Raw genomic sequence first — 44,230 nt, 5'->3', positions numbered from 1 at the left:
TTTGTCCAACTCCCTCTCCCCAACCCTCTTCCCGCGAAGAACAGTATCTTACTATTCAAATTCCTTGCGCGGGAGAGGGAGCAGGGCGAAGCAAGATTAAGTGATGTGCCTAGATGAATGCTGAGGAGTCTACAAAAAAATTAGATTATAATGATTCTTGAAAAACGCTATCTTTCACAGTACATCTTTGATCTAAATAGGGATTTAGGATGCCATTCTTGGTGTTTTATCAAGGACATACAACTATTCTTTTTCCTTTTACCGGACAGTAGGGTGCGTAGGCAGGGATGACAGCCTTTTAAACATCACCGTAAACTATAGAATAGGTTGCCTGGTTAAATTTTGTGAGGAACTCTCAGGGCTTGTCCGCGGGACGTAGTAAGTAAGTGATGTATCAGGTTAAATAACCACACTGAATCAAATAATTAAGGTATTTATTGAATATGGTTTCATCAATTTTTTCACAATAAATTTCATGCTTGCCTAACTGAGTTTTTGTATAGGTACAATCAATTTTCGCCTTATTGTTGTGAAGATATAAATCAAATAACGAACTGTCTTTATGTACTACTTTTTCCGTAAAGAAAGGGCGTAATGGAGAAAATGGGTGATTCAGATCAAATTGACTTTTCTCCTTAATCATTTTTTCCCAATCAGGATAGGCGACATCTTCTATCTTAAAACCTTTGGCTTTAACATATCCAAATAATTGATCAACATCGACTTCCTGCGGATTTATTAAATGATAAGTATCCGACTGATAAGGCCTTTCCAAAGCAAATCGAGCAATTGCCTTTGCAACGTAATCCACTGGAACAAAATTAAACCCCGCATCCAATAAAGGTCGAGCGCCCAATTCAACACATCCTTTAAGGATACGACATACTACGTCTTCCTGGTTCCAGTATCCTGTTTGACTTTCCCCGGTAATCAAACTCGGTCTGTAGATCACTGTTGGAATATTGTAGTTACGCGCATGAACTACCAATCGTTCAGCCAACCACTTTGTTTGATTATAGCCACCATAAATTCCATCTTCAGGTGCAAGCTCAGTTTGTTCGTTGATAACCACATCATCTTCCAAATCAGCAGACATAAAATAGCCTACCGTTGAAATATAATGCAGCGCTTTCAGCCGTCTGTACCCTGCGAACTCGATGAGTTGTTTTGTACCAAACACATTGCTTGCTGCCAGTTTTTGATAAGGATAAATAAAATTAAGAACTGCGGCTCCATGAACAATAAGATCAACCGTATCTGCCAAATAATACCAATCTTGCTTCGCAAGGCCCAAGTTGTTTTTTTCCAAATTGCCTAAAACAATTTTAATTCGATCATGATAAACCGGATCCCACACACCATAGTGTTCCATATTTTTAATCACTCGGCTTCTTCCTGCCGCGGGTGAACTGGCCTGAACAAGACACGTAATATTCCAGCTCGTATTGGATAAAAGCTCGCGCAGCACATAAGCTCCTAAAAAACCTGTAGCCCCAGTCAATAATACATGTTGTGGCATCGCCTTGGGCAAAGAGGTAATATGAGGTGTCATGTTTTTATATTGATTAAACTCAGCAATCAGATCAATTGGGATATGATCACAGGGTTTTTGTTGCGCTGTTTTTCCTGTGAATAAACCCATAATTTCGCCTAAGCTTGGATTCCTGAGCAGGAATTCAATGGAGATGTCTTGAGCATATGTTGAAAGCACATAGTGTAACTCCCCCAGTTGCACTGAATTTAACCCCAATTCGCTAAGTCTTTTTTCTTGATCTAAAACCGTAATCTCTTCATTAAAAATTGGTTTGAGCATCTGAGCAATGTCTGAAGGTTCGGAATTCATTAGACCTCTTTCCAAACTCGCTGAGGGGAGTGAAGTGCGAGGAGATGCGGAGCACAGAGCCGGAGTGTACACGCCAGTACATGAGGATTCGAGCACCGCATCGACGAAGCAATTCACCTCCTCAGTAGAGTTTGGAAAGAGGTCTATTGTCTTTATAGGTTTCTCTGCTTCATTCTTTGCAAGCTTATCGATATAGATAATATCTAAACCACCTTCCAGATATTTTTTCTTACAGAATAAACGCTGCGTTTTTCCGCTGCTTGTTTTGGGGATTGATTTAGGATCAACAAGAACCACAACATCTGCATCAATCCCATGCATTTGCAGCAGATTACTCCGTATGGTTCTGATGATTTCTTCTAAGTTCAGTACCTGAACTTTCTTTTTAATTTCTTGAACAATAACTAATAATTCCGAATCATTTTCTTCTACTGAAAAGATGGCGCAACCATGCTCACGCAGATAAGGATGGCATGTATGATGGATAGTATCTTCCAAATCGTGTGGGTAATAATTACATCCGCGAATAATAATCAGATCTTTGAGACGCCCCGTTACATAAAGTGCTCCTTGATCCAGATACCCCATATCCCCTGTGCGTAAAAAAGAATATTCTTTATTGGCGATACGTGCATTGAAATAATGTTTTGTGTCCTTAGGCGATTGCCAATACCCCTGGGCAACACTTTTACCTGCTACCCATATTTCACCAATCCCTCGTTCTGGACACTCCTGCAAAGTTTCAGGATTCACGATGGCAAGATAACAACCATCACCAGGTTGTCCGCAATTAATCAAACTGCGGGCATCAGGATGCGTTTCATCACAATAAAGCACTTTATTCTGATTTAGTGTTTTCTTATCTACCCATTGGCTGTTTATTCCTTGTTTGCGACGCCCCCCTGTAACCATCAAAGTTGATTCAGCAAGTCCGTAACAAGGATAAAAAGCCTCGGGCGAAAAGCCGCAGGGGGCAAAACGTTGAAGAAAACGCTCGATGGTCGACTTGCGAATAGGTTCTGACCCACTCATGACACATTGCAAGCTGCTTAAATCCAATCGGCTTTTTTCTTCCTCAGTGACTCTGCTTGTACATAAATCATAAGCAAAATTAGGAGCAACCGTTGCCGTTGCTCGATAATGTGACATCGTTTCCAACCAAATTGCTGGACGCTGCAAAAAAGTCAATGGCGACATCAGTTTTACAGAAATCGTACTGAAAACTGGTTGTAATATTCCCCCAATAAGTCCCATATCATGATAATGAGGCAACCAAGAAACACTAATGTCTTCTTCAGTAAGGCTGTTTGCTTTTCCTATTACAAATAAATTATGCAGCAAATTACCATGACTGATCATCACTCCTTTGGGTTTTCCAGTAGAACCGGAAGTGTATTGTAAAAAAGCGATATGATCTTCCTTAAGAGAAGGACGGCTCCATGTCTCAATTGCATTGGCCCAATCTTCCGTGATGACACATTTTAACTGTTCATAATCTTTATATTTTTTGATTTGTTGCTCAAGCTCTTTTGTGGTCAGAACGACACGTGCATCTGAATTCTTAATAATATGTTGGAATTTTTTCGCCCAATCTGCAGTAGTAGGAGAATATGAAGGTACAGCAATAACCCCTGCATACAAACAACCAAAAAAGGCCGCAATAAAATCAAGGCTGGGAGGATAAATAATTAATACCCGATCACCCGGGTATGTTACTTCGCAGAGAACACTTGCTATTTTCTTTGCTTGGTCTGCCAACTCACGATAAGTCAGACTCTTACTTTCCTGCATTTTTTTGTTTATGAACGTATAGAGTGGGAAATCCGGATTTTTCTCTGCTTTTTTTTCCAGTAAGTCGACCAAACTTGTGTAAAAACATTCCTTCATACCACACCCCTAAATCTAAGATAATGACACTGAATCTCATAGAGAACTGACATCAGTACTTTCTTGTTCGATTTATTATGGAATATCTATTTGAAAAGTACAGCAATCTCAGACAAACTAGGATCTATTTTACATTCCGCTTGCTTGAGCCAAAATGTACTGACCAAGACATTAGAAATGGAAACAGGCCTTTTAAGGAAATTTAAAACACGTTGTAGGACTACTCGAATGCCCAAACTCATAGTTAAAGCAATTCTGAAATTAAAAGAAGCCACTCGTTATTCTTTTTATGGATTAAAGGCTGCTTTTCAAGACGAATTCGCCTTTCGCCTTGAATTATTAGCTGGCATCATTGCTTTGCCTCTTGCTTTTTTTATAGGAACAACTTACGTTGAGCGAGCGTTATTAATTAGCACATTATTTATAGTCTTAATTGCCGAATTATTGAATTCAGCGATTGAAACAACTTTGAATCGAATGAGTCGCGAATGGAATCCTCTAACCAAAAAAGCAAAAGATCTCGGTTCAGCTGCGGTTTTTATTACGATTATTAACGCTCTTGTAGTTTGGATCATGATGATTATCTCTCGCTTCTGAACAGAGCTCCATCAAAAAAGCGATTTGCGCGATCACACGCTATACCTAGGCTACGAAAAGTAGTCGTTAAGGCAATGGCGTCAACTTTAGGAAAATATTCTGGCTACTAATGTGTAAACGTCCTTGTGTTCTGAATAAATTGGGTGATCTCGTCCAATTGAGTTTTTGCCAAATATTCTGTTTGCTCTTTTTGAGGATCAATCCGAGCAAGTTTCTGATAAAGTTTCTCCATATTCTCATGTCGACCTTTACCAAGTAACTTAGAATGACTGAAAAAGTAAAAAAATCCTGCAGTTGTTTTTGCTTGACCAATTTGCTGTAGTTTTTCTAACTGCTCCAAAGGAGATAATCTGGAACTTAAAATGCCGGCAATTTTTCTCATCCCGGTGCTGTTCGTTGTAATAAATTTTCTTGTTAACTGGTTGCCATCTAAAATCACATTGACACATTCATTAAAACTGCATAGTGCGTTTTTAAAATTTAAATTTTCCTGCTCTAACATGTGTATTACTTTTTCCAAATCAGGATAAGGGTTATCTTCATTTTCAAAATCAGCCCTACGATTTTCTTGAATCAAGCGTTTTGATAATTCGTAATGAGATAAAGGTAACGCAAACGTTGAAATTTCTTTATAAATTTCCTCTCTTTTGTGGAGCATCCTTCCATTAAATACATGGCTTACTGGATTAGGAACATGCAATAGTTTGTTTCGAAATGGAAGTAAATCATGTTTCGACTTTAATAAATTCATTTGTTGATGATACGCTTCAAATTCTGCAAACTTCTTGGCCATAACAGCCCATTGATTATTAAAATTTTTATATGCATCCATCCTGGAGGGCAAAGTAATAAGAAATTTATTGACTTGATCGATCGTTGGACGTTTTTCAGGATTCCAACTTTGTAAACAATGGAGCAATGTCTTTATATCTTCTAAAAGATAATGATCTACCTCAGATACATCATAACCGGCAAATAAACCATAAAAACAATAGGAAGCCCGAGCCAAATCTCCTAGGTTTGATGCTAATTCTTTATATTTTAGAATATGCCGTGCACCAAAGATCTCACCCAATATTGCTGCCAATGCATACATATCCGATTGATACGTACTGCCTCTCCCCAAAATTACTTCTGGAGCCATATAAGCCAGTGTTCCTGAGGTTTTTAGATTATCTTTTGAATCAACATCTTCGGCCAAACCAAAATCAATAAAAATTATAAGAAATTGTCCATTGCTCAGTTTTTTATAACAAATATTTGCAGGCTTAAGGTCACGATGTACCACTTCCTTTTGTTGTAACAAAAGCATCTCGCTGGCTATACGCGCTGCGACTTCCAAGCGGAACTGAAACGAATGGTTGTAGCTGGGTGTAAAAGGTAATAACTTATCAAGGCTGGTACCACAATCCTCTAGAATGGTAATCACCATATCTCCTGTGCCAACTACACCAACAACATTGACTCCATGTTTTTTTTGTCGTAACGCTTCTTTTGCCGTTCGCTTCAATAATTCAGAATAGGGTATGTTCTCAGAAGGCTTTTGAATTTTGACTACATCATTCACAGGGATTAGTCGCGCTTGATAACGATTATTTTTTGCATCACGCGTCACGACAATTTTATATTTTGATTCGTTAACGGAACCAAAACCACCCTTACCTTTGTGCGCATTATCAATAATATGCCACTGATTTTTACCGGATAGGACTAATTGATGACTAAAGGTAAATTGGGGAGAACGGTTAAAGATACTTGATTTGGATGATTTCCCTGAAGCCAAGCTGCCAGACAATGGGGATAAGAAATTCACCCCCTCTTTTTGTTTAAATAAAAATTTAGCAATTTTTTCATCCAGGAAAATCGGTCCCTTCTGATTTCTCCACAATACTTCAAAATCAATATACTTCATGCTTTAATCCAATAGAGCTGGAAGCAAAAATAAGATACAAAGTATCCTCTTAATAATTCCTAAAAAGAAAAAAATTAAATCTACTTACGAGAAATCTCGATTCGAGTTAATATATAGGCATTTATTTACCGTAGCAATAACCTATTAAACCCAGATATGTCCAAACCAGTAAGTCATTCAAAACGTGTTTCCTGCATTGTTCCAGTTTACAATGAAGAAGCAGGAGTTGCCGAATTTATTGCCGCATTGATTGATACACTAGAAAAACTTGGCTATGCATATGAAATACTTATTGTAGATGATGGCAGCCAGGATAATACGCCGGTAATTATTCAGCAATTAAGAACTCAATTTGCCCTTCGCTGCATTCGTTTTAGCCGAAATTTTGGCAAGGAAAATGCCATAAGTGCCGGGCTTGACCATGCCCGGGGTGATGCAGTGATTCTGCTGGATGCCGACTTTCAACATCCTCTAGAACTCTTGAACCAGTTTATTGCCAAATGGGAAGAAGGATATGATATGGTCTATGCAGTGCGACAAAACCGTTCGGATGAATCCTGGTTAAAAAGAGCATGTGCCAAAGCATTTTATCAACTTACTTCACGGATAAATCGCATTAATATTCCTGCAAATGCTGGCGATTTTAGACTTTTAGATCGCAAGATTGTAAAAGCACTGCAAAAATTACCTGAAAGGAATCGTTTCATGAAGGGTTTATACAGCTGGGTTGGGTTTAAACAAATTGCTGTTCCTTTTGAAGTCCAACCTCGCAAAACAGGTACTTCACAATGGAATTTTTACTCACTTTTGGATTTGGCAATCACTGGGATTACCTCATTTACTGCATTTCCATTACGTATGATTGCTATTGGTGGAATTGGTGTTGCAACCCTGGCGATTCTTTATGGCATTTGGATTATAATAAGCACCTTGATTTTCGGTATAGAAACACCCGGCTGGGCAACCATAGTCACCACGATTACCTTTTTTGGCGGTTTGCAACTCTTTGCCTTGGGAGTAGTCGGTGAATATATAGGCCGGGTCTTTGATGAGGTGAAACACAGGCCTCATTATGTTATTGATGAGGAAGCCAGCTTTGATGACAGCACAACTTAAATTAAGGCATAGACTGATTTATTTTGTGGGCATTGGTGGCGCTGCCGCATTCGTTCATCTTTTTACTGTCTTCAATTTAGTGAAATTTATACATATCCAGGCGCTCGTAGCGAATGTTCTTGCCTTTTTGATCGCCTTTAATGTCAGCTTTTTAGGACACAAATATTTAACCTTTTCTCAACTGCGTGATGAAAAAAATTTGAGCCTACCGCATTTTTTTCTGGTAGCCGCCTCTGCAGGAATCATGAATGAAATGCTTTATTTTTTGCTTTTACGCTATACCACCCTTAATTACTTATTTGCTTTATTTCTTGTTTTGGGATTTGTTTCGGTTTATAGCTTCGTCATATCAAGATTTTGGGCGTGCCGTTAGAGTGAGCGATTATGCTCCATATGGTGTAGACTGGGTGCAGCGCATAGCCGTCAGGCTAAGAATATCTGATCCCCTCTCCACCGCGCGCAGCGCGGGGGAGAGGGTTAGGGTGAGGGGGCTATAAATAAGGTCGCGTAGCGATTCGTTAATCATTTTTCTGCGGGCTATGGTTTTATTGTAACAACAAAATGGAATCACTAACGTGATAAATTTTTTAACCCCTCACCCTACCCTCTCCCCCACGCTGCGCGCGGTGGAGAGGGGATAAAATTACTTCTTAGCCTGACGGCTATGGGGTGCAGCGCAGCGGAACCCGGGTTTCGCTGTGCTGCACCCAGGCTACAATGCATCCAAACAATGTATACGATTTTTAAATATTCATGCTACTTTGTTCCAATATGATTTCCTCTTCCCCTCTAAGACATTGAATTTTCTTCTTTTTTGTATCAAAGATATACTTTAACCTGCAATACTCCCTGGGGTTGGAAAGTAACGCGGGATTAAAAACTACGAGATTAATTCCTTCTGGATCCCGAGCAGACGGAACAATCAATAATGGATGTCCTTCATGAGCCACTCTTCGACCTGTTTCTTGGCATTGCGTATAATTATTCGGATCAATGAGCCAGGGGAACTCTTCTTTTTTCCCTGTCAAATCAAGACCTAATCCCTGACAATAAATTTTCGCAACCCGTCTATCGATAATGACTGTATCTTGGGTTTGAAAAATCTCCCAGGAATCTTTGATTTCCTGCATAAAATGATATCTTGTTTCATAAATTGTTGTTTTCAGCGTTTCTGATCCATACCAGCAAGCAATTGCCCCATCGCTGTAACGTGAACTGGTTATCTTTTCAAATGGATAATCAATAAAATCATTTTTGCTGTAATCAAATGCCCGTTGAATTAACGATTGATTGGTTAACACAGGATGAGTATGACTTTCTATGGTATTGGCCGCTTCCCAATTTGCTGGATCATCACTGAGATCATCGAATAAATCCTGGGATACCTTTATGCCTCTTATATTTCTAAAAATATCTTGTGAATATTCTCTGACAGCATCAAATAATGACACGTTTACTGACCTCGCATAAAATCAGTGAGTCGTCTTATTTGAGCAATTCCAATATAACCTTGCTCCAACATAACATCCAATGGACGAAGATTATGGAGTTTTTGATTTCTCCCTTTTATCCATTGATAGACTATTTCTCGATTGTATGGATAGAGAATTCGCAGATTTTTATGAATCCCTAAAAGATTACCTACCCGTTCGATTGTGTCTCTGCCAGATATGTGTGCTGTTCCTTTTTTAAATTTGGCAAGTTGTGCAGGACTTATCCCGCCTAAGAGTTCACACTCCTCTTCATTTTTTAATTGCCAATGTTTAAAAAGTGCAATCGCATTCTGGGTATTACGTTTTAGAACGTCCTCACTTAAATCTTGAGCTGTTAAAGATGCCAAATGCACATGATTCATGATAAAACCCTCTATTTATAGATTATTATAGTATATAAATAGATTTTTACAACAAATTATGGCATAAAATTAAGTCAATCTGGAAAAGAGAACGTTAAAATTTGACACGTCTATGTTCAGTCATGCTAGAACATCGATGTTAATAGGAGTCGGGATAAATCCCGCTAACTACTTCTACAGGCTCGCGAATAATGAGACGCTTCCCAACCATTTCCTGCACTTTAGGTAATATAGAATCTATCTTTTCTACTGTATCAATGAATTGCACAACTAAAGGAAGCTTACTTCCTATATCTACTAATGAGGCAGAGACAACAGGACTTTTAAATGTAAATCCGGCAACTGCGCGCAAAACGGTCCCCCCCGCAATTTCATTTTTATCGAGCATTCCTAATAGCTCGATGTGCAAGGGACGATGCTGCCATTTATCCGATTCATTAATGTAGATAGAAACTTTAACATGATTCATATCAAATTGCCCGAGCGAGGACTATGCCCGCAATAACTGCTAATAGTGAAAAAAGATTATTACAAATAAAATTTAGTGCAGCAAGTCCATAATCACTTTGCTCGAGAAGCATATAGGTTTCGTAACTGTAAGTTGAAAACGTGGTGTAAGCCCCACAAAATCCAACGGCAACAAACAAGCGCCATCGCGGATCAACCTCCACTCGATCTAAAGTCAAGGCAAGAAAAAAACCCAGAATAAAGCTTCCAGTAAGATTAACAATGAACGTTCCAAAAGGAATATCTGCCGATAAATACTTAGCGGAAAAACGGCTCACAAGATAACGCAAATTTGCGCCAATGATCGCACCCAAAGAGATCCAAAAAAAGTCCATCAAGGTTTTACTTCCTTTTTATTCAAACAGATTATATGTTCAGGATCTAGTGACAATTCACCAGATTGAGACAAAATGGTAGAATTTGCCTACAGCTCCTAGAAGATAATACATAAAAAAATTAAGTACGTAAATTTAAGCAGAAATTGTCTTATAATAAATTCTCATGCTGCTCTAAGTGAACATGAAATTCATCACAATCCTTTAAAAACTCGTCACTTAAAAAATAATTAAACTCTTTAAGACGCGCATGTGCGATAGGATCTGTACTATTGGAGCTTTCCCCCGGATGGCACATAATTAGAGTATTTTCCCTGGTTAAACTCATCCATCTCCTGAATAATTCTCTATAGTTTGTTGCCGGGGCAAAATCATAAATACCTGAGAAGTAACGATTGTGGGGGATGCCCAATTCGATGAGTTGCTTCAGTAAGGCCTTACCTCCTGTAAGACTCAATATTTTTGCTTTAAACCAAGATTGAGGCAAATCAATGGAAGGCCACGTAGAACGAATGGAAGTGCCATGACCTTTCAATCTTTGTGCATAGAGATCCAAAATAACATTCCGTATTACAGGAAATTGATGGACATGCTGGTGGCCATCAATAAAATCAGGAAGTTGTTGCATGGCTTCTGTAAATTGGTCCAGTTGCGCCAAAAATTCTTTTGCAATGAGGGATAATTTTATCGAGCGCATATGCGTTTTAATCAGCAATTCATGTAAAGAAAAACACGATTTTTCTGGAATAGATGCTAAATAACCTTCCGTTAGATTAAAATGTAAACCCACTTTGATTGGTTTACTTTTTTTTAAGTTGCGTAGTTCTTTGGCATAAGGAATAAAACCAGGCATATTTACCATACAGCTCACAGCGGACAAACGCCCCTTGCGTGCTAATTTTAAAATCCCTTCCGAAACTCCGGGTTCCAAACCAAAATCATCTGCGCACAATATGATGGTTTTCGAAGAATTAATCACAATTGAAGGCCAATACTTATAACAGAAGACATATAGTATCTCATTTTTGCAATAAAAATGTAGCCTGGGTGCAGCGCAGCGGAACCCGGGTTTCGCTGCGCTGCACCCAGGCTACACTATTGGGTTTATCAATTTATCTTAGGCAGTTTCTGATTGCACTTTCACTGCAAAGAAACGTGCACCCAATACATTGATGCACAGACCACCAATCACTAATAATCCGGCAGCAAGCTTCCATAATTGAAAAGGCTCACCCAGGACTAAAACAGAACTCAGAATAGCAACAATAGGGACCAATAAAGTAAATGGAGCGACCACTCCTACTGGATATCGAGCAATAAGCCAGTTCCAAACGCCATAACCTATCCAAGTTGAAGCAAAAACAATATAAAACAACGATAAGGTCCCACGCCAACTTATATGCTCATAGGTATAAACAAAACTCGAAGGTCCTTCAAACATCAAAGAAAAAAGAAACATGGGGATGCATGCAACAAAACTTCCCCATGCAATAATTGCCATCATGTTGGTATTACTTCCTTTAATTCTCTTGGTGATTAAATTCCCCAGTCCCCAAGTCGCTGCAGCAGCAAGAATAAAGATAAAGCCAATCAAAGAGATATCGCTATCAAAATGCATAGCAACTAAACCAATGCCAGCAAAAGCAACAAGCGCTCCAAGAATTTGTCCCATATTAGGCTGCTCACCCAAGAAAATCACTGCAAAAAACATGCTGAAAAATACTTGTGTTTGCATCAGCAACGATGCCATTCCAGCAGGCATACCAACACTCATGCCAATAAAAAGAAAAGCAAATTGTAATGCAAACATTACAAAACCATAGAGAACAATCGCTTTGAATGAAGATTGAGGAATTTTAATAAAAAAAATGGCTGGAATACTTGCCAATAAAAAACGTAAGGCACAGAGTAATAAAGGTGAAATTTCTTCCAGTCCGAAGGAAACAAAAAGAAAATTTACCCCCCAAATCACAACAACTAAAAGAGCCAACAAAAGATGTGTAATAGGCATCATCAATGCTCCGGCCAAAAACCATATTTTAGCCCAAGCGCTGTAATAACGCCATTTATTTAGTTTATTTTTTGAGCAGTAAAGTGTTCAAAAAAAGTAAATTATGATCTCTATTAAGATTTTTAAATATAAATGACTGAATCCGAGGGAACTTGCAACACAGTATAAGTATAAAGTTTGGTAACGCTATGTCACAACAAAATTTAATTTATATTTTTAAGCCATCACGTTAAACTGGATTTTTTTAATAGCATAGGTAAAAAAATCTGTTGGAGGTGCAATAGAACAGCACTAATATCCTGGGTTTCGCTGCGCTGCACTCCCGTTAAGTTTAAGGATTATGTCATTCCCGCGAAGACGGGAATCCATTCATCAATCGGTACCTCACCTTGTTTGGTGGAGGGATCCCTGCCTTCGCAGGGATGACAATTTATCTTAACTTAGTGGCAGTGCCACTGCACCCAAGTTACTTTTTATCTATTTTTTGTGATCTAAATTATGAAAGAAATTATTCTTGCTACCAGTAATCCCGGTAAAATCAAAGAATTGTGTGATTTATTAGCTCCAATTGAATGCATTCCTCAAACCGATTTAGGAATTTCAGATGCTGTGGAAGATGGTTTAAGCTTTATTGAAAATGCACTCATCAAAGCACGCCACGCCAGTTTCCATGCGGAAAAACCTGCTTTAGCCGATGATTCGGGTTTAGTAGTACCTGCTTTAAATGGCGAGCCGGGTATTTATTCTGCGCGTTACGCAGGCAACAAGGCAACCGATGCAGAAAACATTCATTTATTATTGGAAAAAATGGCTCATGTACCCTCAATACAACGAGAAGCTTGGTTTTATTGTGCGATTGCGCTGGTACACCACGCAAAAGATCCTATGCCAATCATTGCCACAGGCCGCTGCAAAGGAATAATTCATACCTTCCCCGTTGGCGAAGGTGGATTTGGTTATGATCCCATATTTTATATCCCTGACTTTCAATGCACAGTAGCGCAATTACCTGCTAAAATTAAAAATAATATCAGTCACCGTGCACAAGCATTAAAGCAATTGCGCGATTTACTAATTAAGAATTGATGATGGATACAGATGCACTCTTTGCGCAAGCATATAAATTCCAGTACGAAGGTCAGTTGCCACAAGCCATTAGCCTCTATGAACAAATCTTGTCTCAGGAACCCAAGCATCTGAACACTTTGCATTTTTTAGGGCTCACTTATGCTCAATTAGGTGATATGGATAATGCAATTCTCTATTTATTACAAGCACTCTCCTTAAGTCCTGATAATGCGGGGCTGCTGAATAACCTTGCGAATGCCTACAAAAAATCACATCAACTGGGCAAGGCAATTGAATATTACCAGCAAGCCATTCAATTGCAGCCGGATTATGCCCAGGCCCATAATAATCTGGCAACGGTCTATGCATTGCAAAATAACTATGCCCAAGCCCTATTACATTATACGCGAGCAGTCCATGCTGAACCTGATTTTAGTGCAGCACACTTTAATTTAGGCTTATTATTGCTGCAAAATAATCAATTGGAAGCCGCCAAAATCCAATTTAATAATGTAGTATCCTTAAATCCATTTCATACAGAAGCCCTTTTCTATCTCGGCGTGTTGCATCTGGAAAAAAACGCTCTTGCTGAAGCAGAAAAAGCATTTCAAAATGTTTTGGAACAAGACAGTAGGCAAATAGAAGCCCTTTCCAATTTGGGCGTCATTGCTTTGAAAAGGCAACAAAACCAATTGGCAATTGATTATTTCAGCAAGGCATTAGCCTTAGATAATGAAAATATCGAAGCACGTAATAACCTGGCCGCTACATTCATGCATCATGATCGCTTTGAGAATGCACTCATGCATTATGACGTATTACTTCAAAAAGAACCTGATAATATTGAATATTTGTACAATTCTGGCGTAGCGCAAATGGCTTTAGGTCATTTGAATGAAGCCATTATTCTTTTTGAGCACATCATTGAGCTTGAGAGCACTCATACTTCCTCTTTAAATAATTTAGCTGCAATTTATCTTAAGTTAGAGCAAAGAGACAAAGCAAAAGAATACTTAGAACGCGCTCTGGCAATTAATCCCCAAGATACAATCAGCGCACATATGCTCCATGCCCTTACAGGGAATGAACAGGCAACAACCACTCCTGAGTACGCGCATAATTTGTTTAATAACTATGCACTTTATTATGATCAACACATGAAGAGCACACTGCAGTACTCCATTCCACAGCATATAGCGCGTGTAATCCATCAATTGGAATTACCTACAAATGCGCATGCTTTGGATTTGGGATGTGGAACCGGCCTCACGGGTATTGTTCTTCGTGAACGAAGTAAACATTTAACCGGGGTAGATATTTCAGGAAAAATGCTGGCCCAAGCCAAAGAAAAAGGAATTTATGATAATTTGGTAGAAGCTGAAATCAGTCAATTTCTTCAGCAAAATAAAGCCTCTTATGACCTCATCATTGCAGCGGATGTTTTTCCCTATTTTGGCGAGCTTGATACGTTATTTCATACCATTCATCAACATCTAAAGCCTGGAGGCTATTTTATTTTTACCACTGAAATCAGCGCAACAACCTCTTGGTCCATTGAAACAAGTGCTCGTTTCAGCCATCATCCTGACTACGTTCAAAAATTGGCAGAACAAAATCAATTTAAGAGCGTAAAACAAGAAAAAATTCCAGCACGCATACAAAATGAGCGTTCTTTGGAGGTTATGCTTTATATTTTAACAATTTAAATAATTTTGAGCAATAAGACAAAATAGTAATTATACTATACTATAGGGATTGGGAATGACTTAATCATCTATATGATTGAGCAAGGAGCTTGTATGTCACAGCCCACTAAAGGACATAAGTTTGTCGAGGCGCCACAACTCACTTCCAGTGAACAACGCAAAATTGATCAAAAAATTGAGTTTGAAACAGCCAAGTCATTTCACAGCATGGTTAAGCTGGGTGCTTTTGCCAATATTTTTGGTGCTCTTCTTTATGTTCTTGCAATCTATAGCTCGACACGTCCGATATTAATCATTTCTTGGTATATCCTTCTGGTGATTGCAAATTTGCTCAATGTCTTATGGGCTCTCCGTTTTGAATACAGCCATATAACCCACAAAGAAATCATTAAATGTCGACAAGGATTTCTCTACATCGTCATTTTAATCTGCCTGATATGGAGCAGCATTGGCATTTTGTTTATGAATGATGGTATTGATCAAAAAATGACTACGGTTATCTTCTTGTCCGCGGTTTTGATTTGTTTTTCCTTTTCCACCGCACTTGATTTAACCATGGGAATCGTCAGTATTGTGTGTTTACTCACCCCTACACTTTTATATCATCTTTATTTAATCATTGATGTATCTCACTCCAAGGTCAACAACGTCAGTACTTCGATTACAGGTGCATTTTTAGTACTCGGAATATTTATGCTCATTGCTTGCTTTGTTGGAAACAGGATTATTTTAAAATTATTTCGTTTGGGTTATGAAAACGCATTACTTAGTCGTAAACTGGAAAATATGAATGCGTCCTTAGAGCAACGGGTCAAAGAGCGCACGGACGCATTAGAGAAGTCACTGAAATTAGTCACCTACCAAGCAACACATGATTTATTAACTGATTTACCTAATGAGCGTTTACTTTATGATCACATTCAAGGTGTCACTGAAAGAGCAATTCGCGATCATCAAAAATTTGCCATTGCTTGCTTTTCATTAAACAATATGATGAAAATTAATGACAGCATTGGCCATCAAGCTTCTGCAACTATTATTCATCGCATTGCTCAGCGTTTCGCTCATCTTGCGGAAAAGAATAAAAAATATTTTATTTCATTGTTACGTAAAGATGTGTTTGTTATTTTAATTAATCCAGTCATGGATGCATTAGAAATCGAAGAGTGTACCCAAGATTTATTTGTTGTATTAGAAAATCCTGTCTATGTTGCCCAACAAGAATTGAACTTAACCGCAAGTATTGGTCTCAGTGTATTTCCCTCTGATGGTAGAGATGTAGATACGTTAATTACGAATGCAGAGGCAGCTCGTACACTAGCAACCGAGCGTGGAGGAAACAGTATACGCATTTTCAATACAGTGATTACTGCGGATGCCTCCAGACAATTAAATATTGAAAACCACCTCTATCATGCAATTGAAAACAACGAACTCATTTTAAATTATCAGCCATTTATTGATTTGAGAACTGGAACTGTTTGCGGTGCAGAAGCTTTACTCCGTTGGAAGAGCCCGATTTTAGGATTGCTTTCTCCAATGGAATTTATTCCTTTAGCAGAAGCAAACGGCATGATTCTGCCTATTGGTGAATGGGTTTTAAGTACTGCATGCAAGCAGCTGAAGAAATGGCACAACAGTGGATTTCAACTAGCGATGTCGGTTAACTTGTCAGCAAAACAATTAATACAACATGATGTGGTTGAGCGTATTGGGGAAATTTTAAATAAACTAAAACTTTCTCCCAAGTATCTCGAATTGGAACTGACAGAATCTAATGCATTTCAAAACGAAGCCATTCCAATTATTAATAAATTTACTGAGATGGGTATCGCCCTGGCCATTGATGACTTCGGTACTGGTTATTCAGAATTCGGAAATCTGAAGTTATTCAAAGTGAATAAAATAAAAATTGATAAAACCTTTATTCAAGATATTGAAGTCAGTATCGACAGTAGAAATATTGTAATTAATACCATTGCATTGGCACATCGGATGAATATTGATTGTCTGGCAGAAGGTGTAGAAACGCTAGAGCAAATTAAATTTTTAAAAGAAAACGGATGTTACATAATGCAAGGTTTTTACTTTAGTCAGCCTTTAGATACTAAAGATTTTACTGAATTTTTAAAGACTCATTCCAAAAATACCTACACAGCCCTGACTCATTGGTAAACATCATACCCTAAAAGCAATCGAAGCCTGGGTGCAGCGCAAATCGCTAATAGAAGATGACATTATCAGGGAGTATTGATAGCATGATGCAAGTTAAATGAATTGACTCGGCAAATGGAAGTTGCTCATGCAGAATATTGTTCATGTAGTACAGAATAGGGCGCAAAAACATCCTCATCAAAAAGCTATTTTCTATTTAGAAGACGGTGAACACAAAACCGCAGAACTTACTTTAGCTGAATTGGATCAGCAAGCAAAAATTATTTCTACGCATTTACAAATCCATCAAATAACAGGCAACCGCGTCATTCTTCTTTATCCAACAGGAATCGAGTTTATAACGAGCTTGCTGGGATGTTGGTATGCTGGTGTGATCGCAGTGCCAATACCTTGCCCTAAAATGGATGAATTTACAAAACATGAGGCATTCCTGAACGCCATTGCTGAAGATGCCGATATTGCTGCTGTATTAAGTCTGTCTCCATACCATTCAAGTATTGAATCAACTCTAAAAAGAAAAGTACCGATATTGACCACTGATGTGCTCAAGACCCAATCAACCAGAGCGGTTCAATCAATTTCTATCAATGACGACACCATAGCCTATTTGCAATATACCTCGGGCTCAACTTCTGCCCCTAAGGCAGCAATCATCACGCATGGAAACCTGCAGCATAGTTTGCAAGAAACCATTAAGGTGTGGCATTACACTAAAAAGAGCGTCACTTTGACCTGGGCTCCTCATACCCATGTATACGGGTTAGTATGCGGAATATTGGTACCACTCTATCACGGAACACCCGCTTTTATTGTACCCCCATCTGCATTCATCAACAGACCGATTACCTGGTTATCTGCTATTTCAACATATCGTATAACACATAGTGGTTGTCCCAATTTTGGTTATGACATTTGTGTGCGCGACATTAAAGAAGAAGAGCTTTCTCGGCTTAATTTAAAACACTGGAACGTGGCAATCAATGGTGGAGATATTGTTCAATATCAAACACTTATTGATTTTTTTTCCAAATTCCACTCCTGTGGTTTTCAATTAAAGCAATTTTGTTCCGCATACGGTATGTCTGAATTATCTGGCGCAATCGCAGTGACGTCTTTTGGGTGCGAACCTCATTCCCTATCACTTCAAGATGATGCGAATCCCCTACAACGACGATTGGTCAGCAGTGGTAAATTATTAACGGGATTGCAAGCAATTGCTGTTGATCCAGAAACAAAACAGCCCGTTGCTGCCGGGGAAACAGGTGAAATTTGGTTATCCGGCAAATCACTGGCCCTTGGTTATTGGCGACGTCCTGATGAAACTCAAACAGTATTCAATGCAACTGTACCTGGCAGTGATCTTCGCTATTTTAAAACCGGAGATCTTGGGTTTATCTTGGATAACGAAATTTATTTAACTGGAAGATTAAAAGAGGTCATTGTTATTTATGGAAAAAAATATTATCCACTTGATTTGGAAATCACCGTCGCACATGCACTTTCCGAATTCCAGATAAAACTCCCCCAAGTAGCATTTTCTACAACGCATGGGGATAAAGAAAAAATTATTATTGTGCAGGAACTGTCCGAAGAAACACCTCCATCACTATGGCCTGAAATCAAGAATGTGATTCGTCATGCCATTACCAAACATCATGGTGTGGAAGTTCATGCAGTAGTTTTAAGCCCTAAAGGGGCAATTCCCAAAACCGGTAGTGGCAAGCTGCAACGAAAAAAAGCTCAATCATTATTCAATGAGCAAAATCTTGCCGTATTAACCCAGGATTTATCAGAAAAGCGCCCAGGAAATCAGCGTGCAAACGGCGACAAGGAAAATCAATTCATAACTCTGGTAGCCGATGTACTGAAAATAAATGAGAACGAAATCGACTTGGATGCCCCCCTGAGCCGATATTCCTTTGATTCAATTAATATCATTCAGCTCACAGCCTTACTTAACGAAACCTATCAGCTCGCTTTATCTCCCGCAGCTTTGTATGAATATTCTACTTTAGACGAATTTTATACGGATTTATTAGATAAAAAAACTAAGGAGTCCGTATCGGATGAGGTAAAACAATTCATTAAGGAAACAAACGACATCGCCATTATTGGAATGAGTGGCGTTTTTCCGCAAGCACCCGATGTGGATACCTTTTGGGATAACTTATGTCAGGGAAAAGATTGCATCAGTGAAGTGCCTTTATCACGCTGGAACTGGCAAAATTTAACCGTACGCTGGGGTGGTTTCATTGATCATGTCGATCAATTTGATGCAACGTTCTTTAATATCTCACCTCGCGAAGCAGAATTAATTGATCCACAACAACGACTCTTTTTACAAACCGTTTGGAAAACAATTGAAGATGCAGGATATACCTCGTCCACCCTTGCAGCATTGAAAACAGGATTGTTTGTAGGTGTATTTAATCATGATTATGCCGAATTGTTGCAAAAAAATGAGGTAATGGATGCCTATCTTACGACGGGCACCATGAACAGCATGATTGCCAATCGGATATCCTACATTTTAAACTTGCGTGGACCGAGTGAAACAATTGATACGGCCTGCTCCAGTTCTCTGGTTGCTGTTCACCAGGCAGTCCATGCGATTTTGCACGATGATTGTGATCTTGCACTCGCAGGGGGAGTTAATACTTTAATTACTCCTACTTCCTTTATTGCAGCGAATCAAGCGGGTATGTTAAGTGAAGATGGACGTTGCAAAACTTTTGATAAAAACGCCAATGGGTACGTACGCGGTGAAGGTGCAGGTGCCATTTTATTGAAAAAATTAACTCAGGCATTGCGCGATGGTGACCACATCTATGGGGTAATCAAAGGAACAGCAGTGAATCATGGCGGGCATGTTAATACGCTGACTGCACCCAATCCAAATGCCCAAGCAGAAGTTATCATTGCTGCATGCCAGCGCGCGCAAGTACCCATCGACAGTATTCAATACATCGAGACCCATGGCACCGGCACGCCACTCGGTGATCCCATCGAAATTAATGGCTTAAAAAAGGCGTTTCAACACTTGGCAGTAGAACAGCACCTCGAAACCTTGCCAAAGCAGTACTGTGGATTAGGCTCAGTAAAAACAAACATTGGCCATTTGGAATCTGCAGCAGGAATTGCGGGAGTCATTAAAACTCTGCTCGCTATGCGCCATGAGATTTTACCCGCGAATTTGCATTTCAATGAATTAAATCCTTATATTGAAATCGAGAACAGTCCATTTTATCTCCTTGATAAAACAACTAAATGGCCAAAAGCAGCAGATACCCCCAGAAGAGCGGGAGTAAGTTCATTTGGTTTTGGCGGTGCAAATGCTCACATTATTCTTGAAGAAAGTCCAGAGCGCACACACGCTCCATCCCCTAATCATTTCTCTTATCTGATTTGCTTATCGGCAGTGACAATTACCGCTTTGCAGCAACGAATTGCGGATTTACTCAACTGGCTGAATCAGCAACAGGATTTACCAAGTCTGGCTTCACTCAGTTATACCTTAAATGTGGGCAGACACCATTTTGCCAAGCGTTTTTGTGTCATCGTGCAGTCGGTCGCCGAATTAAAGGAGCAATTAAACTCTATTCTATCCAGCGAAGATCTGGAGCAACATTTACTTGCGTTAGGGTCATCCAATACACATCATGATAGCCCAGCTGATATAAATCAGGTTCGCGACCATTATCTACAGGGAAAATCGATTGATTGGAGCATAATCTATGGTAATTACCAGGAAAAAATATCACTTCCTGCTTACCCATTTGCCAAGGAATCTCATTGGGTTCAAATCAATAATAAACTGCTTTTCAAACTCGATGAAAATATATCAACTTTTTCCGCCTCTGTTTTTAGTAAGCAATTTTCAGGAAATGAATTTTATTTGTGTGAGCATCGAGTCAATGATGAACCCGTATTACCTGGCGCTGTGTGCTTGGAAATGGTACGTGTTGCAGCCTGTCTGGCTGCAAATAATCAACACGTAGCTGCTCTAAGCCATCTTACCTGGAAAAAACCGATAAAAACTTCGGATTGGTCCAATCCACTGCATGTCCGTTTAGTTCCTGAAACTGATAGTGTTTCATTTACCATCACGAATAAAGATGCGACCGTTTGTTATGTCAGCGGAGACATTCATTATCAGGACTATTCTCCCGATAGCCACCATAGTTCACTTAACATTCAGGAATTAAAATCAGTATTACCTCATACTCAAGATCCTGATGCCATTTATACTTATTTTAAACATGCAGGCATAAGCTATGGTCCGAATTTTCGTGTTATTCGGAGTCTTCATTTTAATGAGACTCATCTTTTGGCAGAACTTACCCTGCCCTCCTCTTTTCCTGTCCAAAACAATGAATTTATAGTACATCCTTGTTTGTTCGATGGAGTGTTACAAACAACCCAGGCTTTGCTTAAAAATCGTGACGTGCTTTATCTGCCTTTTTCTATTTCCCAGGTGGATATTTATAAGCCTCTGGCAAATACCTGTTATGTATATGCCCAGCTGATTTCTGCTGTAGATAATCAGCATATGCCCGTTTTTAATATTCAAGTCACCGATACTGAAGGGACTCTCTTGTTGGTGATTACGGGGTTTACCTTAGGAACGGTACATGAGCTTATTCAACCTGAGGCAACTGTCGCCTATTATTCTCCTGTATGGGTTGCTCAACCTGTGCATTCGACAACAGGAAAACGCCCAGACTCCATACTGATTCTAGGAAGTAATGATCAGCTAATCCAATCAATAAAAGAACTCTTTGCGGATCACACCACAACGTGCCAACGAATACAAAATTCTCATTTTGCTATCGATTCGTTGAGCGACTCTATTATTCTTGCTCTGGAAGAATTCGATGAACCTCTATTTTCGCTTAAAGAAATCCAAAAAAACCTGGATCAAACCTATTATCTGGTTCATACGTTGGTCACCCAAATCAGTCAATTAAAACCTAAAAATCCAGTCCAATTAATTTGCATCGGTAAAGGACCTTCTCTTTTTGCGCGCGCTTTAGTTGGATTTGCAAAAAGTCTGCATCAAGAGCAATCCAATATTTCATGTCGTTTTATTGAATTGCATGATCTGAATCTGCTGGCAAGGGAATTAACCCAAAATGAAATTGAAGTGCGATACGATCAAGAGAATCACCGCTTTATTCGACGTTACGAACCCCTCCCTTCAATATCAGCAACGCCAGTTCTCAAAAAGTCAGGGGTTTATTTAATTACTGGCGGAATGGGAGGCCTGGGTTATTTGTTTGCTTCGTATTTGGCAGAACAGTATCAGGCCAAAATCGTATTAACCGGTCGTTCCCCTTTATCTGAGCACTATCAAAAGCAAATTGCAGAATTAGAAAAGCACAATGCTTCAGTGGTTTATATACCTGCTGATGTCTCATCCTACGAGGAAGTCCAAGCGCTTATTCGAAGTACTAAAGAGCATTTTGGCGCGATTAATGGAATTATTCATGCTGCGGGCCTTACCCAGGATGGATTTATTGTAAATAAAACAGTGTCCGAAATCGCAAAGGTTTTAGCACCTAAAATTTACGGCGCCAGCAATTTACATGCTGCAACACGTAGCGAGGCTTTAGATTTCTTCATCCTCTTTTCATCCGTCGCAGCCGTATTTGGTAATATGGGACAAAGCGAATATGCTTATGCCAATTGCTTTCTGGATGAATTTGCTGATGCAAGGGAAGAGCAAAGAGCATTGGGCCAGTGCTTTGGTCATACGCTTTCAATTAATTGGCCGCTTTGGGAGGAAGGAGGCTTGCAGATTGCTCCTGAATACCAACACGTGCTGGAGCAAACTTTAGGTATCGTCAGTTTATCAACGCAACAAGGATTTAACGCATTCTTACAAGTATTACAGAATAATCTCGCAAATTGTGTTGTTCTTCCAGGCTATCAACAAAAACTCCTGCGCGCATTACAGAATAATTCAGTGCTAAAATACTCGATGACGTCTCAACTTCCGGTAATCAATTCAAATTTACGTACACATGAGGACTCGAGCACCGTATCGACGAAGCAATTCGCCTCTGCAGTAGAGTTTCAAAAGAAGTCTATCGAGGATTTTTTGAAAAAAATACTGGCTGAAACTTTAAAGTGTTCACCAGAGCATATCGATAGGAATTTGCCTTTTGAACATTATGGCATTGATTCGTTGATGATCATTCAACTCAATCAACGTTTGGCCAATGAATTCAGGGAACTACCCAAAACACTATTTTTTGAATATCAAAACTTGGCTGATTTAGCTGAATATTTTATGGATCATTATGCCCATGAAATAATTCAACGCATACCTGATGTTGCAGTAATGAAGAGGAACTCCTCAGTCCAGCCCTCGGTAATCACTCCCAAACGTCTTAGTGTTACCCAAAATCCATCAAAATCGCAGGATATCGCCATTATTGGGATGAGTGGGCGTTATCCCGAAGCTCAGGATTTGGCCGAATTTTGGCACAATCTGTATGTAGGGAAAGACTGTATTCGCGAAATACCCAAGGAACGATGGGCCTTAGAGGACTATTTTGATGTAGATCAAGAGAATCCAGGTAAAACATACAGTAAATGGGGCGGCTTTTTGACGGATGTGGATCAATTTGATCCCCTGTTTTTTAATATATCACCGCGCGAAGCCGCGTTGATGGATCCGCAGGAACGATTATTTTTAGAAACTGCATGGAAAACCGTAGAAGACGCCGGATATGCACGTGACGCACTAGCCGGGAGAAAAGTTGGGGTCTATGTTGGCGTAATGTATGGACAGTATCAGTTGTTTGATAGGGAACCCTCTGATTCCAGTCAATTTATCCCAACGAATTCGGTATTTGCTTCAATCGCCAATCGCGTGTCCTATTTTTTTGATTTTCATGGTCCGAGTATCGCGCTGGATACCATGTGTTCTTCTTCGCTTACAGCAATCCATTTAGCCTGCCAAAGCATTCGTGAAGGCGAATGCGAGATGGCCCTTGCCGGAGGAGTGAATCTTTCCCTGCATCCCAACAAATATCTCTTGCTAAGCCATGGAAAATTTTTAGCACGTGATGGGCATTGCCGTAGTTTTGGTGAGGGTGGCGATGGTTATGTACCGGGTGAGGCCGTTGGCGCAATCCTGCTAAAACCCCTAGATAAAGCGCTTGCTGACGGTGATCTTATTTATGCAGTGATTAAAGGCAGCCACCTCAATCATGGGGGAAAAACAAACGGTTACACCGTACCTAATCCTAATGCCCAAGCAGACTTGCTTGCTGAAACCTACCAAAAAGCCAACATTGATCCAGCACAAGTCAGCTATATCGAAGCACACGGCACCGGAACGTCACTGGGCGACCCCATTGAAATTGCCGGATTAAATAAGGTATTTGGTCAAAGAGAAATGCAGCAATACTGTGCTATTGGTTCTGTAAAATCCAATATTGGTCACTGTGAGTCTGCTGCAGGGATTGCCGCAGTCTCCAAAGTGGTCTTGCAATTACAACATCATACCCTGGTACCCTCTCTTTTTTCTGAACCCTTGAATAGCAACATCAATTGGTCTACAACGCCATTTCGTGTACAGCACACCGTCAGTGAATGGCAACAACCATTACCCAATGCCCCACGAATTGCCGGAATCAGCTCTTTTGGTGCGGGAGGTGCTAATGCTCATCTGATTTTATCTGAAGCCCCAGAGACATTATCTGCACTAACAGGGAATAAATCACATTACTTGCTGACGGTATCTGCCAAGACCGAACTTGCATTAAATCAACGCCTGGATGATTTAGTGATTTGGTTGAAAAACAACCCATCAGCAGAACTGGAGCACCTCAGTTATACATTAAATACGGGCAGAACTCATTTTGAATGTCGTTGCGCTATGGTGGTCAGTTCACTCGAGGAAGCAATTCGCTGTGTGCAACAATTTAAAGCACAACAACAGCCCCCTCAATTGGTTCTCCAAACCAATGGAGCAAACACCTCTGAAACCAGTCTATTTATCCTAATGCACCAATTGGCTCAACCTTCTCAATATAAAGAAACGTTACTGGCGCTGGCCAAACTCTATGTAGAAGGCCAAAATCTGGATTGGCAGAAAATCCATGCCGGTGAATCCAAGAAAAAGATATCCTTACCTACTTATCCTTTTGCCAAGGAACGTTATTGGTACTCGGATGTGGACCAATGCAACACAACTCAAGAAAGACAAACCCACGTGACAGAAATGCAAAATGCACTCATCGATAAACTAAACTCTTTTCTTAATCGGCAAGTAGTCCAAATATTGAAAATGACCCAGCACCGAATTGCACTAGAAAAAAATCTTGGTGAGTATGGGATGGATTCGGTCCATTTTATTGAGTTGGCTAAAAAGATTGCTGAACACTATCAAATCGAGTTTACCCCTGCCATCTTCTTTACGCACAGCAGCGTGTGTTCCATCAGTCAATACCTAATGAACCAATTTCCGGAAGCCGTAGCCAAAGCACATCATGAAGCAGCACAATTGCCCATTCATGTTCCTACGCTAAAACCCAGACGCATAGTAACAGATGGCGCTGAATCAATTGCCATTATTGGCATGCAAGGTCTTTTCCCACAATCCGACGATCTTGCTGCGTTTTGGCAACATTTGCTCCAAGGCCATGATTTAGTGACCGAGATCCCTATAGAACGTTGGGACTGGCGTGATTATTACGGAAATCAAACACATCAAAGTCATTCCAAATGGGGCGCTTTTATCAACAACGTCGATCAATTTGATGCAGGATTTTTTAATATTTCCGCCCGCGAAGCACATCTCATGGATCCACAACAACGGCTTTTTTTGGAAATTGTCTGGAAAACCATTGAAGATGCTGGCTATGACCCCTTTGCATTATCCTCACAGAACATTGGTGTTTTTGCCGGCGTTGAGTTTAGCGAATATCAGACCTTAATTGCCAAACAACAAAAAGAACACCATGGTTTTATCGCCACCGGTAATTCACACAGCATGATTGCCAATCGTGTCTCCTACTTTTTCAACTTTCAAGGCCCCAGCGAAGCCATTGATACCGCATGTTCAAGCTCATTGGTTGCAATTCACCGTGCAGTACAAGCAATTCGTCATGGCGAATGCGATTTGGCTGTTGCAGGCGGCGTAAGCCTCATATTGAGCCCCGATACCCTAGTGGTCACCAGCCAACTAGGCGCCTTATCTGCGGAGGGTCGCTGTAAAACTTTTGCTAAGACTGCAGACGGCTATGTTAAAGGAGAAGGAGTAGCCAGTATTTTGCTGAAACCCTTAAGGCAAGCTCAAGAAGACGGGGATCACATCTATGGCGTCATTAGAGCCTCCGCAGTAAATCATGGCGGCAAAGCACAATCGTTGACTGCGCCCAATGCAGCAGCACAAAGCGAGCTATTGATTCGCGCCTACACCCAAGCCCAATTTGCTGCGGATACGGTAACTTATATTGAAACCCATGGTACAGGGACATCCTTAGGTGACCCTGTGGAAATTGAAGGTTTAAAATGTGCGTTTGCAACCTTACTTTCATCGGAAGCCAAGCAAAACTCAATTGCCTTAGGTTCTGTAAAAACGAATATTGGTCATTTAGAACCCGCATCGGGAATTGCAGGAATGATCAAGCTGATTTTGGCCATGACGCATGAGACCCTCCCGGGTATTTTGCATTTGCATGAATTAAATCCCTATATCAATTTAACCGATACGCCGTTTTACATTGCCAAAGAGACCCAAACTTGGCAGCGCATCCAAAATGAAGCTGGAGAGGATATTCCATTGCGAGCAGGAGTCAGCTCATTTGGGTTTGGTGGAACCAACGCCCATATCATTCTCGAGGAAGGCCGCCCCCATCAGAGAATGGCTGAAAACCGGCACGCCAAACCTTTTTATTTAATCACCCTTTCAGCCAAACGTCAGGAAAGCATGCAGCAAAAAATAGTGGATCTGCACCAATGGCTTAAGCAAAATAAGGAAACAGTTTCCCTGCCTTCACTGAGTTTTACACTCAATGTTGGGCGTGCGCATTTTATTTACCGTTGTGCCCTAGTGGTGGATTCTCTCGATACGTTATCGAATGCGTTGACCTCATTAATCAACCATGAAATTCCCGAATATTGCATGATAAATGAAGGTCAAACCTGGACGATTCAGGGGCCTGCATTTGATGAAGTATATCAGGCAGCAATTAAAGCCTTAGTTCAGCCAGAAAATTCGGATCAATATCGTCATAAATTATTTATTCTGGCAGATTTATATACGAAACATTATGTCATTGACTGGCACCATGTGTACCACGGAGAAAAGATAAACCGTTTGGGGTCGTTACCTGCTTATCCATTCATCAAACAACGTTACTGGTATGATTTGGAATCCGATTTCATGCCTATGCCACAAACATCTATGAGCGTGACGTGCCGTGGCTTGTCCACGGCATCCATGGATCCCGCGTACAAGACGCGAGGTGTGGGTTCTACGATAAATCATCAACAAACCCTGATGTATTTACAGCAAATCTTCGCAAAACAATTAGGTACCTCTCCTGAACTCATGTACGCAGATGAAACCTATGAGGTTTTTGGAGTAGACTCCTTGATTGGCTTGGAAATTACCAATCGATTGGAAAAAGAGTTTGGCTCCTTACCTAAAACATTACTCTATGAACGCAATCGATTAAATGATTTAGCACACTACTTGCTCAAAAATTATAAAGAAAAATTATCCACACTGGTGTTCGAAGGCAAGACCCTGCCATTAGCAACAACACCCCTTGAAGTGGAACCGGTTAAACCCCTAACCTCTGCACTCAAGGTAAGTCGCTCATCTCGTGATATTGCCATTATCGGGTTAAGCGGCACGTTTCCTAAGGCCAATTCCATGGATGAGTTTTGGCAGAACTTAAGTTCTGGACGCGACTGTATCAGTGAAGTTCCTGCTGATCGCTGGAATTATAAAGAGTACCCTGTAGTGATTGGAGGCGAAGAGCACTATTTCCCCCATGGAGGTTTTATTCCTGATATCGATAAATTTGATCCTCTGTTTTTTAATATTTCGCCACGCGATGCGGGACTTATGGATCCGCAAGAACGCCTGTTCATGCAATCCGTATGGTCCACCTTGGAAGATGCAGGCTATACCCGTGACAAATTAAAACGTAAAGCTCAAAATTCAGTCGGCGTCTTTGCTGGGGTGACTTATAATTTTTACCCATTATTTATCGCGGAAGAGTGGCAAAAAGGGAATCGAGTGCCCCTGGATATTCAATCGTTTTCAGTAGCAAACCGGATTTCTTATTTCCTTGATGTAAACGGTCCAAGCTTTGTTGTCGATACAGCATGCTCCTCCTCCTTGGCGGCAATTCATTTAGCGTGTGAGAGCCTCTTACGTGGTGATTGTGTCATGGCGATCGCTGGTGGTGTTAATTTGTCATTACACCCCAGTAAATATCACTTCCTGGGCAGTTTTAATTTTATGTCCGAACAAGGACGTTGTGCGAGTTTTGCTGAAGGAGGAACCGGTTATGTGCCTGCAGAAGGAGTTGGCTCGGTATTATTAAAGCCTTTAGCTGATGCAATTGCTGATAATGATAGGATTTATGGCGTAATTAAAGGAAGTAGTATGAATCATGGAGGCAAAACCAGTGGTTATACTGTTCCCAATCCTAATGCCCAGGCTGCTGTAATTCTCCAAGCTTTAAAAAATGCCGATATTGACGCACGAACAGTCTCTTATATCGAAGCGCATGGCACAGGGACCGCATTGGGAGATCCCATTGAAATTCGCGGCTTACAAGATGCTTTTGAACACTATACCGAAGACAAACAATTTTGTGCGATTGGTTCGGTCAAATCCAATATTGGACACCTGGAATCCGCAGCAGGCATCTCGCAATTGGCCAAGGTACTGTTACAAATGCGTCATCAAAAATTAGTACCCACATTACATAGCACGCAATTAAACCCCTTTATTGATTTTCAAAATTCACCTTTCTATGTTCAGCAAGAACTAAGTGATTGGCAACCCGATAATAATTCGCCGCGACGTGCTGGAGTGAGTTCCTTTGGGGCAGGCGGTGCCAACGTGCATATGATTATTGAAGAATATGTCCCCTCAATCAAACCCCAAAGCACACTCAATAGCCCCTACATTTTCTTATTATCTGCATTAAATGAAGAGCGTTTGGCACTACAAATACAGCAAATGCATCGTTACGTGCAGCAAAATAGCCCTACACAAAATAAAGAATGGCTCCGAGATGCGTGTTTTACCTTACAAACAGGGCGAGAGCACATGGCGGCACGCTGTGCGGTCATTGTAACAAACACTGACGAATTACTTGCGGCCCTGGCCAACTATCCTCATAACAATGGCCCCAACATCTGGGTAAATCACGCGAGTCAAAGTAACCACCAAGCGGCTACCCACATCGAGGAACTAATCAGCAATCAGCGCTATGAAGAATTAGTTCAGCATTGGATTAATGGGGCAAAAGTGGATTGGGAACGATTATACAAACACGTACCCAATCTTATTTCTTTACCTACTTATCCATTTACCAAACGACGCTGCTGGATCCCTACAAAAGAGGTAGAAACACTTCCTATAGCTCAGCCAATGCTGCAACCAATGATTCAACCTCCTGTTGCCACTACAGAACAGGTTGATGTCCAAGATTGGCTTTACATCACGCAGTGGGAGAAAAATCCGCAAACGGCTCAACCTGCATTAATTAGACCTCTTTCCAAAGGAAAATGGCTTATATTCTGTGAACCGGAGTCAGTACCTGCATTAAAGCAGGAACTTGGTGAACACGCGGGGATTTATTGTTTTGCTCGCAATCAATTTGCGTCAATTCATGATCATGAGTACACCATCAATGCCGCACAAAAAACAGATTATGAGCAGCTTTTTGCAACAATTCATGCCCAACACGAGGACAATTTAATAGGCGTCATCTATTTATGTTCTGCGCTTGCCCCTAATGAAGAAAAAAATGCCGACCCAAGTCTGGCATTACTCTATTTATTCCAAGCGATGGTACAGCATTCTTGGTCGTATCAATTAACCTTTTGTCTTGTATCGCAATTGGCGCAGCAGGTTAATCCCGTGGATACCCTCAACATCTGGCAACATCATCTCTGGTCCATGACCCGTATTTTTGCCGCCGAACAAGCAAAATACCAGGCTTTATTGCTTGATTTGGATGCAAATGAAAACAGAGAGCAAAATGCCAAAATCCTGATTAAGGAGTTAGAGCTTTTCCAAACCCAACAAAATCATGTTGCCTACCGTGCTTCCGAAAGGTATACCGTTCGTTTCCTTCCTCATAAGCTACCGCAAAATCAGGAGGTGATTCCTTCCTGGGAAGCGCCTGCTGCTGCATTGATTACTGGTGGCTTGGGGGCTTTAGGCTATGAAGTAGCGGAATTTATTGTAAGTCAAGGAACCCGCTTTGTTTTGCTTACCGGAACAACAGAACTCTCGCCACATACGCCGGAAAAAAATACCTGGCTCCGCCAGTTGGAAGCAAAAGGAGCACAAGTTCGATACGCTGCGGTGGATGTTGCGGATAAAGAACACATGCGCCAAATCATCGAAGAGACAGAAAAAGCCTGGCAACAACCTATTGACGGCGTTTTTCACTTGGCAGGGATCACGACAGATAATGTCACTATTGAGAATATGAATGACACATTATGGCGTGATGTACTCCGCGTAAAAATACACGGCTCATTAGTCTTGCATGAACTCTTTTTACAGACTCATGTATCTTCTTTCGTACTGTTTTCTTCCATTGCGGCAGTCCCCCATTTTGGTATGGCTGGGCTCAGTGCTTATGCCGTGGCAAATGAGTTTATGAGCGGTCTTGCCTTATATCGTCGTAGTGTGCAATTACCCGCATCCAGTATTAACTGGGTCGCTTGGTCAGAAAAAGGAATGAGCCACAGGCACAATCATGATGCGTTTTTAGATGCTGTTGGAATGGCCTCTCTAAGCATTAAAGAAGGAATTGCTTTATTTAATACCTTGCTGAAACTCAATCCAGCTGAAATTACTGTTTGCAACATTCAATGGAAGAAGTTTTTACACGTGAATGCCTCAGCCAAGCAACTTGATTTCTTTACCCATTTTGTTGCCGAATATGCCTCAAACACCCAAACAGCATTCGTTTCTTCATTGAATCAGGAAGAAATTACTGCATTAGTCTTGAATTGCTTTGCCTCGGTATTAGGACTAGAAGTCACTGAAATTGATAGAGAAACACCTTTCCAACAGTACGGAATGGATTCCATTACGGGCATCGATTATACCGAACAACTGGGTAAGCATTTCCCTGATGTAGTCGCACCGATGGATTTATATCGCTATCCTACTCTAAGCCAATTAACTGATTACATTACCCAACGCGTGCAAATTAACTGTGAGCCAGCTCCTGCGCCGCTTTTTAATGCGGAAGGAAGCATTGATCTGGATCAATTAAATGATGCCCAACTTAATGAATTGCTTGAGTTGGAATTAAAAGAATTAGAGCTGACTTATGAATGATACAACTACTTTAAAAAAATCATTGTTAATGATCCAAAAACTCAAGAAGCTTTTACATGAGCAGAATGAAAAATTATTTGATCCCATTGCGATTATTGGAATGAGCTGTCGCTTACCCGAAGCCCATAATCCTCAAGAATTTTGGGAATTATTATGCCAAGGCAAAAATGTCATTTCACCAATTCCTGACACACGTTGGGAGCTTCTGCAAGGAACTCGAGAAATGGCACAACGTGATGTTAATTTGCCTTATTGGGGTGGCTATTTACCCCAAATTGACGCGTTCGATGCGTATTTTTTTGGTATTAGTCCACGTGAAGCAATGCGCATGGATCCACAACAACGCATTTTATTGGAGGTATCCTATGAATCGCTCGAAGATGCAGGTTTAACCGTTGATGCCTTAGCTGGCTCCAATATGGGTGTTTTTTCCAGTTTGTATGCAAGTCAGTTTAGCCACCTGCAAAAATTGGATTCAGATATGGATGCTTTATTTATTCCTACAGGAAGTGCCATCAGCATGGCAGCAAATCGTTTGTCGTATTTATTCGATTTGCGCGGCCCCAGTCTGGTATTAGATACTGCGTGTTCGTCTTCGCTCATCGCCATTCAATTAGCGTGTTTCAACCTGCACGCAAAATTATGTGATACCGCCTTAGTTAGTGCGGTGAATATCAACCTATTGCCTTCCATTCATTCAGTTTTAGCCAAAGCAACCATGCTTTCTCCTACCGGACAATGCCATACTTTTGATGCTAAAGCAGACGGTTACGTGCAAGGAGAAGGAGCAGGCGCCATTATTTTGAAACCGCTTACCAAGGCACTACAGGACAAAGACAAAGTCTATGCAGTAATCACTGGCGGCGCAGTAAATCAAGATGGTAAAACAAACGGCTTAACTGCGCCTAACGGCTTGCAGCAAGAACACCTATTAAGAGCAGCTTATCGAGCAGCCAAAACAGATCCTGCTCATGTTTCCTATATCGAATGTCATGGAACAGGCACATTCCTTGGCGATCCGATTGAAATTCAAGCCTTAGGCGAAGTGATCAGCAAAAATCGCAGTACTGATAAGCCGTGCTGGATTGGCTCAGTTAAAACCAACATAGGTCATTTGGAACCCGCTGCAGGCATTATCAGTGTGATTAAAACGGCTTTAACCTTAAAAAATGGTTTGATTCCTCCTCATCTTAACTTTAACCAGGCCAATCCCCATATTCCGTTTGAACGTTATTCCTTGCAGATTACCAATCAACCGGAACAATTACCCAAATACAGCGATGTCGGTATTGCTGGGGTGAGTGGTTTTGGTTTTGGTGGTGCTAATGCACATCTTGTATTACGCGAACTCGCTCCAAATGAACAGCCCATTTTTACCGAGGGAATTCCCAGAGATAACGAGCTATTTACCCTTTCTGCAAAAGAAAAATCTGCATTATCTGCTTTGATTGTTCATTGGTGTGATTATTTAAAGAATAATCCAGAAGCAAATTTGGCACAGCTTTGCTATAACCTCCATATCAGGCGATCTCATTATGCACAACGCTTAGCAATCATTACTGATTCAATTGCAGATCTTTACCAAAAACTGGTTGCGTTGCGTACCAATCCAGATACCCAAAATGAGTTTGTATTTAGCAATCACGAGCAAAAAAAATCGACTACAGCTAACCCAATATCTGAGTTTTCCACGTTGGATTTGCCTGCTTTAGCAAAAAATTATGTCACCCAAGCGCAGATTGATTGGAAAAAATATGAAGAAGAACGTTCTTATGCACCCCTGGATATGCCGTCTTATCCGTGGCAACACAAAAAATATTGGCCGACCCTAGAGCAAAACATTAATGAAAGAACCAATACAACCTATCCTCTGCGGGGTAAAGTTCTTGCTTCACCTTTACCCGGACGACAGTTTGAATTTGTCTTTGATACACAAGTAATGCCTGAGGTTCAGGATACCTTTTATGTTTTGCATGCAGGTTATTATCTGGAAATGTTAGCGTATGCAACCAAGCAATTAGCGCAAAAAGCTTCTTTTAAAGTGCAAAACCTCAATTATTTATCACCCATATTAGTTCTGGATGGGAAAACCATTTTGGTACACCTGATTATCCAAACAGATGAAGAAGGTGTATTATCATTTCGCTTTTACAGCAATGATGGCAAAGAACCTTGGATAGAACATGCGACCGGTACTTTGAGCCTAAATCATTCAACCGCCTGCAATCCATTTGAAACCAAAAATGAGCTTCTGCAACGACTCTCTGTCTCAGGGACTATGGAGCTATTTTATAACCGAATAACAGGCATGGGCATGCCCGCCGGTGATACGATTCGTTGGGCGCAGCAATATTGGGCAAATAAGGATGAACTGTTTTGTGAGTTGCGTGCCCCCAAACCCTCAGAGCGTGGGAAACACTTTGTAACTCAAATGCATCCAGGCATTATTGATGCCTGCATTCAGACCCTCTTTTTATTGTTGCCCAATCAATTCACCAAGCCCTATATTGCATCGCATATGGGCACTCTTGAGTTTTATGGCTCAGAAGAAGATCAAAAATATATATACACTGTATTAAAAGAACTGCATCCACAAGGGAAATACATCATTGCTGACTGGTATTTGCTGGATAAAAACCATGCTGTGATCGCTGCATGTCATGATCTGCGCATGACCGTACTCAATGATACACTGCAAATTAACCAGATTATGGAGATTCAATCCCAGTTCCAACTCGATTTATCTTTGCCTTATGAGGAGTGTCAAAACAAATTGACTCAGTACTTAACGGAGCAATTTGCGATGATCTTTTCAATGCCGCAAAACGACATCCAACCCTTCCAATCCTTGCATGAACTAGGAATGGACTCACTCATGGCGCTGGCAGTGATCCGCATCATCGAAACGAACTTAGGCATCACTTACTCTCTGCCCTTGATGATGCAGGGTCCATCCATTAATGAAATTGCTGAGTATGTATTAGCAAGCCAGTGGTCAGGTTCCCAACAAGAATATCCTGCACCACAAGCTCATTTTGATAATATTTGGATCGCCAATCGAAAAATACAAGAGAGCGCGCAAGTACGTTTATTTTGTTTTCCTTATGGCGGTGGCGGTGCTTCAATTTATCGCGAATGGCAGCAGGAGTTTCCCGATTTCATCGAAGTGTGTCCCATCCAATTACCAGGAAGGGAAAATCGAATGGAGGAACAACCACTTGCTGACCTCGATACTTTGGTTTCCATGTTAGCCAATCAGCTTAAACCCCAATTTAATTTGCCTTTTGCTTTTTTTGGTCATAGTTTTGGATCACTTATTGGATTTGAGCTGAGTCGCTATTTACGTCGTCACCATCTGCCGCAACCTACACATCTTTTTGCCTCAGCATACCCCGACCCGCGTATTCCCTCCAAAAGTTTGGATAACTTGTTGGCAAAACTGCAGCAAATGAATATTAACTTATTTGATTTAAACGCAGAACGAATCAGTGAATTAGACGACGAACAATTAACAGCCTTATCTATAATATTTAAAGAAAACGGCATTGTTGATTACAGCGATGAACGAATGAACAAAAGCATTATCAAAGTCTTACTGCCGATTTTTATCGGTGATATGAACATTGTAAAAAGCTATGCTTATCGTGATGAAACGCCTTTAAAATCAAGTATTACCGTATTTCTAGGCAAACAGGATACCTGGGTCTCTCCAGAAGATCATTTAGGGTGGACTGCTCATTCATTAGAACATTGTGACTTTCAACACTTTGATAGTGGACATCTTTTTATAAGAGAAAAAGAAATAAGACTACAAGTAATTCAAAAAATTACAGAGAAGCTTCTGCATTTTAATAACGCGGAATTTGAAGTCTAAAAGTGGTTAATCTATTAGCTCGGAATGACTAGATTATATCATCATCAATTTGTAATCTCCGAAAACTTGGCTTTTGCAGCGTCAATGTCGATTTCCAGAAAATTATTCATTTTAATTGTTGCAGGACTTGCAGGTGTTGAAAACTGAATATCAATGTTACTTTCTGCGTTCGTTGCAGAATTGATTTCAGAAGTTCTGGTTACGGTTGTTTCTTCGCTTATTTCGAGCGGGGTCTTTTCTGCACTGGTTTTTTCTGAAGTTAAAAAAAATATCATGTATTGTAACGTTGCTTTAATCGATAATGTTTCATAGATTCTTAAATACAAGTACAAACCTTGTAAATATCCGTCAACATGGTGGCCAATTTGTGCGTGACAAAAAATGCAGGGTTCTACCAGGCTAATGGTAAAATGCATGATTATTTTTTTGATCGTTTTTCCTGCCGGATTTACTGTCGTTGTTGCCGTTTCTGTAAAAAGTTTTTGATAAATATAAAAGGTCTTGTCTTGATCCGGATCATAATAAACACCTTTCCAAAATTCGCCATCTTCAAAATCAGCATCTTTAATTAAATCATTATCATACAAGAGTTCAACAAGGTATTTTAAATGTTCAAATTTCGCGGGTTTGCAGTATTGAATCGTCACAATTTTATCTTTCTCAGTTGCGATGTCTTTGCCTTTTATTTTGAACGCCAGTAATGCTTTTTTATTCAATAACTTATCTTCAGGAATTTTAACTTCAAAGAACCCATTTTCTTCGACATCAGAAAATTCTAAGGGAATAAATTGAACCGGTTTGTTAATGGTCACATCTTTAATATTTATCTTTTCCACCAGAAGATAAATGCCTTGTGTACTGGTGGTTAAACCAAAATTGGACTTTACCCTAGGTATTTTATCAATTGATCTTTTGGGATCATTAGGATCTTGGACTTGCTCCCAAATATCAAATGGCGCATTAACAAATTCAATACCAATCGCTCTGCTATTAGTAATTTCGCCATGCGGAACATTGGCTGCAATATCAACCGTTTGAAAGATAGTTCCTTTATTATTCTTAATATTGCCAATCACAAAGTGAGCAGGCACATTGAAGGCAGCCGAGGCGTCCATTTGCATGCCTGCGGTTTCATGTAAAAGGATTTGCGTAGGTCTGCCCGCCCCTCTGGAAGATAAATTCTGTAAATTAGAACTTTTCCAATTTTTAAAATTAATGTCCGCATCAGTCATCGTATATTCTTCTGTAAAAGCAACCAATGTATTTTCATTAACCGGTTTATATTCTGTATATTTTCTTTGCGTGACCTTATTAGTGGCATTACTCCACACCAGTGCTGATTCACTTTCTACTGAAATAACATAATTGCTGTCCGCTTTTAATGGACGATCGTTATCAATGGGAAAGTCGGTGATATTAGGCTGATTTCTATGGAGTTCGATATATCGTTGAGCAAGAGTACCATGCACCTCAAATACCTCAGGATTTTTGGTCATATCATAATTTTTCTTATTAAAGAAAAAGACAACATAGTGGCGGTCAATGGGTGACGTATTTTCATAAGAATTCACTCTAAAAAATCCTGATTTTGAAATCAAATCAATTACATCATCTTTTTTAAAATGTTTCCCGGAAGAAAAAAACTCATTTTCAGCATCATCAAAAGCATTGCTGACATCCTCGCCATAATTATCCATTTGACGAACAGCAGGTGCTGCTGGACCGCCCATAATCGATTTCCCTCTTTATTCCGGTGGCTCCTGTCTTCCCGTGAGTGGATTATAAGTGACCTTAACAGGAACTACCTGATCAGTGGGCAAAATTTCTATCCATTGATCAAAGACCTGAAAATTTCTATCAGGATTATTTGGATCGGGATTGCCGGGATCATAACGAAAACTTCCTTGCAAAGGATAAAAACCATATTCATAGACTTTATCAATGGGGGTTGCTGAAACTTTATCATCATCATGAATTTCTGCTCCCTTAGGATAATGATCCGTTTTATTGGATTCCTCATGTTTTTGTGACACCTGAGTACACAAAAAGCGAATGGCATCATTAATCGTAACTTGAGTATGAGTTCCTACTTCATCTGCAGAATCAATGGCTAATAACTTGGCTTTAATTTCGTCCAGTTCAGATTGTGGCGCTGCATACGCAGCGTCCAGTCCATCAGCCCCTTCTACATTGACATTTTTCAACCAATTAATCGCTGCGCGCTCTTTACCGGGACGAATAGGGATAACTGCCTTGACCCACGGCGCATTGAGAAATGCATTACGTAAATTATCACCATCCAATTGCAATAACCATCCAAGAGAACTACCCATTGGTGCAGGTTGTGACTTGTCCGTAATTAAATAATTATCTTCTCTTGCCACTTTATCTGACCAATTCACCGAATCTGCCGTCAAGCTTTGAAAATCCCCTACCCCCAAATATTGACTGAATTTTTTACGTGGTTTCCACCATTCAGGTGCGACGAAATAGAGCATTTTATTGACATCAAAAATGGAGTTAATCAATTCGGATAATACATGTAAGGTTTTAGGCTCTGTTTTTACTTGATAATGAATATCGGTCATCAATGATTTAATTAAACGGCGATAGACAACAATGCGTTCTTCCTCGCGTAAATCCTCATATTTACGTTTGTTAATATTGCTGGCCATCTCGATTCGTTCTTTAGCAGCCGTTATAAACGCTTGTCTTGTCTTCTCAGCATTAGCAATATCAATGTCAGCCGCTGCAGCTTTCTTAGTAGCATTGCTTGCAGCTATTTCAGCAAGTTTTGCTGCTGAAGTAGTGTAATGAAGCGTGCCTCCAACAACAAAATCAATTCGTTCATCCCATTCCAATCCGTCCGGCGCCGTAATTACTCCAACTTCAATTTGTGAATAATCAGGAGTAAATTTACCATTAAAAGCCCAAACCTGATTTTCAGAATCTTCACCACTATGTGAGATGTATTTGATATTAATATAGCCATTAGGATAATTTGATTTTTGCAGTTCAAAACCATCTGGAGGAGGTGGAACTTGAAAAGTAGTCAAAGGAACAAAGCCTAATTCTGGAAAATCTTGATTGTTCTTCCTGTTATCACCAAAATCCCAAACAACCGGCACAGTAAAATTGGTTGACGTATCAGGAGGTGGTACTGTTTCCGTTATTACTGGCTTTGGAGTTAAATCAGCAGGCTTGGCAATATGCACTAATGTGGCCAAGCCTAAATCGTCGCCAGGCTCGTCGACAAAAGTTTCCCAACATAGAAAACTGCCAATATCCTGAACCTGTACACCTACCTGACGCATTTTTCTTCGTAATTCATAATTGATCAAATCAGAAGTACTATTGGATAGAACATAACGCTTGCTGGAAGTATTCATCTCTTCCGTAATGGTTTTAAAGGTAGATTTAAAATTTTCCCGAATTTCTGAAGAAAGTTTTTGCGTTTGTTCACGCATTTTTTTATGCGTCGTTTCTCTGGCTGTCTGTTGCGTCCTATCCATATTTAAACTACCCGTAGCTGAAGCACTGCCCGTTCCCCATGATTGGTTCACTGTCGTTGTAAAACCCAGCTTTAAATCATTTTTATTATCTTGTTTCACTGCTTCACTGATTTCATCCTGTTCTGTAGTACTTTTTTCCGTCTTGGTAATTGATTCATATTCAGTTTCATAAGTTTTTTCGGTAATTGTTTTTCGTGTACTGATTTCAATGAGTTCTACCGTGGAGCCAGGGGCTAACCACACGTGACCTGTAGGTGAGCCAAGAAACGTATCAAATTCAAAAAAATACTGTCGAAAGAGATGTACAATTCCTAATGGCGACAAGGAAACATTATTGATATCTTTTTTAGGATCAAAAGTTAGATAAGGATCTTTAAAATCTTCAGAAGAATTCTTCACAATGTTCCAAAATGCTTCCTTGCTGTTGTAGTTGACATCGGAATAAAAAATTTTACTCAGTGGCGCAACCGCTTGATTATTGACTAACTCGGTAATGATTCTGGCAATAATTGATTCCATTTTCAATTGGGAAACGAGTTGCTGATAAAGCGCTTCTTTACGCTGCATAACCCGTTGAAATTGACCTTCATTGGTCTCACCTGGATTCGGTCTTAAGGTACTAAGTCGTTCACATTGTTCACGGAATTCTTCTTTATAATGGCTAAAAACATGTTCTTGAAGTATGCGTTTTAAATCATTATCAGCAATAAATCCGCGCCATTGATCGGCATTTTTAGCCGGTTTTTTTTGTAATCTTCTCCGCAGCTCTTGTAACAATATTGAACGTTGATTGAGCAATTTTCCAGAAGGCAGGAATTCTCCCAAATCAAAATGAGGATTACCTAGCGCACAACCACGTAAATTGATTTCATCAATGGATGTTTGACTGACAAAGTGCTTAATGAGCTGATCAAGTAAAAATTCATTTTGTAATTGAGTCGATTTTTCTATGCGTCGCACTATTCTTTTTGATTTCCAACCAATTAATGGTTGATAAACACCGAACATTTCACTTGAATAAGGAAGAATATTCTTGAATTGATCATAATTGGTTATTTTTTTCATGCTGATAATCCTCCATGATTCATCGCACTACTTAGGAATTAACAGTCCTGCTTCTACCTTAACTATTCATTCATGAATACCAATCAACATGAGAAAATCGATAGGGGAGCTTCCTATCCATTAAAATTAGTTCAAAATATACGCATTTTCAATATTTTTTGACCAAACCCTGAATTTACCTGAGCGTTTCACGATACGACAGTTTACATCGATTTAGCTCCAATTACCTGATCAATTGTTTCATACTTGAGCATTCAGTCTAGGGGTGGTTCACCCCAGATGACAGTGAAAGTGACACAATAAACTGCGTAATAAAGATCAATTAACGGGGAGAATAATCGCTCTTTTGTTCGTTTACCGCGGATATTATATTTTCGGTGTAGGAACTAATAAGACTTGCAAGACGTTTCTGCTCTTTCTGCCATTCCTCTTTTGATATAGAGCCATCTTTTAATTGGCGTTCTAACAATTCACGTTGTACATCTAAATTTCTAACAACTCTGTTTAATTCTTGTGGTTGTACTTTAAAAAACATAAGGAACTCTCATTTTTAGTTGACGGGGGTGTAAAAATACCACTTGTTATTTTCAACTTCAATCTTATAAGGATCTGATTTTAAAAAGTTATATGATAATTAGGGTCTGTTTACAAGATAATATTCTTTTGAATTCGAGGCACGCGGGTATTTTAGTGCTATCAAAATATAAATAACTCAACAGGAGTTCTCTGCATGCATAATACTATGCAAAGCTCCAGTTAATTTGTCCGCCAATGGCCGTGGTTTGTGTATTGGTATGTCCTTTAAGGGATGTTAATGGAGTAATTAGATTCACTGGCATTTGGTTAAAGAACGAATGACCTACTCCCACATCGTAACCTAAATTTGCATTTTGTTGATAATGGGCTCCCACTGCCACAATAGTCGCACTACCTACAGGATCGGCAATACCGCGATCACGATCGTTAGAAGGAGTACTCATAAATTGAATACCGCCACGGAATAATATGCTCTCAGTTGCCTTAAACGTAGCGCCAACTGCATAATCAAAACAATTGTGGTAATTAAAAGGAATTGTTACTGAACGCGTTTCTCCCGTAGGAGTTTCCGTATTTTCCATCGTTATTTGGTTAAATGTTCTCCAATTGGTATAAAAAACAGTACCAAATCCAGTCCATCGTTGGGTGAAATCATGTTGTAAACTCAATTGAGCTCGGGCGGGTAAAGCGGCTGATGTTTCTTGTTGATTGGTTCTAAAGATCGCTACCACGGGTCCTACAGCAGGTGTATGTACTGTGCTATGGCCTCTAGTCGTAAGTGAAATTTTAGAATAATAACTCAACCCAATTCGAGTTTCTGGTGAAAGATCCAATAAAATGCCGCCATGCCCCCCATATCCCCAGCCACTTAAATTATTTTCGAGTCTTGAGTCAAAAGGCAAAGAAACCGGCGGGCCATACATATTATTCAAGGTGAATGCCAAATGCAGTGCATCAAATCCCGCACCTAGAGAAAAGCGATCCGTTATTTTCACCCCTAAACTTGGGCCAACATCAATGCCAACCACTTGAGCACGTGTTGCAGCATAACGTGCAATGGATGAGCGTGTGGAACCATAATTCGTACCCAACCCAAACGGGGTTGTTAAATTAAAACCAAAAGAAACGCGCTGAGTAAGGGGGGCTGAATAATAAAATGAGGGCATAAAAGCCCTAATTTGGCTTTTTGCTACCCCGGACTGTGCCACAGCGAACGGGAATGGAAAAGGTGGGGTAACTGCAGATCCTGTGAATCGGGCAGTACCGATAATGCCTAATGCATTACCCACTATCTGTTGATGAGACAGCTTAACAAGACCTGCTGGATTTGTATAAGCCGTACTTGCATCACTGGCAGCCGTTGCCCAATCAGCATAAGCAACACCCAACCCTGCTGAATTAACAAAAGGGAGGTTAAAATCGGATGCCCAAACTGGAGAAACGACACAGAATGAAAAAAGCGTTAGATATAAATGAGGCACTTGACGCACGTTTTGCTCCTTGAAAAGTAATAGCTCAGGCTGCCTTGCTAATTTCTACAGAACGGTTGGATTTGAGCGCAGATTGCGAGAAAATTTTTCTAAGCAAGCGCAGCATACATCAGTATGTGAGCATTTGATTAGGAGAATTTTCTCACAAGATGTGCCGGCCGTTCATTACTCGGGACTGAGCACTTTTACCCTTTTATATTTTACTATCCCTTAATAAATTAATAACCATCTCAATTTCTTCTGACATCGGTCTACAATTTTCTATTTTTGGAGAATATTGACGAACTGTATGATAAATAGATTGAGCTTTTTTACTTGCTTTTTCAATACCACGTAATTCAAGTGCCTGTGTTGCTGCAATCAACAAAATTGCCGTGAGACGTTCCAAATTAGCTACCGACTCTTGAAAATCAAAAGCAGCATGGGTTCCCAAGCTATTTACATCCTGATTATCACCCTCAGTAGCTAAGGTAAATGCCTGATGTGACTGGGCCAATTTGCGATTTTGCACTGCGAGTGCTGCAGCTAATAGCTGCATTGATCGAAAACCATTATGTTTACTTGGATTAGGCACTAGATTCACCGGTAAATTATGATTCTTACGAGGATGAACTAAGTTGGCGAGCAGTGCATGCATCCAGGTTGAAGCTTGGGCAATGTCCATTTTCAAAATGTCGCATGCATCGGTGATATAAAAACCCATAAAATTTGCGCTATGATGAATACTGTTCGCAGCGACATCAATAATTGGATTATCATTAACCGAATTCATTTCATTTTCTATCCAACCGATTGCACGCTCCAAATTCTCATGGAATGGACCGAATCCTTGGGGAACAGATCGAATTGAATAATAATCTTGTACTGGTTTATAAGTATAATCTGTAACCCTCAACTCATCTAAATCAATCAACAATTGACTCCCTTCCCAGAAATCGATAAAAAATTGATTGATTGTCATTTCACCTTTCTGTTTTTTCAGTTGGTGTACCATAGGGTGATAAGCACTACTGATCACGAGTAAAGACTCTAGCGTCATGGCAATAGCGGCCAACATTTGTTTGAATAAATGATGCAAATCATAAACCGCCAAACTAGCGATTGCCGTCATGAAGGATGTACCATTGATCAAGGCAAGCCCATCACGCATTCCGGGCTTATATGCCTTAAGGCCCGCTAATTGAATCGCTTCGGGTGCCAGCATAACTTGATTCTGATAAGTCACGGCAACAGGTTCTCCAATAAGCGCTGCTGCAATCATAGAAAGAGGAATAAGATCGCCACTGGCACCAATGGAGCCATAACAACGAACTACAGGTGTAATACCTGCATTAAGAAAATCTAAAAGTGAATTAATTAATTCAGGATGAACACCTGAATATCCTTGCGCCAGACAATGCGCGCGCAGCATCATCGCCACACGTACAATATGAGGCGAAACAATTGTGCCTAAGCCACAAGAAAGAGAGCGGAGAATATTTTCTTGTCGCTCATTAATCGAGTCATAATAATCTAATGCATCAGTATCTTTAAGCGCAGCATCGATATAACGAACCTGATCACCAAAATTTGTATTGACACCATAAATAGGAACTCTCGAATCAACGTGAACTTTCAAAAACTGGTATGAGGCTTCTATGGCTTCCATAGCCTGAGGTGGTAAGGCTACTGGCAATGAATGATGTGCCAATGCTTGAGAAGAAGCAATAGTTAACTGACAACCATAGCCAATTGTTATAGGTATGTCTGTTCTGCTCATACTTACTGGATTAGACATTTTGCGAGTATTGAGAGGCTTTAGATGTTCCAACCGTAAACTCCATTTATCATAGTAAAAATTCACCCCGAGCTGAGCTTAGTGTGTTCTTTTTTATAAGACTTTTCAACAAAATAATTTATGTGGCGTTTGTAATCCTGAATAAGTCGGTGCAAATGAACTTTCCTGCGGATACCCCCCGACTTGTTCCTGTCTCTTGATCACATCTATGCCTACGCCCCGCGGATAAGCCCTGAGAGTTCTTCACAAAATTTAAACAGGAAACCTATTCTATAGTTTACGGTGATGTTTAAAAGGCTGTCATCCCTGCGTAGGCACACTACTGTCCGGTAAAAATTTTGCTCTCCTGCAATAGGTAATGTCCCTAAATTTTTTTTGTAGGCTCTTCAGCATTCATCTA

Annotated in this window: 21 protein-coding genes; 8 read left to right on the top strand and 13 right to left on the bottom strand. The window is 40.2% G+C overall.

Going from position 1 to position 44,230, the window contains the following annotated elements; genetic code table 11:
* Window positions 1-394: 394 nt before the first annotated feature.
* On the bottom strand, window positions 395-3,730 hold the full coding sequence (locus Lani_RS20720) for a thioester reductase domain-containing protein (RefSeq protein WP_019234485.1): 3,336 nt from the start codon (window positions 3,728-3,730) through the stop codon (window positions 395-397).
* Between the two features lie 228 nt (window positions 3,731-3,958).
* On the opposite strand from Lani_RS20720, the gene Lani_RS03760 reads away from it, so the two are divergent.
* Entirely contained in the window at window positions 3,959-4,327 is a 369-nt protein-coding gene (locus Lani_RS03760; RefSeq protein WP_040522973.1) for a diacylglycerol kinase, read from the top strand.
* Window positions 4,328-4,433: 106 nt separating this feature from the next.
* Here Lani_RS03760 and Lani_RS03755 read toward each other — a convergent pair whose 3' ends face one another.
* The gene (locus Lani_RS03755) at window positions 4,434-6,239 is read right to left on the bottom strand and encodes a protein kinase domain-containing protein (RefSeq protein WP_019234487.1); all 1,806 of its coding nucleotides are present in this window, start codon (window positions 6,237-6,239) and stop codon (window positions 4,434-4,436) included.
* Window positions 6,240-6,395: 156 nt separating this feature from the next.
* Here Lani_RS03755 and Lani_RS03750 point away from each other — a divergent pair, with 156 nt between their 5' ends.
* Window positions 6,396-7,355, top strand: coding sequence for a glycosyltransferase family 2 protein (locus tag Lani_RS03750; protein WP_019234488.1), 960 nt, complete (start codon window positions 6,396-6,398; stop codon window positions 7,353-7,355).
* Entirely contained in the window at window positions 7,339-7,728 is a 390-nt protein-coding gene (locus Lani_RS03745) for a GtrA family protein (protein ID WP_019234489.1), read from the top strand. The genes Lani_RS03750 and Lani_RS03745 overlap by 17 nt, the downstream gene beginning before the upstream one ends.
* A gap of 370 nt (window positions 7,729-8,098) precedes the next feature.
* Here Lani_RS03745 and Lani_RS03740 read toward each other — a convergent pair whose 3' ends face one another.
* The 6 genes from Lani_RS03740 to Lani_RS03715 form a co-directional block, all read right to left on the bottom strand.
* Window positions 8,099-8,806, bottom strand: a complete 708-nt coding sequence (locus tag Lani_RS03740; RefSeq protein WP_019234490.1) for an RES family NAD+ phosphorylase — start codon at window positions 8,804-8,806, stop codon at window positions 8,099-8,101.
* 2 nt (window positions 8,807-8,808) lie between these two features.
* Entirely contained in the window at window positions 8,809-9,210 is a 402-nt protein-coding gene (locus Lani_RS03735) for a hypothetical protein (protein WP_019234491.1), read from the bottom strand.
* A gap of 139 nt (window positions 9,211-9,349) precedes the next feature.
* The gene (locus tag Lani_RS03730) at window positions 9,350-9,679 is read right to left on the bottom strand and encodes a DUF190 domain-containing protein (RefSeq protein WP_019234492.1); all 330 of its coding nucleotides are present in this window, start codon (window positions 9,677-9,679) and stop codon (window positions 9,350-9,352) included.
* 1 nt (window position 9,680) lies between these two features.
* The gene (gene crcB, locus Lani_RS03725; RefSeq protein ID WP_019234493.1) at window positions 9,681-10,052 is read right to left on the bottom strand and encodes a fluoride efflux transporter CrcB; all 372 of its coding nucleotides are present in this window, start codon (window positions 10,050-10,052) and stop codon (window positions 9,681-9,683) included.
* Window positions 10,053-10,203: 151 nt separating this feature from the next.
* The gene (locus Lani_RS03720; protein WP_040523003.1) at window positions 10,204-11,028 is read right to left on the bottom strand and encodes a ChbG/HpnK family deacetylase; all 825 of its coding nucleotides are present in this window, start codon (window positions 11,026-11,028) and stop codon (window positions 10,204-10,206) included.
* A gap of 141 nt (window positions 11,029-11,169) precedes the next feature.
* Entirely contained in the window at window positions 11,170-12,063 is an 894-nt protein-coding gene (locus Lani_RS03715; RefSeq protein ID WP_040523005.1) for an EamA family transporter, read from the bottom strand.
* 498 nt (window positions 12,064-12,561) lie between these two features.
* Here Lani_RS03715 and rdgB point away from each other — a divergent pair, with 498 nt between their 5' ends.
* The 5 genes from rdgB to Lani_RS03690 all read left to right on the top strand — a co-directional run bounded on the left by rdgB (window position 12,562) and on the right by Lani_RS03690 (window position 35,449).
* Window positions 12,562-13,149 carry an RdgB/HAM1 family non-canonical purine NTP pyrophosphatase gene (rdgB, locus tag Lani_RS03710; protein ID WP_019234496.1) on the top strand — a complete coding sequence of 196 codons (588 nt, stop codon included), beginning with the start codon at window positions 12,562-12,564 and terminating at the stop codon, window positions 13,147-13,149.
* A gap of 2 nt (window positions 13,150-13,151) precedes the next feature.
* Entirely contained in the window at window positions 13,152-14,837 is a 1,686-nt protein-coding gene (locus Lani_RS03705; RefSeq protein WP_019234497.1) for a tetratricopeptide repeat protein, read from the top strand.
* A gap of 93 nt (window positions 14,838-14,930) precedes the next feature.
* Window positions 14,931-17,012, top strand: a complete 2,082-nt coding sequence (locus Lani_RS03700; protein ID WP_019234498.1) for a putative bifunctional diguanylate cyclase/phosphodiesterase — start codon at window positions 14,931-14,933, stop codon at window positions 17,010-17,012.
* A gap of 127 nt (window positions 17,013-17,139) precedes the next feature.
* Window positions 17,140-31,575 carry an SDR family NAD(P)-dependent oxidoreductase gene (locus Lani_RS03695; protein ID WP_058388403.1) on the top strand — a complete coding sequence of 4,812 codons (14,436 nt, stop codon included), beginning with the start codon at window positions 17,140-17,142 and terminating at the stop codon, window positions 31,573-31,575.
* Complete coding sequence (locus Lani_RS03690) at window positions 31,568-35,449, top strand: beta-ketoacyl synthase N-terminal-like domain-containing protein (RefSeq protein WP_058388402.1); 3,882 nt, start codon at window positions 31,568-31,570, stop codon at window positions 35,447-35,449. The genes Lani_RS03695 and Lani_RS03690 overlap by 8 nt, the downstream gene beginning before the upstream one ends.
* A gap of 44 nt (window positions 35,450-35,493) precedes the next feature.
* Here the strand turns inward: Lani_RS03690 and Lani_RS03685 are convergent, their stop codons facing one another.
* The 5 genes from Lani_RS03685 to Lani_RS03665 form a co-directional block, all read right to left on the bottom strand.
* Window positions 35,494-37,179, bottom strand: a complete 1,686-nt coding sequence (locus Lani_RS03685) for a peptidoglycan recognition protein family protein (RefSeq protein WP_019234501.1) — start codon at window positions 37,177-37,179, stop codon at window positions 35,494-35,496.
* 15 nt (window positions 37,180-37,194) lie between these two features.
* On the bottom strand, window positions 37,195-40,026 hold the full coding sequence (locus Lani_RS03680; RefSeq protein ID WP_019234502.1) for a hypothetical protein: 2,832 nt from the start codon (window positions 40,024-40,026) through the stop codon (window positions 37,195-37,197).
* 322 nt (window positions 40,027-40,348) lie between these two features.
* A complete protein-coding gene (locus Lani_RS03675) occupies window positions 40,349-40,561 on the bottom strand; it encodes a hypothetical protein (protein WP_019234503.1) in 213 nt (70 codons plus the stop codon).
* A gap of 205 nt (window positions 40,562-40,766) precedes the next feature.
* On the bottom strand, window positions 40,767-42,053 hold the full coding sequence (locus tag Lani_RS03670) for an OmpP1/FadL family transporter (protein ID WP_019234504.1): 1,287 nt from the start codon (window positions 42,051-42,053) through the stop codon (window positions 40,767-40,769).
* Window positions 42,054-42,246: 193 nt separating this feature from the next.
* Window positions 42,247-43,863 (bottom strand): HAL/PAL/TAL family ammonia-lyase, encoded by a 1,617-nt coding sequence (locus Lani_RS03665; protein ID WP_019234505.1) that lies wholly within the window; start codon window positions 43,861-43,863, stop codon window positions 42,247-42,249.
* Window positions 43,864-44,230: the final 367 nt, after the last annotated feature.

Source organism: Legionella anisa (assembly GCF_001467525.1).
GTDB lineage: Bacteria > Pseudomonadota > Gammaproteobacteria > Legionellales > Legionellaceae > Legionella > Legionella anisa.
This window is presented reverse-complemented; position numbering and strand designations above follow the sequence as displayed.

Bases quoted from the DNA above. Each gene is read 5' to 3' on its own strand.
- Lani_RS20720 (WP_019234485.1), bottom strand. From the start codon at position 3,730: ATGAAGGAATGTTTTTACACAAGTTTGGTCGACTTACTGGAAAAAAAA.
- Lani_RS03760 (WP_040522973.1), top strand. From the start codon at position 3,959: ATGCCCAAACTCATAGTTAAAGCAATTCTGAAATTAAAAGAAGCCACT.
- Lani_RS03755 (WP_019234487.1), bottom strand. From the start codon at position 6,239: ATGAAGTATATTGATTTTGAAGTATTGTGGAGAAATCAGAAGGGACCG.
- Lani_RS03750 (WP_019234488.1), top strand. From the start codon at position 6,396: ATGTCCAAACCAGTAAGTCATTCAAAACGTGTTTCCTGCATTGTTCCA.
- Lani_RS03745 (WP_019234489.1), top strand. From the start codon at position 7,339: ATGACAGCACAACTTAAATTAAGGCATAGACTGATTTATTTTGTGGGC.
- Lani_RS03735 (WP_019234491.1), bottom strand. From the start codon at position 9,210: ATGAATCATGTGCATTTGGCATCTTTAACAGCTCAAGATTTAAGTGAG.
- Lani_RS03730 (WP_019234492.1), bottom strand. From the start codon at position 9,679: ATGAATCATGTTAAAGTTTCTATCTACATTAATGAATCGGATAAATGG.
- crcB (WP_019234493.1), bottom strand. From the start codon at position 10,052: ATGGACTTTTTTTGGATCTCTTTGGGTGCGATCATTGGCGCAAATTTG.
- Lani_RS03715 (WP_040523005.1), bottom strand. From the start codon at position 12,063: ATGCCTATTACACATCTTTTGTTGGCTCTTTTAGTTGTTGTGATTTGG.
- rdgB (WP_019234496.1), top strand. From the start codon at position 12,562: ATGAAAGAAATTATTCTTGCTACCAGTAATCCCGGTAAAATCAAAGAA.
- Lani_RS03705 (WP_019234497.1), top strand. From the start codon at position 13,152: ATGGATACAGATGCACTCTTTGCGCAAGCATATAAATTCCAGTACGAA.
- Lani_RS03700 (WP_019234498.1), top strand. From the start codon at position 14,931: ATGTCACAGCCCACTAAAGGACATAAGTTTGTCGAGGCGCCACAACTC.
- Lani_RS03695 (WP_058388403.1), top strand. From the start codon at position 17,140: ATGCAGAATATTGTTCATGTAGTACAGAATAGGGCGCAAAAACATCCT.
- Lani_RS03690 (WP_058388402.1), top strand. From the start codon at position 31,568: ATGAATGATACAACTACTTTAAAAAAATCATTGTTAATGATCCAAAAA.
- Lani_RS03685 (WP_019234501.1), bottom strand. From the start codon at position 37,179: ATGGGCGGTCCAGCAGCACCTGCTGTTCGTCAAATGGATAATTATGGC.
- Lani_RS03680 (WP_019234502.1), bottom strand. From the start codon at position 40,026: ATGAAAAAAATAACCAATTATGATCAATTCAAGAATATTCTTCCTTAT.
- Lani_RS03675 (WP_019234503.1), bottom strand. From the start codon at position 40,561: ATGTTTTTTAAAGTACAACCACAAGAATTAAACAGAGTTGTTAGAAAT.